This is a genomic window from Paracoccaceae bacterium Fryx2 (genome assembly GCA_032334235.1).
In the GTDB taxonomy this organism is placed as follows: Bacteria; Pseudomonadota; Alphaproteobacteria; order Rhodobacterales; family Rhodobacteraceae; genus JAVSGI01.
The window spans coordinates 1-52500 of record JAVSGI010000004.1; the positions used below are offsets into that span (position 1 = coordinate 1).

56 protein-coding genes, 1 tRNA gene, 1 pseudogene and 1 other annotated feature (1 of these 59 only partly in view) are annotated in these 52500 nt (G+C 66.0%); of the genes and pseudogenes, 38 read left to right on the forward strand and 20 right to left on the reverse strand.

What is annotated here, in order from left to right:
* Positions 1 to 34 precede the first annotated feature (34 nt).
* The 6 genes from hydA to RNZ50_08665 form a co-directional block, all read right to left on the reverse strand.
* Complete coding sequence (hydA, locus tag RNZ50_08640; protein ID MDT8855082.1) at positions 35 to 1441, reverse strand: dihydropyrimidinase; 1407 nt, start codon at positions 1439 to 1441, stop codon at positions 35 to 37.
* 12 nt (positions 1442 to 1453) lie between these two features.
* Positions 1454 to 2353 carry a MurR/RpiR family transcriptional regulator gene (locus RNZ50_08645; GenBank protein MDT8855083.1) on the reverse strand — a complete coding sequence of 300 codons (900 nt, stop codon included), beginning with the start codon at positions 2351 to 2353 and terminating at the stop codon, positions 1454 to 1456.
* Between the two features lie 5 nt (positions 2354 to 2358).
* Positions 2359 to 3102, reverse strand: a complete 744-nt coding sequence (locus RNZ50_08650) for an amino acid ABC transporter ATP-binding protein (protein ID MDT8855084.1) — start codon at positions 3100 to 3102, stop codon at positions 2359 to 2361.
* Complete coding sequence (locus RNZ50_08655; protein ID MDT8855085.1) at positions 3099 to 4061, reverse strand: ABC transporter substrate-binding protein/permease; 963 nt, start codon at positions 4059 to 4061, stop codon at positions 3099 to 3101. The genes RNZ50_08650 and RNZ50_08655 overlap by 4 nt, the downstream gene beginning before the upstream one ends.
* Before the next feature lie 250 nt (positions 4062 to 4311).
* Positions 4312 to 5355 (reverse strand): IS5 family transposase, encoded by a 1044-nt coding sequence (locus tag RNZ50_08660; protein MDT8855086.1) that lies wholly within the window; start codon positions 5353 to 5355, stop codon positions 4312 to 4314.
* A 133-nt stretch (positions 5356 to 5488) separates the two neighbouring features.
* A complete protein-coding gene (locus RNZ50_08665) occupies positions 5489 to 6730 on the reverse strand; it encodes a cysteine desulfurase-like protein (protein ID MDT8855087.1) in 1242 nt (413 codons plus the stop codon).
* Between the two features lie 236 nt (positions 6731 to 6966).
* Positions 6967 to 7022: a sequence feature (sul1 is cis-regulatory element that is thought to sense ions involved in sulfur or methionine metabolism; They are found in Alphaproteobacteria), on the forward strand.
* Between the two features lie 69 nt (positions 7023 to 7091).
* Between RNZ50_08665 and RNZ50_08670 the strand changes: the two genes are divergently transcribed.
* The 3 genes from RNZ50_08670 (at position 7092) to RNZ50_08680 (ending at position 9807) form a co-directional block, all read left to right on the forward strand.
* The gene (locus RNZ50_08670) at positions 7092 to 8582 is read left to right on the forward strand and encodes a SulP family inorganic anion transporter (protein MDT8855088.1); all 1491 of its coding nucleotides are present in this window, start codon (positions 7092 to 7094) and stop codon (positions 8580 to 8582) included.
* Positions 8583 to 8593: 11 nt separating this feature from the next.
* Positions 8594 to 9454, forward strand: coding sequence for a universal stress protein (locus tag RNZ50_08675; protein MDT8855089.1), 861 nt, complete (start codon positions 8594 to 8596; stop codon positions 9452 to 9454).
* Between the two features lie 155 nt (positions 9455 to 9609).
* Positions 9610 to 9807 (forward strand): TraR/DksA C4-type zinc finger protein, encoded by a 198-nt coding sequence (locus RNZ50_08680; protein MDT8855090.1) that lies wholly within the window; start codon positions 9610 to 9612, stop codon positions 9805 to 9807.
* A 51-nt stretch (positions 9808 to 9858) separates the two neighbouring features.
* Here RNZ50_08680 and RNZ50_08685 read toward each other — a convergent pair whose 3' ends face one another.
* The 5 genes from RNZ50_08685 to RNZ50_08705 all read right to left on the reverse strand — a co-directional run bounded on the left by RNZ50_08685 (position 9859) and on the right by RNZ50_08705 (position 16937).
* Entirely contained in the window at positions 9859 to 11715 is a 1857-nt protein-coding gene (locus RNZ50_08685; GenBank protein MDT8855091.1) for an ABC-F family ATP-binding cassette domain-containing protein, read from the reverse strand.
* 386 nt (positions 11716 to 12101) lie between these two features.
* A complete protein-coding gene (locus RNZ50_08690) occupies positions 12102 to 12347 on the reverse strand; it encodes a hypothetical protein (protein ID MDT8855092.1) in 246 nt (81 codons plus the stop codon).
* A gap of 371 nt (positions 12348 to 12718) precedes the next feature.
* Positions 12719 to 13933, reverse strand: coding sequence for an MFS transporter (locus tag RNZ50_08695; protein ID MDT8855093.1), 1215 nt, complete (start codon positions 13931 to 13933; stop codon positions 12719 to 12721).
* 193 nt (positions 13934 to 14126) lie between these two features.
* The gene (lsrK, locus tag RNZ50_08700) at positions 14127 to 15695 is read right to left on the reverse strand and encodes an autoinducer-2 kinase (protein ID MDT8855094.1); all 1569 of its coding nucleotides are present in this window, start codon (positions 15693 to 15695) and stop codon (positions 14127 to 14129) included.
* Positions 15696 to 15719: 24 nt separating this feature from the next.
* On the reverse strand, positions 15720 to 16937 hold the full coding sequence (locus RNZ50_08705) for a hypothetical protein (GenBank protein MDT8855095.1): 1218 nt from the start codon (positions 16935 to 16937) through the stop codon (positions 15720 to 15722).
* Between the two features lie 299 nt (positions 16938 to 17236).
* Between RNZ50_08705 and RNZ50_08710 the strand changes: the two genes are divergently transcribed.
* The 7 genes from RNZ50_08710 to RNZ50_08740 all read left to right on the forward strand — a co-directional run bounded on the left by RNZ50_08710 (position 17237) and on the right by RNZ50_08740 (position 23421).
* Positions 17237 to 18169, forward strand: a complete 933-nt coding sequence (locus RNZ50_08710) for a sugar-binding transcriptional regulator (GenBank protein MDT8855096.1) — start codon at positions 17237 to 17239, stop codon at positions 18167 to 18169.
* 131 nt (positions 18170 to 18300) lie between these two features.
* Positions 18301 to 19332: an ABC transporter permease gene (locus RNZ50_08715; GenBank protein ID MDT8855097.1), complete on the forward strand. Its 1032-nt coding sequence runs from the start codon at positions 18301 to 18303 to the stop codon at positions 19330 to 19332.
* Between the two features lie 46 nt (positions 19333 to 19378).
* Positions 19379 to 20506 (forward strand): substrate-binding domain-containing protein, encoded by a 1128-nt coding sequence (locus tag RNZ50_08720; GenBank protein MDT8855098.1) that lies wholly within the window; start codon positions 19379 to 19381, stop codon positions 20504 to 20506.
* Between the two features lie 72 nt (positions 20507 to 20578).
* Positions 20579 to 21304, forward strand: coding sequence for an ATP-binding cassette domain-containing protein (locus RNZ50_08725; GenBank protein MDT8855099.1), 726 nt, complete (start codon positions 20579 to 20581; stop codon positions 21302 to 21304).
* A 28-nt stretch (positions 21305 to 21332) separates the two neighbouring features.
* The gene (locus RNZ50_08730; GenBank protein ID MDT8855100.1) at positions 21333 to 21824 is read left to right on the forward strand and encodes an RbsD/FucU family protein; all 492 of its coding nucleotides are present in this window, start codon (positions 21333 to 21335) and stop codon (positions 21822 to 21824) included.
* A gap of 6 nt (positions 21825 to 21830) precedes the next feature.
* Entirely contained in the window at positions 21831 to 22142 is a 312-nt protein-coding gene (locus tag RNZ50_08735) for an antibiotic biosynthesis monooxygenase (GenBank protein ID MDT8855101.1), read from the forward strand.
* Positions 22143 to 22146: 4 nt separating this feature from the next.
* Entirely contained in the window at positions 22147 to 23421 is a 1275-nt protein-coding gene (locus RNZ50_08740; GenBank protein MDT8855102.1) for a class II aldolase/adducin family protein, read from the forward strand.
* 242 nt (positions 23422 to 23663) lie between these two features.
* Here RNZ50_08740 and RNZ50_08745 read toward each other — a convergent pair whose 3' ends face one another.
* Positions 23664 to 23939, reverse strand: coding sequence for a GIY-YIG nuclease family protein (locus RNZ50_08745; protein ID MDT8855103.1), 276 nt, complete (start codon positions 23937 to 23939; stop codon positions 23664 to 23666).
* Positions 23936 to 24301 carry a hypothetical protein gene (locus tag RNZ50_08750; GenBank protein MDT8855104.1) on the reverse strand — a complete coding sequence of 122 codons (366 nt, stop codon included), beginning with the start codon at positions 24299 to 24301 and terminating at the stop codon, positions 23936 to 23938. Before RNZ50_08750 ends, RNZ50_08745 begins: the two co-directional genes overlap by 4 nt.
* Positions 24302 to 24351: 50 nt before the next feature.
* Between RNZ50_08750 and RNZ50_08755 the strand changes: the two genes are divergently transcribed.
* Positions 24352 to 24594, forward strand: a complete 243-nt coding sequence (locus RNZ50_08755) for a hypothetical protein (GenBank protein MDT8855105.1) — start codon at positions 24352 to 24354, stop codon at positions 24592 to 24594.
* 117 nt (positions 24595 to 24711) lie between these two features.
* Here the strand turns inward: RNZ50_08755 and RNZ50_08760 are convergent, their stop codons facing one another.
* Positions 24712 to 24849 (reverse strand): hypothetical protein, encoded by a 138-nt coding sequence (locus RNZ50_08760; GenBank protein ID MDT8855106.1) that lies wholly within the window; start codon positions 24847 to 24849, stop codon positions 24712 to 24714.
* A 345-nt stretch (positions 24850 to 25194) separates the two neighbouring features.
* On the opposite strand from RNZ50_08760, the gene RNZ50_08765 reads away from it, so the two are divergent.
* From RNZ50_08765 to RNZ50_08785, 5 genes and pseudogenes are all read left to right on the forward strand, one after another.
* Entirely contained in the window at positions 25195 to 25410 is a 216-nt protein-coding gene (locus RNZ50_08765) for a helix-turn-helix domain-containing protein (GenBank protein ID MDT8855107.1), read from the forward strand.
* Entirely contained in the window at positions 25407 to 27125 is a 1719-nt protein-coding gene (locus tag RNZ50_08770; GenBank protein ID MDT8855108.1) for a cation:proton antiporter, read from the forward strand. The genes RNZ50_08765 and RNZ50_08770 overlap by 4 nt, the downstream gene beginning before the upstream one ends.
* A 37-nt stretch (positions 27126 to 27162) precedes the next feature.
* Positions 27163 to 27933, forward strand: a complete 771-nt coding sequence (locus tag RNZ50_08775; protein MDT8855109.1) for a glucose 1-dehydrogenase — start codon at positions 27163 to 27165, stop codon at positions 27931 to 27933.
* Positions 27933 to 30539, forward strand: a complete 2607-nt coding sequence (locus RNZ50_08780; protein ID MDT8855110.1) for a cation-transporting P-type ATPase — start codon at positions 27933 to 27935, stop codon at positions 30537 to 30539. Before RNZ50_08775 ends, RNZ50_08780 begins: the two co-directional genes overlap by 1 nt.
* Positions 30540 to 30966: 427 nt before the next feature.
* A pseudogene (locus tag RNZ50_08785) lies at positions 30967 to 31998 on the forward strand (IS256 family transposase).
* A 53-nt stretch (positions 31999 to 32051) separates the two neighbouring features.
* Here the strand turns inward: RNZ50_08785 and RNZ50_08790 are convergent.
* The gene (locus tag RNZ50_08790) at positions 32052 to 32984 is read right to left on the reverse strand and encodes an IS5 family transposase (GenBank protein ID MDT8855111.1); all 933 of its coding nucleotides are present in this window, start codon (positions 32982 to 32984) and stop codon (positions 32052 to 32054) included.
* A gap of 108 nt (positions 32985 to 33092) precedes the next feature.
* Between RNZ50_08790 and RNZ50_08795 the strand changes: the two genes are divergently transcribed.
* The gene (locus RNZ50_08795; protein MDT8855112.1) at positions 33093 to 33335 is read left to right on the forward strand and encodes a hypothetical protein; all 243 of its coding nucleotides are present in this window, start codon (positions 33093 to 33095) and stop codon (positions 33333 to 33335) included.
* Complete coding sequence (locus tag RNZ50_08800; protein ID MDT8855113.1) at positions 33328 to 33651, forward strand: hypothetical protein; 324 nt, start codon at positions 33328 to 33330, stop codon at positions 33649 to 33651. The genes RNZ50_08795 and RNZ50_08800 overlap by 8 nt, the downstream gene beginning before the upstream one ends.
* A 46-nt stretch (positions 33652 to 33697) precedes the next feature.
* Here the strand turns inward: RNZ50_08800 and RNZ50_08805 are convergent.
* Positions 33698 to 33787: transfer RNA gene (locus tag RNZ50_08805), tRNA-Ser, on the reverse strand.
* 164 nt (positions 33788 to 33951) lie between these two features.
* Between RNZ50_08805 and RNZ50_08810 the strand changes: the two genes are divergently transcribed.
* The 9 genes from RNZ50_08810 to RNZ50_08850 all read left to right on the forward strand — a co-directional run bounded on the left by RNZ50_08810 (position 33952) and on the right by RNZ50_08850 (position 40633).
* A complete protein-coding gene (locus RNZ50_08810) occupies positions 33952 to 34827 on the forward strand; it encodes a DUF2059 domain-containing protein (GenBank protein MDT8855114.1) in 876 nt (291 codons plus the stop codon).
* Positions 34828 to 34851: 24 nt separating this feature from the next.
* Positions 34852 to 35247 carry a GNAT family N-acetyltransferase gene (locus tag RNZ50_08815; protein MDT8855115.1) on the forward strand — a complete coding sequence of 132 codons (396 nt, stop codon included), beginning with the start codon at positions 34852 to 34854 and terminating at the stop codon, positions 35245 to 35247.
* Positions 35248 to 35471: 224 nt separating this feature from the next.
* Positions 35472 to 35927, forward strand: a complete 456-nt coding sequence (rplU, locus tag RNZ50_08820) for a 50S ribosomal protein L21 (GenBank protein ID MDT8855116.1) — start codon at positions 35472 to 35474, stop codon at positions 35925 to 35927.
* Between the two features lie 6 nt (positions 35928 to 35933).
* Positions 35934 to 36203 (forward strand): 50S ribosomal protein L27, encoded by a 270-nt coding sequence (rpmA, locus tag RNZ50_08825; GenBank protein MDT8855117.1) that lies wholly within the window; start codon positions 35934 to 35936, stop codon positions 36201 to 36203.
* A gap of 145 nt (positions 36204 to 36348) precedes the next feature.
* Complete coding sequence (locus tag RNZ50_08830; protein MDT8855118.1) at positions 36349 to 36903, forward strand: GNAT family N-acetyltransferase; 555 nt, start codon at positions 36349 to 36351, stop codon at positions 36901 to 36903.
* Positions 36904 to 36907: 4 nt separating this feature from the next.
* Positions 36908 to 37159, forward strand: coding sequence for a hypothetical protein (locus tag RNZ50_08835; GenBank protein ID MDT8855119.1), 252 nt, complete (start codon positions 36908 to 36910; stop codon positions 37157 to 37159).
* A gap of 4 nt (positions 37160 to 37163) precedes the next feature.
* Complete coding sequence (gene obgE, locus RNZ50_08840) at positions 37164 to 38189, forward strand: GTPase ObgE (GenBank protein MDT8855120.1); 1026 nt, start codon at positions 37164 to 37166, stop codon at positions 38187 to 38189.
* Positions 38177 to 39304 carry a glutamate 5-kinase gene (gene proB / locus RNZ50_08845; GenBank protein MDT8855121.1) on the forward strand — a complete coding sequence of 376 codons (1128 nt, stop codon included), beginning with the start codon at positions 38177 to 38179 and terminating at the stop codon, positions 39302 to 39304. Before obgE ends, proB begins: the two co-directional genes overlap by 13 nt.
* Before the next feature lie 66 nt (positions 39305 to 39370).
* Positions 39371 to 40633 carry a glutamate-5-semialdehyde dehydrogenase gene (locus RNZ50_08850; GenBank protein MDT8855122.1) on the forward strand — a complete coding sequence of 421 codons (1263 nt, stop codon included), beginning with the start codon at positions 39371 to 39373 and terminating at the stop codon, positions 40631 to 40633.
* Between the two features lie 100 nt (positions 40634 to 40733).
* Here the strand turns inward: RNZ50_08850 and RNZ50_08855 are convergent, their stop codons facing one another.
* A complete protein-coding gene (locus RNZ50_08855) occupies positions 40734 to 41330 on the reverse strand; it encodes a histidine phosphotransferase family protein (protein MDT8855123.1) in 597 nt (198 codons plus the stop codon).
* A 119-nt stretch (positions 41331 to 41449) separates the two neighbouring features.
* On the opposite strand from RNZ50_08855, the gene RNZ50_08860 reads away from it, so the two are divergent.
* The 3 genes from RNZ50_08860 (at position 41450) to RNZ50_08870 (ending at position 43456) form a co-directional block, all read left to right on the forward strand.
* Positions 41450 to 41668, forward strand: a complete 219-nt coding sequence (locus RNZ50_08860) for a DUF3553 domain-containing protein (protein ID MDT8855124.1) — start codon at positions 41450 to 41452, stop codon at positions 41666 to 41668.
* Between the two features lie 187 nt (positions 41669 to 41855).
* On the forward strand, positions 41856 to 42641 hold the full coding sequence (locus RNZ50_08865) for a GNAT family N-acyltransferase (protein MDT8855125.1): 786 nt from the start codon (positions 41856 to 41858) through the stop codon (positions 42639 to 42641).
* Positions 42638 to 43456, forward strand: coding sequence for a lysophospholipid acyltransferase family protein (locus RNZ50_08870; protein ID MDT8855126.1), 819 nt, complete (start codon positions 42638 to 42640; stop codon positions 43454 to 43456). The genes RNZ50_08865 and RNZ50_08870 overlap by 4 nt, the downstream gene beginning before the upstream one ends.
* Positions 43457 to 43553: 97 nt before the next feature.
* Here RNZ50_08870 and RNZ50_08875 read toward each other — a convergent pair whose 3' ends face one another.
* On the reverse strand, positions 43554 to 44174 hold the full coding sequence (locus RNZ50_08875; protein ID MDT8855127.1) for a thiamine phosphate synthase: 621 nt from the start codon (positions 44172 to 44174) through the stop codon (positions 43554 to 43556).
* 150 nt (positions 44175 to 44324) lie between these two features.
* Between RNZ50_08875 and RNZ50_08880 the strand changes: the two genes are divergently transcribed.
* The 5 genes from RNZ50_08880 to RNZ50_08900 all read left to right on the forward strand — a co-directional run bounded on the left by RNZ50_08880 (position 44325) and on the right by RNZ50_08900 (position 49313).
* Positions 44325 to 45077 carry an RNA methyltransferase gene (locus RNZ50_08880; GenBank protein MDT8855128.1) on the forward strand — a complete coding sequence of 251 codons (753 nt, stop codon included), beginning with the start codon at positions 44325 to 44327 and terminating at the stop codon, positions 45075 to 45077.
* Between the two features lie 182 nt (positions 45078 to 45259).
* Complete coding sequence (locus RNZ50_08885; protein MDT8855129.1) at positions 45260 to 46192, forward strand: IS5 family transposase; 933 nt, start codon at positions 45260 to 45262, stop codon at positions 46190 to 46192.
* Positions 46193 to 46439: 247 nt separating this feature from the next.
* Complete coding sequence (locus tag RNZ50_08890) at positions 46440 to 47603, forward strand: COX15/CtaA family protein (GenBank protein ID MDT8855130.1); 1164 nt, start codon at positions 46440 to 46442, stop codon at positions 47601 to 47603.
* A complete protein-coding gene (locus tag RNZ50_08895; GenBank protein ID MDT8855131.1) occupies positions 47600 to 49072 on the forward strand; it encodes a carboxypeptidase M32 in 1473 nt (490 codons plus the stop codon). The genes RNZ50_08890 and RNZ50_08895 overlap by 4 nt, the downstream gene beginning before the upstream one ends.
* A gap of 79 nt (positions 49073 to 49151) precedes the next feature.
* On the forward strand, positions 49152 to 49313 hold the full coding sequence (locus tag RNZ50_08900) for a hypothetical protein (protein ID MDT8855132.1): 162 nt from the start codon (positions 49152 to 49154) through the stop codon (positions 49311 to 49313).
* Positions 49314 to 49354: 41 nt separating this feature from the next.
* Here RNZ50_08900 and RNZ50_08905 read toward each other — a convergent pair whose 3' ends face one another.
* Positions 49355 to 50143, reverse strand: coding sequence for an enoyl-CoA hydratase (locus RNZ50_08905; protein ID MDT8855133.1), 789 nt, complete (start codon positions 50141 to 50143; stop codon positions 49355 to 49357).
* A gap of 58 nt (positions 50144 to 50201) precedes the next feature.
* On the opposite strand from RNZ50_08905, the gene RNZ50_08910 reads away from it, so the two are divergent.
* A complete protein-coding gene (locus RNZ50_08910) occupies positions 50202 to 50618 on the forward strand; it encodes a PaaI family thioesterase (GenBank protein MDT8855134.1) in 417 nt (138 codons plus the stop codon).
* An 8-nt stretch (positions 50619 to 50626) separates the two neighbouring features.
* Here RNZ50_08910 and RNZ50_08915 read toward each other — a convergent pair whose 3' ends face one another.
* Complete coding sequence (locus tag RNZ50_08915) at positions 50627 to 50998, reverse strand: polymer-forming cytoskeletal protein (protein MDT8855135.1); 372 nt, start codon at positions 50996 to 50998, stop codon at positions 50627 to 50629.
* Positions 50999 to 51184: 186 nt separating this feature from the next.
* On the opposite strand from RNZ50_08915, the gene RNZ50_08920 reads away from it, so the two are divergent.
* Together RNZ50_08920 and RNZ50_08925 are read left to right on the forward strand one after the other, a co-directional pair.
* Entirely contained in the window at positions 51185 to 52207 is a 1023-nt protein-coding gene (locus RNZ50_08920; GenBank protein MDT8855136.1) for an agmatinase, read from the forward strand.
* Positions 52204 to 52500 carry the start of an amidohydrolase gene (locus RNZ50_08925; GenBank protein ID MDT8855137.1) on the forward strand. It continues 1368 nt past the right edge of the window, so the window shows 297 of its 1665 coding nt (coding positions 1-297); its start codon is at positions 52204 to 52206; its stop codon lies beyond the right edge, outside the window. Before RNZ50_08920 ends, RNZ50_08925 begins: the two co-directional genes overlap by 4 nt.

The window sequence follows — 52500 nt, forward strand, 5'->3', positions numbered from 1 at the left end:
AGGTGGTTTTCTGGTCTGGCAGGCGGAGCCGCCTTCACCCCCGGCCGACGCGGGGCAAACCGCGCGGCAGATAGGTGCCATCGCCCATCGCGCCGGCAAGCCGACCGTCCTGCACCATGATGCGGCCGCGCAACACGACTCCGACCGGCCAGCCTGTCACGGCAAACCCCTCATACGGGGTATAATCCGATCCGTCGTGCAGGTCGGCATGGCGGATCACCCTTTCGCTCTGCGGGTCCCAGATCGTCAGGTCGGCATCTGATCCGATGGCGATGGTGCCCTTCTGCGGATAAAGGCCGTAGGTCTTCGCCTGGTTGGTCGCCGTCAGCGCGACGAAGCGGCACAGGTCGATGCGCCCCTTGCTGACCCCTTCGGAAAACAGGATCGGCAGGCGGGTTTCCACCCCCGGAATGCCGTTGGGCACATGCCGGAAGGACGCCTTGCCCCTGGGGTTCAGCTTGCCCTGCGGGTCGTCATACTTGAACGGGCAGTGATCCGATGACACAAGATCGAAAACGCCGGTCTCTATCCCTTGCCAGCAGGCGGCCTGATCGGCCGTGCTGCGCGGCGGCGGAGAACAGACGTATTTCGCGCCGCTCCAGTCCATCGCCTCCAGATCGGCGGCTGTCAGGACAAGGTATTGCGGGCAGGTTTCGCCCACCACGCGGCCGCCCCGGGCACGGGCACGGGCAATCTCCTCCATCGCCTCGCGGTTCGACACATGAACGATCACCACCGGGGCAGCGGTCACCTCGGCCAGCGACAGGGCGCGGTGGGTCGCCTCACGCTCGGCGGCGACGGGGCGGGTGCGGGCATGGGCGGCTGGCACCAGATCGCCGCCGCGCTCGGCACGCTCGATCAGAAAGCGGATCACATCCTCGTTCTCGCAATGCACCATCACCAGCGCGCCGGCCCCTTGCGCCGCATCCATGGTCGCCAGGATCTCGGCGTCGTTCAGGCGCAGGCCCTCGTAGGTCATGAACACCTTGAACGACGTGTAGCCATCGGCCACCAGCGCCGGGATTTCCTGCCCCAGCACCGAATCCGTCGGGTCGCTGATGATGACGTGAAAGCTTACATCGGTGTAACACTGGCCTGCCGCGAGCGCGTGGTAGCCGGTCAGCGCGTCGCGCAGCGATTGCCCCTTCGCGGGCAGGCAGAAGGGCAGCACGGTTGTATTGCCCCCCATCAGCGCCGACAGGGTTCCGGAAGCGAAATCATCCGCCATCACGATGCCGTCGCCCGAGGGTTGGGCGATATGCACATGGCTGTCGATCCCACCGGGCAGCACATAGTGGCCGGTCGCGTCGATCACCTGCCGCGCCTCGCCCAGATCAAGGCCGATCTGCACGATCTTGCCATCGCTGACCGCAAGATCGGCGCGAAAGACATCGGCCGCCGTTGCCAGCGTGCCGCCCCGGATGATCAGGTCAAAGGTCATGGCGACTTCCCTTCAGGCGTTGATTTCGTCGATGTCGAACCCGGCTGCCTCGTGCCGCTTGCGAAAGGCGATGCCCATCATCAGCGTCTGCACCAGCGACATCAGCGCGGTCAGCGACCGGAAGCCATGCAATTCGGCATCGTTCACGAACAGGACCTGGCGCGCGCCTTCGGTGATCGGGCTGACCGTGCTGTTGGTGATTGCCAGCACCGGGTTGCCTCTGGCGTGAACCTGCCGCGTGATGGCGACGGTTTCTGCGGCATAGGGCGGGAAGCTGATGGCGATCAGCAGATCATCGGGTGCCATAAGCGCGCCGTGATCTGCGATCGCGCTGCCAAGGCCGGTGATCTGGAAACTTTGCAGCCCCGCGCGGTTCAGCGCATAGGACAGATAGGATGCCACGGCAAAGGACCGGTCTACGCCGATCACATGCACGATGCGCGCACCCAGCACCAGATCGATGGCGGCCTCAAGTGGCATGGCCGCCAGCCGGTCGGCCAGATGGGTCAGGGAAGCGATATTGGCCTGCGCGAAGGACCGCCCGATGGCCGCCACATCGCTGGGGTCGGGGATAACCTGCTCGCCCTGTGAATGGCGGATGCGTTCCTCCAGCGAACTGGGATAGACCCTGCGCAACGGTTCACGAAACAGCGCCTGCATCTCGGAAAAGCCGGAAAACCCCATTGCCTGAGCCAACCGCACGAAGCTGGTGCTGGCGATGCCCGACTGCTGAGCCAGGACCGCAACCGCGCTGAAGGCGACCTCCTTGGGGTTTTCCACCACATAGGCGCCCGCCTCCAGCATCCGGGGCGTAAAACGGTCGCGGCCCTGCACCAGCAGCGTCTGGAACTCGGCGGCGGTGGCGGGTTTGGCGGGGGCTGTCATGGCGGGCTTGTCTGCGGATTCGGCCACTTCCCTTACCCCGCCAGCACATGCGACAGGAATGCCCTTGCGCGGTCGGTCTGCGGATCGGCAAAGAAATCCTGAGGCGGAGCCTGTTCCACGATCTGCCCGCCATCCATGAATACCACCCGGTTCGCGACCCGCCGGGCAAAGCCCATCTCGTGCGTCACCACGATCATGGTCATGCCTTCATCTGCCAGTTCCACCATGACATCCAGCACTTCCTTGATCATTTCAGGGTCGAGCGAGCTTGTGGGTTCGTCGAACAGCATGATTTTCGGTCGCGTACACAGCGCCCGCGCGATGGCGACGCGCTGCTGCTGGCCGCCCGACAGTTGCGCCGGAAACTTGTCGGCCTGTTCGGGGATGCGGACGCGGGTCAGGAAATGGCGCGCGACCGCCTCGGCCTCGCGCCGGGGGGTGCGATGCACCCAGACCTGCGCCATGGTCAGGTTCTGCATCACAGTAAGATGCGGGTAGAGGTTGAATGACTGGAACACCATTCCGATGTTGCGGCGCACGGCATCAAGGGCTTTCAACTCGGAATGCACGGTCACCCCGTCCACCACGATCTCGCCCATCTGATGCTGCTCAAGCTGATTGATGCAGCGGATCAGGGTCGATTTCCCCGACCCCGACGGTCCGCAGACCACCAACTTCTCGCCCGCCGCGACTGTCAGGTTGATGTCTGCCAGTACGCGCAAGGGGCCGAACCACTTGTTGACGCCGCGCATCTCGATCATGGGATTGCCTGTCATCGCCCCGCACGCGCCCCCAACTGACGTTCCAGCCGCATCGACCAGCGCGACAGCCCGAAACAAAGGATCCAGAAGCCGAGCCCGGCAAAGACATAGCCGGTTTTGGTGACCGAGGCCGACAGCCAGTTCGCATCCGCCACCCCGGCCTGCACGATTCCCAGCAGGTCGAACAGCCCGATGATCAGCACCAGCGTCGCATCCTTGATGATCGCCACATAGGTGTTTACCAGCCCCGGGATCACCAGTCGCAGTGCCTGTGGCAGGATGATGAAACCCATCATCCGCCAATACCCCATGCCCTGCGCGGTCGCGGCCTCGTATTGCCCCTTCGGGATCGCCTGCAAACCGCCGCGTACCACCTCGGCCATCAGCGCGCCGTTGAACACCGCAACCCCGATCATGACATGCTCTGCCGGATTTTGCATCACCAGACGGCGCGCAGCCAGACCCGACAGGTCCGAAGTGTAGACGTCGCAGCGCCCGGCATCATAGGCGGCCAGAACCTCGTCCGCCTTTTCGAAGCGGACAGGCGAATAGGTCATCCCGTTCGCCTTGAAGTAGTCGGCCAGGTTGAGTTCGGTGGTCGATCCGGCAGAGACGCAGACTGCGGCACCGTTGAGTTCCATCGCCGACTTCAGCCCCGAGGTTTCGCGCACCATGAAGCCCTGACCGTCATAGAACACGACCGGGGCAAAGTTCAGCCCCAGCGCGGTATCGCGGTTCAGCGTGCGTGTCGTGGTGCGCGACAGGATGTCAACCTCACCCGACTGCAGCGCGGTAAAGCGTTCGGTGTTCGACAGCGGCGTGTACTTCACCGCATCTGCATTGCCCAGCGCGGCGGCCGCTACGGCACGGCAGATATCCACGTCGAAGCCAATCCAGTTGCCTTTGTCGTCGGGGTTGGAAAAACCCGGAACGCCCTGCGTGACGCCGCATTGGACATGGCCTCGCGCTTTCACGTCATCCAGCGTGCCAGCAAGGGCCGCGCCGGAACCGGCCAGACAGATGGCAGTCGTAAGGGCACCTCGATTTTTGACTGTTTTCGCGGCAACGGCATAGCAGGTTCTGCCCGAAGCGCGGCAGCGACCTTCAGCTGACCGATTGTTGCCTTGGTTTTTATGATCTGCCGCCCATTTCGCCTCGCGGACCTTCGGTTCAGGGCCGTTTTTAGCGATGCGCGGGGCGATCTGCGTCCTTGGCCGACCGTTTTCAGGCTGGGTGCGGGTTGATGCGACCCAGTTGGCCGAGGCGGCGCATGTTGTAGGCGAGATTCTTCATGCCGACTTTGGCCTTCGCCCGCACCAAGCCGATGGTGCGCACCAGGGTGCCGCCCATGTCGTTGGCCTGCGCGCCGAAGATGTGCTCAACCCGGACCCGCACGGTGGATTTGGTGCGGTTGCTGCCCTTGGCCTGGTCGGTCAGCGGCTTGCCCCGATTGCCCTTGCGGTGGATGTGGCTTTTCAGTTTTAAGGCGCGGAGTTTGGCCTCCATCTCCTCGGACCGATAAGCAGCATCCGCCCACACGCCAGACCCGGTGTTGCCCTGCATCAGCAGATGATCCACTGCCTGGCTGTCATGCACAGCGGCGTCGGTGACGTGGTAGCGCCGGACCAGCTTATGCGTGCGGTCCACATTCACATGGTTCTTGTAGCCGTAGTGGCTCTTGCCGTGCTTTTTCGTCCAACGTGCGTCCACATCCTTTTGCACCCGTTTCGCTGGCTTATCAGCCCAATCCTCGGGGACCTCGCCCTTCTTGATCGTTGCGTTTTCATCGCGCGTGTTGTGATTGCGCGGCACCGGCACGATGGAGGCGTCCAGGATCTGACCGCCGCGCGCAATGTAGCCCCGCCGCGCCAAATGACCGTCAAACAACCCGAACAACTCCTCCACCTTGCCGGCCTGCGCCAGCGCATCGCGATACAGCCACACCGTCTTGGCGTCGGGCACCCGGTCACCAAGGCCCAACCCCAGGAAGCGCATAAAGGAAAGCCGGTCGCGGACCTGATATTCGATCTGATCATCCGACAGGTTGTAAAGCGCGCTCAGAACCAGCGTCTTGAACATCAGCACCGCATCTATCGGCTTGCGCCCCGCGCGGGACTTGCGATCCGCAACAGGCTTGCGCCAGACCCGCTCAAGAGCCGGACGAAACTCCTCCCACGGCACGACGGCATCAATTTCGACCAGCGGATCCCTTTTGGCATCGAGGCTCGCGTAACGGTCCGAAAGATCGAAAAAACCCATCTGCGCCATCGTTGCATCCCCAATGCCAGTTCACTGTCTCACCATACCGAAGTGCGGGGGATGGGGCAATTTATAGAGGTGCCCGTAAGACACATCGTATTTTTCATGGTAGGATCCCTGTTGGTTGGGTTGAGGAGAAGTGTCAGGCAGCCTGTCTGCGCAGGCTTTCAAGGTGATCGATCAGCCGGTCGAATTCAGCGAGCGTGTTGTAGTGCACTGCCGATACCCGGATCACGCCATCCGGATTGGGAAGACCGAGACTTTCGACCAGCCGACGGGAATGGAAATCGCCAAAGCGGATGCCGATCCCGGTGCCGTCCGTCGCTTGCACCACATCGGCCGAATTCTGCCCCTTGACGACAAAGGCAATCGTCGGCACCCGCAGCGCCTTGTCGGCAGAAGCCTCGCCCAGGATCGTCACGTCGTCCCTGCTGGCCAGATAGTCCAGCAGGCGCTTGGACAGTTCGGCCTCATGATCGGCGATCATGGAAAAGGCTCCCTCGATGGCCGCCCGGCCACGGGCATTGATGCCATGAACCGAGGCAAAGGCCTCCAGATACTCGACGACGCCAATACAAGCATGGGCGAGTTCATAGTTCGGGTTGCCGGGTTCCAGCTTTGCCGGAACCTTGTCTTCGCCATACATGAAGTGGTTGATGTTGCCGGCCTTGTGCCGCAGCAGATCATATCGGCCGAAAAGGGCCGCATGATGCGGGCCGTAGACCTTGTAGACCGAAAAGCCGTAGAAATCGACGCCAAGCGCCTGCACGTCGATGGCGCGGTGTGGGGCGAAGGCGACGCCATCCACGCAGATCATCGCGCCGGCCTCATGCACCGCATCGGCAATTTCGCGTATCGGCAGGATGGAGCCGAAGATGTTGGATACATGCGTGACCGCCACCAGTCGGGTGCGGTCGGTCATCAGCGCCTGCAGATCCTCCAGCCGGGGCTGGTGTTCGCCAACGCGCAGCGCCCATTCCCTGATCACGATGCCCTGCGCCGCTAGCTTGCGCCACGGCCCGATGTTGGCCTCGTGGTCGAAGCCGGTCACGATCACTTCGTCACCCGGTTGCCAGTGTTGCACCAGGGCGCGGGCGAGTTGGTCGAACAACTGGCTGGACGTTGCGCCCATCACGATTTCTTCGGGCCTTTCGGCATTCATCAGCAGAGCCAGCGCCCGGCGGCCTTCGTCAACCTTGGCCCCGGCGGCAACCGAGGCCGCGTAGCTGGCCCCCAGCTGCACATTCGCATCCAGCAGATAGTCATACACCCGTTGCGCCACCGGCCTTGCCACCTGCGACCCGCCTGCATTGTCGAGAAAAACCGCGCCCTTGTTCAGTGACGGGAACATTGTCGCGATGAAGTCTTGGTTGAGGCCTGTCACCGGATTTTCCTTCGCCGTTTCCTGTCATGGCACTTCAGCGCCGTCTGGAGCCAGTATCCGATAAAACAAACGGTTCAGTCTACAGAAAAATGTATCAAACATTTCCCTGCATAATAAATGGGCGCCGACCGGGAGCCATGGTCTTGCTTTCAGGCTGCTGGTTGTAACCCGACGTTCCCGCGGCGGATTTCCGGTTGTCAAAGGCGGATGTTTGCGCATAACAGGGCGCAGACACGCATGGACCCGGTGCAAGCCCGGGTGGCTCTTCCGGCCGCTGATCCGCCGGACCACCTGACCTGACACGCAGATCAACAATCGACGCGCGGCCGGTTTGGTCAGGGTCGATCAGGAACGGATTTACATGATTTCACTCCACGCTTACCGTGACCAATGGACGGGCAACATCCGGGGCGATCTGATGGCGGGGCTGGTCGTGGCCCTTGCGCTGATTCCCGAAGCCATCGCCTTTTCGATCATCGCGGGGGTGGACCCGAAGGTGGGGCTTTACGCCAGCTTTTCCATCGCGGTGCTGGTGGCGATCACCGGCGGGCGGCCGGGGATGATCTCGGCGGCGACGGCGGCGACGGCGGTGCTGATGATCACGCTGGTCAAGGACCACGGGCTGCAATACCTGCTGGCGGCCACGGTTCTGGCGGGCCTGATCCAGATCGGCGCGGGGCTGCTGAGGCTGGGCTTCGTGATGCGCTATGTCTCGAAATCGGTGATGACCGGGTTCGTGAACGCGCTGGCGATCCTGATCTTCCTCGCGCAATTGCCGGAACTGGACCCGAGACTGGTCTCATGGCTGACCTATGCGCTGGTCGCGGCGGGTCTGGCGATCATCTACCTTTTCCCGCTGCTGACCAAGGCGATTCCGTCGCCGCTGGTCACCATCGTGGTGCTGACCGGCCTGACGCTGTTCTTCGGCTGGGACGTGCGGACGGTGGGCGACATGGGCGCGCTGCCCGACACGCTGCCGGTCTTCCTGATCCCGCAGATTCCGCTGAACATCGAGACGCTGACGATCATCCTGCCCTATTCCGTCGCGGTTGCGGTGGTGGGGTTGCTGGAAAGCCTGATGACGCAGAACATCGTCGATGACCTGACCGACACCAGGTCGGACCGCAATCAGGAATGCATCGGCCAGGGGATCGCCAACACCGCCACCGGCTTCATCGGCGGCATGGCGGGCTGCGCGATGATCGGCCAGTCGATCATCAACGTGAAGTCGGGCGGCCGGGGGCGGCTTTCGTCTTTCGCGGCGGGGGTTTACCTTTTGTTCATGGTGGTCGTGCTGGGTGACCTTGTCAGCCAGATCCCGATGGCGGCGCTGGTCGCGATCATGATCATGGTCAGCGTCGGCACCTTCTCGTGGTCGTCGATCAAGAACCTGCGCCTGCACCCGCGCTCGTCGTCCGTCGTGATGGTCGCGACGGTCGTGGCCGTGGTCTATACCCACAACCTCGCCATCGGCGTGCTGGTCGGCGTGCTGCTGTCGGGCATCTTCTTTGCGGGCAAGATCGCGCAATTGTTCAACGTCACCAGCACCATCTCGAAGGACGGGCGGGTGCGGACCTATGTGGTCGAAGGCCAGCTGTTCTACGGGTCGGTCGAGGATTTCATGAACGCCTTCGACTTCAAGGAGGCGCTGGAAAAGGTGGTCATCGACGTGAGCCTCGCGCATATCTGGGATGTTTCCAGCGTGCAGGCGCTGGACATGGCGGTGCTGAAGTTCCGCCGCGACGGCGCCGAGGTCGAGATTGTCGGCATGAACCAGGCCACCGAAACCATCGTCGACAAGCTTGCCATCCATGACAAGCCGGGCGCGATGGACAAGCTGATGTCGCATTGAGGGAGGGGACCATGACAAACCCGCAGAAGATCGTCGCCCTGGTGGACGGCTCGATCTATTCGACCAGCGTCTGCGACCATGCCGCCTGGATCTCGCAGCGCACCGGCGCGCCGGTCGAGCTGATCCATGTGCTGGGCCGCCGCGAGGCGTCTGACACGCATGACCATTCGGGCGCGATCCGCCTTGGCGCGCGCACGGCGCTGCTGCAGGAACTGGCCGAGCTTGATGCGCAGCGGGCCAGGCTGATCAGCCACCGCGGCCGGGCCATTCTGGAGGATGCGCGCGCGATTCTCGACCGGGACGGCGTGACCGACATCACCACCCGCCTGCGCCATGGCGACATCGTCGAGGCGGTGGCCGAGGTCGAGGGCGACGCCCGTGTGATCATCATCGGCAAGCGCGGCGAGACCGCCGACAATGCCAAGGGCCATCTGGGGACGAACCTCGAACGGATCATCCGCGCCAGCCACCGGCCGGTCCTGGTGGCCTCGCGCGCGTTCAGGCCGATCACGAAGGTTCTGATGGCCTATGACGGCGGCCCCTCTGCGATGAAGGCGGTCGACCACATCGCCCGCAGCCCGCTGTTCCAGGGGCTTGCCGTCCACGTCGTCACGGTGGGCACCGCCACGGCCGAGGTGAAGAAGGGTCTTGAAGATGCAAAGGCCCTGCTGCAGGCGGCCGGGATCGAGGCCGAAACCTCGATCCTGCCGGGCAACCCCGAAACCGCACTCGGCAAGCTGGTGGAAGAGGCGCAGTTCGACATGCTGGTCATGGGCGCCTACGGCCACAGCCGCATCCGCAACCTGATCATCGGGTCAACCACCACCGCCATGATCCGGTCCTGCAAGGCGCCGGTCGTGCTGATGCGGTAGGGGGACGGGCCGAACCGACACCTGACGCGCTGAGACTCCGGTTTCTTCCGCGCCTGCGGGACGAACTCGAGGCGCTGCGGCAGGACTCCGACGCGAGTGCCGAGCAGCGTCGGCCGGTCGAGCTTGACCAGCAAAGCGTCGGACGGCTGAGCCGCATGGATGCGATGCAGCAGCAGGTAATGGCCGCCGCCATGGATGCCCGCCGCGGCGCCCGGATTCGTGCCCTTGAAGCGGCACTCATCAGGATCGAGGGCGATGACTTCGGCTGGTGCGACGCCTGCGGCGACTTCATCGGCGAGAAGCGCCTGGAGCTTGATCCGACACTGATGCGCTGCCGGGACTGCGCTGGCTGAGGCGGCTCGAGGCGCTGGCAACAAGGTGTATTTGGCACCATGCCATGGGCGTCACGACGCTGCCTGTGCCGACTCCAGCTTCTGCAATGCAGCAACCCAGAGCGCCTCGGCGCGGTCAAGCCCCTCCATTACCTCGGCATATTTCATCTGCCAGGTCTGCGCCTGCTGTCCCATCTCGGGTGCGTAGAGGCCCTGGTCGGCCAGCTTCAGCGCCAGCCTGTCGCGCATGTCGTTCAATGTGGCGATACGTGTTTCGCAGGTTCGGACCGCGGCCTTCAACTGCGCCAGTTCATCGCGGGACGGCTTTTTCGATGGGGTGGCCCTGACCTTGGGAGGCTCGACGTGTGCCCCGGCGCCGAGCAGGAAGCTCCGGTAGCTTTCCAGATCGTCCTCGTAGGGCGCAACCGATCCTGCATCCACCAGCCAAAGCCGGTCGGCAACCAGCCCCAGCAGATGCATGTCGTGGCTGACAAGGATGACGGCGCCGGAATAGGTGGTCAGCGCGTCCACCAGCGCCTCGCGGCTTTCGATGTCCAGATGGTTGGTCGGCTCGTCGAGGATCAGCAGATGCGGCGCGTCCAGCGTCGCCAGCACCAGCGACAGCCGCGCCTTCTGCCCGCCCGAAAGCCGGTCCACGATGGTTTCCGCATGATCGGCACCCAGCCCGAACCCGGCCAGTCGCGCCCGCAATTTCGGTTTGCCCTCATCCGGGTGCAACCGTTCCAGATGTTGCAGGGGCGTTTCGTCCAGCCGCAACTCATCGACCTGATGCTGCGCGAAGTAACCTGTCCGCAGCTTGCCCGATCTCGCCATCTGGCCAGAGGCCAGCGGCAGCTTGCCTGCCAGCAATTTGGACAGGGTCGATTTGCCTTCGCCATTGCGGCCCAACATGGCAATCCGGTCATCCGGGTCGATCCGCAGGTTCATGCCTTTCAGGACCGGTGGGCCGTCATATCCCACGGCGGCGTCTTCAAGCGTGAGGAGGGGCGGCGACATTTCCTCGGGAGCCGGAAAGCTGAAGGCAAGGGCGGCGCGGTCCTCGGGGGCGGAAATCGGCACCATGCGTTCCAGCATCTTGAGCCGCGACTGCGCCTGCCGGGCCTTGTTCGCCTGATAGCGGAAGCGGTCGACAAACCCCTGCAGATGCGCGCGCCGCATGTCCTGCTTGCGCGCGCTGGCTGTCCGCACTGCATGCTGCTCGGCGCGCTGGCGCGCGAACTGGTCGTAGGGGCCGGAATAGAGGGTCAGCTTGCCCTCCTCCAGATGCAGGATCGCGCCGACGGCCCGGTTCAGCAGGGCGCGGTCATGGCTGATGATGATGACCGTATGGGGATATGACTGCAGATACGCTTCCAGCCAGATCGCGCCTTCCAGATCAAGATAGTTGGTCGGCTCGTCCAGCAGCAGGATATCGGGCCGGGCGAACAGCACCCCTGCAAGGGCAACGCGCATCCGCCAACCGCCCGAGAAATCCGAACAGGGGCGTCCCTGGGCGTCCGTGTCGAAACCCAAGCCCTTCAGAACGGCGCTCGCCCGCGCCTCGGCCGACCAGGCGTCGATATCGGCCAGACGTGTCTGAACCTCGGCGATGCGTGTGGGGTCCCTTGTGCTGCTGGCCTCAACAAGCAGGGTGTCGCGTTCCAGGTCGGCACTCAATACGGTATCCAGCAAGGAATCAGCACTTGATGGCGCTTCCTGCGCCATGGCGCCAATGCGGCTGCCCGTCGGCAGGCGGATATCGCCGCCCTCCAGCGTCAGCTCACCCCTGATCAGCCGGAAAAGAGTAGACTTTCCCGCACCGTTGCGGCCGACCAGCCCGATCTTGTGGCCCGCCGGAATGTCTGCCGAAGCCTGATCGAACAGCGGGCGGCCTTCGACGGAATACGAAATTCCCGATATGTTCAGCATGACAGGCTTCTGTCAGAAATAGGGGAAAACATCAATTGAAGCCCATCCGCCACCCTCTTTGCCTGCCCGGGGGAACCGGATTTTCGCCTATCTAGGGCTCTGATGATCCCTCGGCAGTGTCACCGGTCCGATCCTGGGCGAACCCTTGCTGCGACCGCCCTGGAGGAAGGCCCGGACAACGGCCAGATTGTTGCTGTAGCCGCCCATGATCGTCGTGTCTCCACGCCATCGGCAAGATGTCGCGCGATCGCGCGACGCCGGACAACCACGTTGCTTGAAAGGGCGGGCACCGCCGGACGGGAAACCCCCTGTTTCACGGCACCTTTTCTTTCTCGCAGATGATACCCGGCTTCGAGTAAGGCGATTGTGACTCGTCGCCGCCTCGTTCAGGCCAGGGCAGGCTTGCATTCGCGGCGAAATCTGGCGATCGCCCCATAGATCTTCTGGCGTGCCTCGGCCAGCTTCGGCTGGCCGGCAGCGTGGCGCTCTCGTTCCCTGTGGTGCCACGTCCGGCCGATCCGGACGCTCCAGCGGTCGCCGAAATCCTCGAAGCGGAACGGCACCGTGCCGTCGATGACGCCTTGTGCGACGATCCTGCTGTCTTCTTCCAATATCCTGACCTTGAGGGCCATGTGTTTTCCTTTCAATTTCGAGCCATGGCGTCGTTGCCATGGATATGCCGCGATACAGGTGGCGCCAGCAGTCTGGCGCGCTCGCAGCGGTGTTGCTGAATTCAGACGGCATTTCATGAGATCGCCTAAAGGCGCCGAATGACCGTCTGAGGGGAATATAGGTGCGGTGAATGCAGAAATCCACCCGTGCAAACCGGACAGATTTCCGATCGCGCCGCCACCATCGGCTTCTCGCCCGGTTGCGGCAGGAATGCCGACGCAGGCCGATGACCGTCAGGCGGTGGTGCAGGTCTTCTGGCCAGGGCATGTCGCAGCCTTGGCCCATCCCTGCCCGACCCCGTGGCCGCCGGTGTCGCCGCAATGGCCGCAGTTCAGAGGAACCGTGCCGCCCTGCGCCCGCCGAATGCCGCGAGCCCCGCCGTCACCACGAAATAGGCGCTGATCCCGTAGGCCTGGTGCGGCAGGTCGATCCCGCGGTCGATCAGCCAGCCGCAGAGTCCGGGACCGATGGCCGTGCCCAGCACCATGAAGGCACCGGTCATCGCCCGGATGCGGCCCAGATTGGCCGTGCCATAGAACTCGGCCCAGAGCGCCGCGCTCATCGTCATGTGCGCGCCCGCCGACAGACCCATGAAGACCAGCCCGACGGCGGCCATGCCGAGGCCTGGCGCGGACCCGATCAGGACGTATCCGATCGCGATCGGTATCAGGTAGACGCCGGCGATCCTGGCCGACCCCAGCCGGTCCGCCAACCAGCCCGTCAGCAGCATGCTGCCGACCCCGGTCACGGTATAGATCGGAAACAGCGTCACCAGATCGAAATGCGCCCAGCCCTTGGCTTGCGCAAAGTGGACCTGATGGAAAAAGAATGCGGTGTTCCAGGCGGAAGGGCCGATCAGCGCAGGCAGGGACAACCAGAAAAACCAGTGCCGCAGCGCCTGAACCCGCGTCCAGTTGCGCCCAAACATGCCGACCGCCGCGCTCTCGCGTGCCATGGCCTGCGGGGTGCGTTCGGACTTGAGGATCAGGACCATGGCCCCCGCCGCCAGCAGCAGGAAGCCGGCGGCGAACAGCCACAACGTCCGCCAGTCGAACCAGCCCATCAGCGCCACGAAGGCCAGCGGCAGCATCGCCTCGCCAAGCGCCACGCCCAGCCCGGCGATGGAAATTGCCCGCCCGCGAGTGGCCACGAACCAGCGCGACATCGCCACCATCGCGGTCTGGCCCATCATGCCCTGACCCATCAGGCGCAGCAGGAACACCGCGCAGGTCAGCGCCACGATCCCGGAGGAAAGCGACATCAGGGTGGCCGCACCCGCAAGGCTGGCAAGGATGACCGGGCCGATCAGGCGCACGCGGAACCGGTCGGTCACGCCGCCCGCGAAGACCATGACGGCGGCCGACGCCATGGTGGCGACGGCATAGACCCCACCCCAGCCCGCATTGCTCAGCCCGAACTCCTGCCGGATGTCGCCCGCGAAGATGGCAATGAAGAACGTCTGACCGAAGCTGGACGCAAAGGTCAGCAGAAACCCGGCACCTAACCAAGGGGCATTGCGGCGAAGGAATTCAATCAGACTGGTCATCCAGTCAGTGCTCCGGCCCAACGATACTTGCGGGTTCTGCGACCGGGTCCCACCCGCAAACACGCCGGGACGCAGGAACTACCGGTCGGGAAGAGCGGATATCAGGCCCCTCCACAAAAGGAAAGTCGTGCCTGCCCGGGGCGGTGTCGATGTTCTGAAACCCCATGTCCGCTCATCCGGGCAAGGGCGGCGCTCAGATCCCCGGCGCGCGCCACATCGAGGTGGTGATGCCTGCATCGGTCAGCGCCTTCTGCGCCGGATAGGCCCCTTCCCAGCGGGCACGGGTCTCGGCATAGAGGCCGGAAAGCGCCATGTTGGGTGAGACGATCCGCTCGATCCCCGACATGGCCGCCCCGGCTTCGGCAATCGAGCCGAATGCCCCGATCCCGCAGGCAGCCGAAGCCGCGCAGCCGAGGGCCGTTGCCTCGCGCACGCGGGGAATCGCCACCTCCTGCCCCAGCACATCGGCCAGAATCTGCGCCCAGAGCGCCCCTTTGGATGCCCCCCCCGCAAAGACCACCGGCCTTGTGATGCGGACACCGGAAAACGCCCGGACCCGTTCCAGATTGACCGCCGAGACGATCGCGGCGTTTTCCTGAAGTGCGCGGAACAGGCTGGCTTTCGTGGTATGGCCCGGCTCGATCGACATGTTCAGGAAGGACGGCGCCGCGTGATACCAGCGCCCGAAATCCATCGCATCCGAAAACACCGGGATGATGCCGTTGGCTCCGGGCGGCACCCTGGCCGCCAGTTCCTCCAGCACCGCATAGACATCCATCGACCGGCGCGCCGCCTCGGCCTTTTCGGCGTCGCAGAACGTGTCGCGGAACCAGCGCATCGTCAGGCCGACAAAGAAGGAGATACATTCCGCCTGGTTGAGCCCGGTCACCACATGCGGATTGATCCGCACCCGCATCGTGTCGTCGGTGCGCCCGGTCGGGATGTTGATGACCTGCTGCCAGAAGGTGCCGCCAAGGATCGCGGCATCGCCGTCGCCGGTCACGCCCAGCCCCAGCGTGCCCATCTGCACGTCGCCGCCGCCGCAGATGACCGGGGTTCCGGCCGCCAGCCCAGCCTCGGCCGCCGCCTGCGGCGTGACCCGGCCGATCTGCGCGCCGGGTTCCACCACCGGCGGAAAGATCGCGCGCGGCAACCCGGCCATCTCGATCAGGTCGTCGGACCATTGCCGCGCAGTCGGGTCCATCAGCCCCGAGGTGCCGGCGTTCGAGGGCTCCACCACGATCTCGCCGCTCAGCCGTGCCGCGACCCAGTCGTTGATCATCGACAGCCGCGCGATGCGGGCGAACAGGTCGGGGCGGTTGGCGCGCAGCCACTCCAGTCGCGGCCAGACCCCGAGCGCGAAGGTCTGCCCGCTGACCTGGTAGAAATGCGGCTCCAGCCCGGCGTCGCGGGCCTTCAGCGCGGCCACTTCCCGCATGGCACGCCCGTCGACATTGGCGCAGGCCCAAAGCTCGGATCCGTCGGCATCGTAGACCACGATGCCTTCGCGCATCGAGGTGCTGCTGATCGCGGCGATCTGGTCGGGGCGAATGCCCGCCTCGCGGATCGCCTGCCCGATGCAGCGGCAGAGCAGCAGCCAGTTCCCGGCGCAATCGAAATTCATTGAGCCCGGCACGCCCGGTTCGCTGACATGGGTCCATTCCTGCTGGCCCAGCCCGCATTGCGCGCCGGTGTGGTCGAACACCACCGCCCGGCCGCTGCCGGTGCCCGCGTCGATGGCCAGATAATATTGCCGCGTCATTGCATCCCCCTGTTGCTGCCGCTGTCAGCCGCCGTATTGGGCGATGTGCAGGCCACCGCCACTGAAATCGGTGAAATAGACCAGACCGCTGCGATCCACGAACACATCGGTGGTGTTGATGACCAGCGGGCGGCCGGGACGGTGGTCGACATGGCGCAACGGGGCCTTCGGCACCAGCGCGCCGACTTCCCTCGGGGCATAGGGGTTGGAGATGTCGTGCACGCGCAGCCCGCCGTTCTGCCAGGTGGAAAAGATCAGGGTGGAGCTGACAAAGCTGCCCGGCCGGTTTTCATGCACGTTGTGCGGGCCGAAATGGCCGCCGACCGCGCGGTAGTCGCGATCCGACGGCTTGGGGAAGGTGGCAATCGAGACCGGGTTCGCCTTCTCGCGGATGTCGAACACCCAGATCGGCTTGTCGCCGTCCTCTTCATTGTCCAGCACGGTTTCATCGACCACGATCAGCAGGTCGCGGTCGGGCAGGGGCAGGCAGTTGTGGGTTCCGCCGCCAAAGGGCGGGGCCCAGTTGCGGTGCGCGATCAGCTTGGGAGCGGCACGGTCGGCCACATCCACGACCACAAGACAGCCGTCGCGCCAGCCGCAATAGGCCGTGTCGCCGTCAACAATCGGGTGATGCAGGCTGTAGCGGCCATGGGCCAGCGGCCAGTCCGGCACCTCGCCCGCCGCGATGTTCATGCCGGGCAGCCAGAACCTGCCCACAATCTCCGGCCGGCTCGGGTCGGCCATGTCGATGGTGATCAGGATGAAGTCGCTGAACCCCTCGATCTGCGCCGAGGCATAGGCCCAGCGTCCCCCGACATACCAGATCCGGTGCAGCCCGATCCCGTTCACCGGCATGAAGCCGATCTGGCGCGGGTTGGCCGGGTCTGCCAGATCATAGACCGCCATGCCCGCCGACCAGTTGCGCGTCTGCGCCAGTGCGGCCTTGCCGGTATCGCGGGTGTCGGCTTTGTAGTAATTGCGTTCGTCGTTGGTTTCGGGTTTCGCGAACTGGTCCTGCGCATGCACCGTCAGCAGCAGCCGGTCATGCACCTGCAGGTGCAGCGACCAGGTGTTGGGGGGGGCCGGCACGAAATTGACCGTGAGGGGCCGCGCCGGGTCGCGGACGTCGATCACGCTGAACCCGCCCGAAAAGATGTGGGCGACATAGGCATGGCCATCCTGCACCATGATCTGGGTGCCGTCGCATCGCCCCCCCTGATCGCTGTGACCGATCATCTGCATGTTGTGTGCATGATCCGTGCATGGCAGGTGCGTCTCTGGCATCGGGGGTTCCTTGGTGGCCGGGTTTGATCGTGCAAGGGCCGGGGCGCTTTACGGAGTGATCATTTGTTGATACGCAAGACAGATGGACACATGAAGTCTGGTCCGTCAAGCCGGATTGCCACACGGTCTGCACCGCCTGCCGCGCCGGGTCGCCCGGAAACGGCGCGGCGGACCGGGATTCCGCTTGCTGCCGATGCTGGCGGGGATCTAGTGCAACGCCATGTGGACGGTAAGGATGCTGGACCCAGGATGGGCAGATGAACAGTCGAGACCCGGTGATCATTTCGGAAGAAGACGCCCTGCTGGCCCGGGTTGCCTGGTATTACTACCATGACGGGCTGACCCAGCAGGTGATCGGCGAAATGCTGGGCCTGCCCCGCATCAAGGTTTCCCGCCTGCTGGAGGCGGGACGCCGGTCCGGTATGCTGGAGGTGCGGATCAACTCCGCCCTGCAAGGCTGTCTGGAAATCGAACGCCGCATCCGCGCCCGATTCGGGCTGGAAGACGTGCGCGTGATTCCCGACCTGCCGGGTGAACCGCTCAGCGAACGGCTGGGGCAGGCGGCAGCGCAATTCCTGATGCACGCCCTGCCAGAGGACAGCCTGCTGGCCGTCGGCTGGGGCGAGATGGTCGGGGCGGCGATCCACCGGCTGGGCCATCTGGTCAACGACCGGCGCATTGATCTGGTGGGCATGACGGGCGGCGTGCAGGCCTATGTCGACGGGCTGCGCGTGGTCGGGCCGGACCGGAAGATCTTTCTCGTGCCCGCGCCGCTGGTGGTCGAGGATGCCCAGATCGCGCGCGCCATGCTGCGCGATGCCAGCGTGCGCAACACGTTGCAGATGGCCCTGAAGGCTGATTGCGCGCTTGTCGGCATCGGTGCGGTCGATGCCAATGCCAGCGTGATCCGCCGGGGCTACCTGCATCCGACCGAGGTCGAGGCGATGCGGCGCGGCGGGGCGGTCGGTGACGTGCTGTGCCGGTTCATCAATGCCGAGGGGCAGGAGCTTGACCTGCCGCTGCATGAACGGGTGATCGGCCTGCCACTGGAAAGCTACCGCAAGGCCCCGCGCGTCGTGGCGGCGGCGGGCGGCCCCGACAAGGTGGCCGCGATCCGGGCGGCGCTGAGCGGCGGCTTCATCAATGTTTTCATCACCAACGAACAGACCGCACTGGCGCTGATGGCCTGACCGGCCACCGCAGCCCTGCCAAAACCGGTTGCCTGTTAAACAGGCAGCATACGAATGGCTTGACAGAGCCGTTCGACGTGCGATCATATGATGAAGCTGAGAACAAATGAACAAACCCAAGAGGGCGACCCGTGGCATTGACTCGTGACGAAGGACCAGGCTCCGCCGCCAGCCAGCGCACCGCGCTCGAACTGTCGGACTGGAAGGGAAATCTGCCCCCGCTCTTCGGCCCGACGAAAGTGCCGCTGGCCGCGCCTGCGATGATGCTGCTGATCATCTGTGTCGTGATGGCCTTTTCCGCGCCGGGTTTCTTTTCGGCGGGCAACCTGCGGGCGATCTCGCTGGATGCGTCGCTGATCATGCTGCTGGGCATCGGCATGACGGCCGTTATCACCGCGCGGGGGATCGACCTGTCGATCGGGGCGATCCTGACGCTGTCCAGCGTCGCCTTCGCAGGCGCGCTGAAGGACTTCGGCCTGCCGCTGTGGCTTTCGGTCATGATCGGTTTCGCCACCGGGGGTCTTTGCGGGCTGATCAACGGGGTGCTGATCACCAAGCTCAGGATGCCGGATTTCATCGTGACCCTGTCGACCGAGCTGGTGTTTCGCGGGCTGGCGCTGGTCTATGCCGGGGGTGGCGTGTTCTTTGCCTTCCCCGAGGCGATCACCTGGCTGGGGCGCGGGCGTATCCTGGGGGTGCCGATGCCGCTGATCATCGCGCTGACGCTGATCATCATTGCCCATCTGGTCTTTGCCTATCACCGGGTTGGCGCGCGGCTGCATGCCGTGGGGGGCAACCCGACGGCGGCGCGGCGGCTGGGCATCAGCGTCCTGCGCTACCGGATCGGGGTCTATGTGTTCATGGGCCTGATCGCGGCACTGGGGGGCATCATCCTGACCGGGCGTCTGGATGCGGTCGTCGCATCGGGGGCGGTGACGATCCTGCTGAACACCATTGCGGCGGTGATCGTGGGCGGCACCAACCTGTTCGGCGGTCGCGGCTCGATCGTGGGCACCTTGCTGGGGGCCTGGCTGCTGGCGACGATCACCAACGCCGTCATCATGCTGGGGTTCGAGGCTTTCTGGCAGCATGTCGCCGCCGGTGCCGTCATCCTCATCACCATCGGTCTTTACTCGCGGCGGGACAGCCGCAGCGAAGAGTGACACGCATCAACGATCTCAGGGAGGAGATACGAGAATGAAATGCTTCATGTCTGCACGAACGATCCTGATGGCCGGTGTGGCCGCCATGGCGATGACGCTGCCGCTCGCCGCGCAGGAGGCGCCGACCGCCGCCAAGGAGCGTGGCTATTACCTGCTGCCCGAACTGCACGCGACGATGGAGGGTTCGCGCGCGGCAATGGATGCCTTCATGGCGACCGTCCAGGCCCCGGCCACCAAGACCGACAAGACTTTCGACAAGCCGCTGAAGATCGCGCTGATGTTTCCGTCGCTGGAAACCTCGGACGCCTGGGCACGGCTGAACATCTCGACCCGCGCGCGGCTGGACGAGATCGGCATTCCCTTCGAGATCGTCGAATTCATGATCAAGCCCGACGAACATGACCGTCAGGGCGCGCAGGTCGAACAGGTGCTGGCGGGCGGCTTCGACTATGTCGTGATGGGGCCGTCGGAATATCAGGTCCAGAAATCCAACATCGGGCGTCTGGCGGCGGAACTGCCGACCCTGGTGATGAACGTGGTCAACCCCTTCGTCGACACGCTGGGCACCGAGAACCAGCCGCTGACCCATGTCGGCTTCGACCATACGGTGGGGGCCGAAGCCCTGTGCCAGTGGACGATCAAGGAAACCGGCGGTGAGGGCAAGATTGCGCTGCTGCGCTACATTCCCGGCCTGATCGACAGCCAGCGCACGGACCATTTCGCCGACTGCATCAAGGCGAACTCCAAGATGGAGATCGTCGATGAATACGAGGCCAATGGCGACCGCGAACTGTCGTTCTCGGGGGCAAATGCCCTGCTGTCGCGCCATCCCGACCTGCGGATGCTGCACGCCTCGTCGACCTCGATCGCGCTGGGGGCGCTGGCGGCGGCATCCGAGCGCGGCGTGCTGGATCAGGTCATCATCAACGGCTGGGGCGGTGGCGCGGACGAGCTGAAGTCGATCAAGGAGGGCGGGCTGAAGGTCACGGCCTTCCGGGTGAACGACGACTGGGGCACCGCCGTGGCCGAGGCGATCCGCGCCCATGCCGAAGGCAAGCCGGTTCCCGTGGTGCTGGCCGCGACGATCAAGCCGCTGGATTATCACATGTCGGCAGAGGCGATCGACAAGGAAACCGAATACGCCTTCCGCTATTCCGGCAAGCTCGACCGCTGAGATTCCCCTGCCTTCCCGGAGCGCACCGCTGCCCCGGGAAGGCCTTTTCCCACGACCCGGAAAGACACAGACATGAGCGTTGTCCTGCGCGGCATATCCAAATCCTATGGGGCGGTGAAAGCCATCGAAGGGATCGACCTGGAGGTTCACCCAGGCGAGGTGGTCGGCCTGCTGGGCGACAACGGCGCGGGCAAGTCCACCCTGATGAAGGTGCTGGCCGGCGCCGTCTCCCCCGATACAGGCAGCATCGAGATCGACGGCAAGGCCTGGGTCTTCGCCAGCTCGACCGAGGCGCGCGACGCGGGAATCGCGATGCTGTATCAGGATCTTGCGCTGTTCGATGACCTGCCGGTCGTGCACAACATCTTCATGGGGCGCGAGATCACCAACCGCTTCGGCTTTCTGAAATTCGGCGAGATGCGCCGCCGTGCGCAGGCCATCGTCAACAGCTTTTCGGTGCGGCCCTTCGATGTGCGCACGCCTTCGGGGCATCTGTCTGGCGGGCAGCGGCAGGTTTCGGCACTGGCCCGCACCACCGCCTTCGGCAGCCGCTACATCATCCTGGATGAGCCGACATCGGCGCTCAGCCCCAGCGCCCGCGACGAGGTTCTGGGCATCGTGCGCGATCTGGCGTCCAAGGGCATCGGCATCGTCATGGTCAGCCACGATCTCGGCCATGTGCGCAAGGTCTGCGACCGGGTCGCGATCCTGCACCTTGGGGGCATGGCCGGGGTGCGCGACATGGCCACCACCAGTCAGGACGAGATCATTTCCCTTATCGTTCAGGGCCACGCCTGAACCCGAAACGTAACAGAAGGACAGCTACATGCGCCGCAACGGAATCCTGAACGTGAAACTGAGCCGTGCCATCTCGGAGATGGGTCACGACGACATCCTGCTGATCACCGATGCCGGCTTTCCCATGGCCTATGACGACAGGGTGATCGACCTCGCGCTGTGCCCCGGGGTGCCGGACCTGTTCACCGTGCTGCGGGCGATCCGGCAGGAAATGTGGGTCGAGGCCTATCACATGATCGCCGACGCCAAGGAAAACAATCCGGTGGCCTGGAACGGCGTGGCGGAAATCTTTCCCGATGCCCTTGGCGGTGTCAAGCCGAACAGCTGGTTCCACGAAGAGGGCTACCGCGGCGCGAAATACATCGTGCGGACCGGGGCCTGGATGCCCTGGGGCAATGTGGCGCTGATATCGGGCATCCCGGTGCAGGAATGGTTCGGCAATACCGGCGCCCCGGTGCCCGAAAGCTGGACCGAGCGCCATGCGCTGAACGTCCGGCATGGCAAGACCGGGGTGGAGTGACACAGCATGTTCGTGCAACTGGTTCATATCACGGTCAAACCCGACCGGGTTCAGGATTTCCTGGACGCCTTCCGCATCAATTTCGACGGGACGACCCGCGAACCCGGCAACCGGCGGTTCGACGTGCTGCAAGACCCGGAGGATGCCACGAAGTTCGCGATCTTCGAAATCTTCGACAACGCCGAGGCGCTGGACGCGCACCGAGAGACCGACCACTACAAGCAGACGGTCGCCCTGCTGGACGACATCATGACCGGCCCGCGCAGCAAGAACCTCTTTCGCCTCGTGATGTCGGATCTGCTGGACGGGCGGGGATAGCGCCATGGACACGCCCCTTCCGAACCGGTGGGACGACACAGCGGCGGCCGCCTGGGTGGCTGCCGCCGGGGATGACCCGGCCGACCGCGATCTGGCCTTGCGCATCTACACCTCGCGTCTGATCGGGGGCGACCCCGATCTGGTGCTGCACGGCGGGGGCAACACCTCGGTCAAGACCTTGCGGCCCGATGCGGATGGCAAGCCGCGCGCCGTGATGCATGTCAAGGGCAGCGGCTGGGATCTGGCCACCATCGAGGCGCCGGGCCTTCCGGCGGTGGAGCTTGCGCCCTTGCTGGCGTCACGCCATGCGGCACCCCTTTCCGACCCCGAGATGGTCGGCCTGCTGCGGGCCAACCTGCTCGATCCCGCTTCACCCAACCCGTCGCTGGAAACGCTGCTGCACGCCTTCCTGCCAGCCCGGTTCGTGGATCATTCCCATGCGACGGCCGTGCTGGTTCTGGTCAACCAGCCCGATGCCGCCGAGATCGGCCAGCGCATCTATGGCGGTCAACTGGCCATCGTGCCCTATGTGATGCCGGGTTACGATCTGTCGATCGAGGCCGCCCGGATTTTCGATGCGAATCCGGAGTGCAAGGGGCTCTGGCTCGTGAACCATGGCCTTTTCACATTCGGGAAAACGGCGCGCGAGTCCTATGACCGCATGATCACTTTCGTGAACATGGCCGAGGATTTTCTGGCCAGCGCAGGCGTCACGGTGCTGCTGATCGAACCGCCGCAGCCCGCCGACGACCGTGCGCAGGCCTTCGGCGCATTGCTGGCCGACCGGCTTCGCGCGGCGGGACCGGTGTTCGCGGCCGGGGCTGCGCTGGATTTCCGGCAGGATACGGCGATCAGGACCCTTCTGGCGCGCGACGATCTGCCCGAGATCGCCAGCCGTGGCACCGTGACCCCCGACCATGTCATCCGCATCAAAGCCTTCCCGCTGATCCTTGACGGCACCGAAAATGCCGCCGACATCGATGCCGCCCTCGACCGATATGCCGAAAGGTATCGGACCTACTTCCGGCAGGAGGCCAGCCGGGCAACCGAACCCAAGGTGATGCTGGACCCCTTGCCGCGTGTGGTCCACGTGCGCAGTCTCGGCCTGTTCGGTGTCGGACGCACAGGGGCCGAAGCCGCGATCGCGGCCGACCTCGCGTCACAGACGGCGCGGGTGATCCTGGCCGCCGAAGCCATCGGCGCCTTCACCCCGCTTTCGCGGAACGACCTGTTCAACATGGAATACTGGTCGTTGGAGCAGGCCAAGCTGAAAAAGTGAACACGAGACGGGTTTTCGCCCCGATCCCGCCCGTGGAGGCACATCTCTGTGCGGCGGCACACACAAAGGACGGCTCTGTATCTGGTGCAATGTAGCGGACCTCTCCCACAGAATGTCTTCTTTGGTCCGGACACGCTCGCCGCGCACTCATCCTCAAGGTGAACCACCGCAGGCAGTTCACCTCGCCACTATCTGCTGTAGGCGCCTGCAATATCGATACTCGGGCAGCCTTCGTTCCTCAATCAGCTTCGCGGCTTGGCCGACATGGTCCGGCAGTCGATCGAACCACTCGCGGGGGGGATTTTCTTGCCCATCCGATCCGTCACGCTCAGTTCGGCGGGGCGCGCGGGCTCAAAGAATCTATGCAGCAGTTTCTCGACCTTTGCGCGTGAGAGGTTCTTCAGCACATAGGTCGCCACGATTTCTACCGGGGCCATCAGGAAGGTCGCGTCGTTGCGGGCGTCGGCAATGCGGCGGCCGACCTGTTGCGATGTCACGCCAATCTTGTGCAGGATCATGCGGTCTCCGAAGATCTCGGGGATGCTCGACAGGCTCCGGGCGACATAGGTTGTTCCGGAGAGTTCGAGAACCGCACCTCATCCTCGGGGCGCAGCACAGGCACGGCGTCGCCCCGGAAATACGACCCCGTCATCGCCATGACATGCGCGCGATCGCGGGTCACGATCCGGTGCAGGATCTGGCCCAGCCGGTTGTTGTCATCGGCCGAGACGTGATGGAATTCGTCGATCGCCAGAAACACCTCGTCAAACGCCTCGATCCCGCGCGCCGCCTCGACCGCGTCGAATCCGAAACGGAAGGTGGCGTGGGTGCAGACCAGGATGCGGGCGTCCGACGCCATGTATTCGGCGCAGGCTTTCACCTATTGCGACACCGGCGCAGGGTTACGCCAACATCACGACGTATGTCATTTTGCTGGTTGCCGAGCGCCTTGGTGATCGGATCGACTTCGAACTGATCTGGCAGCGGCAGCGGATCACGCCGGAACTCCAGCGTCTGCTCTTCGAATGGGCGACCAAGGTGAACGGCATCTTCGATCAGGTCGCTCCCGGCCTGCAGATTTCAGAGGTCGCAAAGCGACCGGAGATCTGGTCAAGGGTCGTGGCGGGAAGATATCCGAGGCCTGCCGCCGATATACCAGAACTTGCGGGCTGACTTTCCCGCGGTGAACAGGTCTCGCATCAAGATGCCCTCTCTCTGGAAAGATCATTGCCGGCGCTCCTCCTGCGAGGCCCGCTTGCCTTGGATGCTTCGCAACAATCGCGCCCCATGTCATCCCAGCCGCTCTGCCACATCCGGCATCAGTTTCAGCGTGGCCGCGATCCGCTCCTGCCACTTCGGCCCGCGCGAGAGCGCGTCCTGGTAAGCGTCGTGCAGGTCGTCGGGCCGGTCTTCGGCCAGCGCCGCCATCAGGAAGCGCGCCTGCCTGCGGTCCTTCTCGGGCCAACATACATTTCAGGCACGCTCTGGTGTCTGGCCGCCAAGCCATAGAGTTTATTGCCCATTCGGCGATGCCATCGAGGCTAAGAGGCAGAAGGATCGATATACGAAGCGCCGGATGTGATGCCGGAATTGCGAAGAACCTCCATTTGGCGATGCTATCAAAAAAAACCCGTCGCCAACATGATCTGCCGCACCGCTTTCCTCGGCTGGTTCTGTTGACCGTTCATTGACGGCGCCCCGATTGATCGAGGTCAAGCAGGATCGGGGATCATTCCCTATACTGCAACAAATCACCATCGGAGCAGCCATGCGATGCCGAATGAACAGTATCAGACCGTAAGGGATGTGGCCGACCGCCTGAAGGTGGCCGAGGCGACCGTGCGGCACTGGATCAAGCTGGGAGAGTTGCGCGCCATCGGCATCGGCAAGGGCTGGCGGATCGCGGATGCCGATCTCGAACACTTCCTCGAACGCCACCAGAACGCGCCCCGCGCCCCGGACGGGGCGGGGCAGGAGAAGCGATCATGACGCCGACGATGACATCCTTTGCCGAAGTGGCGCTGCTGCTGGTCATGGCGGCGGGCCTCGGCCTGCTTGGCACGCTGCTGCGCCAGCCGCTGATTGTCAGCTTCATCGCGGTCGGTCTGATCGCGGGGCCGTCGGCGCTGGATGTCGTGCAGTCGGACGAACAGATCGACCTGCTGTCGGAACTGGGCATCGCGGTGCTGCTGTTTCTGGTCGGCATCAAGCTGGACGTGAAGCTGATCCGCTCGCTCGGGGCGGTCTCGGTGCTGACGGGGCTTGGTCAGGTCGCCTTTACCGCGTTCTTCGGCTATCTGATCGGGCTGGCGCTCGGGCTGGACCATGTCACCAGCCTTTACGTCGCCGTGGCGCTGACCTTTTCCTCGACCATCATCATCGTGAAACTGCTGTCGGACAAGCGCGAGATCGACGCGCTGCACGGCCAGATCGCGCTTGGGTTCCTGATCGTGCAGGATCTGGTGGTGGTGCTGGCGATGATCGTGCTGTCGGCCATCGGCATCGGGGCGGCGGATGGCGGGCATGGCGGCGGGTCGGTGCTGACGGTGCTGGCCTCGGGCGTGGCGTTGGTGGCGGCTGTGGTGGTGTTCGTGCGCTACGTTGCCAACCCGCTGACCGAACGGCTGGCCCGCGCGCCGGAACTGCTGGTGATCTTTGCCATTGCGCTGGCGGCGATGTTTGCCGCCGTGGGCGATGCCGTGGGCCTGGGCAAGGAGGTCGGCGGCCTGCTGGCCGGGGTGGCGCTGGCCTCCACCGCCTACCGCGAGACGATCGCGGCCCGGCTGGCCCCGTTGCGCGACTTCCTGCTTCTGTTCTTCTTCATCGCGCTTGGCGCCACGCTGGACCTGTCGCTGCTGGGCGCGCATGTCACCGGCGCGGTGGTCTTTTCCCTGTTCGTGCTGATCGGCAACCCGCTGATCGTGCTGGCGATCATGGGGGCCATGGGCTACCGCAAGCGCACCGGGTTTCTGGCGGGCCTGACCGTGGCGCAGATCAGCGAGTTTTCCCTGATCTTCGTCGCCATGGGGGTCAGCCTCGGCCATGTGGCCGATGACGCGCTGGGGCTTGTCACCATGGTGGGCCTCGTGACCATCGCGGCCTCGACCTACATGATCACATGGTCGCATCATCTTTATGCGCTGTTCGAGCCATTCCTCGGCATCTTCGAACGCAAGGGCACCCCGCGCGAGCCATCCGAGGCCGGGGCGCATCAGGGTCGCACCTTTCCGGTCATCGTCTTCGGTCTCGGGCGGTTTGGCACGGCCATCGGCATGAGGCTGAAGACTCGCGGTCTCGCCGTGCTCGGGATCGACTTCAACCCGCTGGCCGTCGGGCGCTGGCGCGAGTTGGGGCTGGAGGCCGAGTTCGGGGATGCGACCGACCCCGAGTTCGTGGCCGAACTGCCCCTGCGCGGCGCCGGGTGGCTGGTCTCGACCGTGCCCATCCACCCCACCGGCCTCAGTCAGGAAGACGCCCGCCGCACCCTGATCCAGCTTGCCCGGACGGCAGGCTTTTCGGGGCGCATCGCGGCCGCGTCGCACTCTGCCGCCGATACCGAGGTTCTGTTCGGGTCCGGCGCCGATCTGGTGCTGGAGCCGTTCCAGGACGCCGCCGACCGCGCGGTCGAACTGTTGTGCGGCGCTGCGGAAACCGGACGCACCGAAATCCCCGAAATCTCGACCGAGGGCCGCATGACCGCCTGACGAAACCACCCGAAACCCAACCCGAAGGAGCACGCAGATGAACCGACTTGCACACAAGATCGCCATTGTGACCGGAGGTGCCGTGGGCATCGGGCGCGCCTGCGCAGAGCGCATGGCCGGGGAAGGCGCGAGGGTCGCGATCTTCGACGTGATGGAGGCCGAAGGCCAGGCGCTGGCAGACGATCTGGCGGCAAAGGGCCATGCGGTTGCCTTCTGGCGCGTGGATGTGGCCGACGAGGCGGCGATGAAATCCGCCATCGACGCCGCCGCCGCCCGGTTCGGCGGGCTGCATGTGATGGTGAACAACGCAGGCATCTCCGGCAGCCCCAAGCCCACCGATCAGGTGACCGAGGAAGAATGGGACCGGGTGCAGGCGGTGAACGTCAAGGGCGTGATGTTCGGCACCAAGCACGCGATCCCGCATCTGCGGGCGGCGGGCAAGGGGTCGATCATCAACCTGTCGTCCATCGCCGGGCTGATCGGCGTGGGCAACCTTGCGGCTTACCATGCCTCCAAGGGCGCGGTGCGGCTGATGACCAAGAACGATGCCGTCACCTATGCGCCCGAACAGATCCGGGTGAATTCGATCCATCCCGGCTATATCTGGACGCCGATGGTGGAAAACCACCTGCGCGCCACCTCGCCCGATCTGGAGGCGGCCAAGGTGGCGGCGGGGTCTGTCCACCCCCTCGGCCATATGGGCGAACCCGATGACATCGCCTGGGCGGTGGTCTGGCTCGCCTCGGACGAGGCGAAGTTCGTCACCGGCGCCGAAATTGCCATCGACGGGGGCTACACGGCGCGCTGATGCAGATGCCCCACCCCCACGCCCGCCCCGCCGCCGACTGCCTGGCCGACCTGAATGCCACCGCCGATGGACTGACCGCGGCCGAAGCCGCCCGCCGTCTGGCCGCGCATGGGCCGAACCGCCTGCCGGAAACGCGGGCGCGGGGTCCGCTGCTGCGCTTCTTGCTGCAGTTCCACAACGTGCTGATCTATGTGCTGCTCGTGGCCTCCATCGTCACGGGTTTCCTGCAGCACTGGATCGATACCGGGGTGATTCTGGCGGTGGTTCTGGCCAATGCGGTGATCGGCTTCATCCAGGAAGGCAAGGCCGAGTCGGCCATGGCCGCGATCCGCAACATGCTGGCCCCGCGCGCCGCCGTGCTGCGCGACGGGCGGCGGCAGACGGTCGAGGGCGCGACCATCGTGCCCGGCGACATCATCCTGCTGGAGCCGGGCGACAAGGTGCCCGCCGACCTGCGGGTGCTGGAGGCGCGCGGCCTTGCCGCGCAAGAGGCGATCCTGACGGGTGAATCCGTGCCGGTCGAAAAGGGCGCGACCCCGGTGAAGATGGACGCCCCGCTTGGCGACCGCCGGTCGATGCTGTGGTCGGGCACGCTGGTGACGCAAGGCACGGCGCGGGGGCTGGTGGTGGCCACGGGTGCGGGCACCGAGATCGGGCGCATCGGCGGGCTGCTGGAGGGGGTCGAACAGCTGACCACGCCATTGGTCGCGCAGATGGACCATTTTGCGCGCTGGCTTTCGTTCCTGATCCTGCTCGCCGCAAGCCTGTTGCTGGCATGGGCCTATTTCGTCGGGCATCAGGGTTTCTCCGACCTCTTCATGACCGTGGTCGCCATCGCTGTTGCCGCCATCCCCGAAGGTCTGCCCGCCGTGATGACGGTGACGCTGGCCATCGGCGTGCAGGCCATGGCCAACCGCAACGCCATCGTCCGCCGCCTGCCCGCAATCGAGGCGATCGGCTCGGTCTCGGTCATCTGCACCGACAAGACCGGCACGCTGACCCGCAACGAAATGGTCGTCGCGGCGGCAGAAACGCCCGAGGGCAGCTTTGCCGTCGCCGGAGAAGGCTATGCGCCTTTGGGCCGGATCACGCCTGCCGGCGATCTGTCCCGCCTCGCCCGCGCGGCGGCGCTGTGCAACGACGCCGCGCTGGTCGAGAAGGACGGCGCGTGGAGCGTCGAGGGCGATCCGATGGAAGGGGCGCTCCTGGCCTTTGCGGGAAAGGTGGCGCATGGGATCGCCGCGCCGCGTCTGGACGCCATCCCCTTCGACAGCCGCCACCGCTTCATGGCGGTGCTGACCGATGGGCCGGAGGGCCGCATCACCCATGTCAAGGGCGCACCCGAGCGGGTGTTGCGGATGTGCGCGGGGCTGGACCTTCATGCGTGGCAGGACCGGGCGGATAAGATGGCACGGCGGGGCCTGCGCGTGCTGGCACTGGCGGAACGGCACGAGACCGGCGCGCAGATTGACAGTGGAACGCTGGGGGGCAGCCTGACCTTCCTCGGCCTCGTCGGCCTGATCGACCCGCCCCGCCCAGAGGCGATTTCCGCCGTTGCCGAATGCCGCGCGGCGGGCATCCGGGTGAAGATGATCACCGGCGACCATGCAGGCACGGCGGCGGCCATTGCCGCGCAGATCGGGCTGCAGAACCCTGACCGCGTGCTGACCGGCGCCGACCTCGACAAGCTGGACGAGGCGCAACTGGCGCTGGAGGTGGCGACGGTGGATGTCTTTGCCCGCACCAGCCCCGAAGACAAGCTGCGCCTTGTCACCGCTCTGCAGGCCAACGGCCTGTCAGTCGCCATGACCGGCGACGGGGTGAACGATGCACCCGCCCTGAAGCGTGCCGACGCCGGCATCGCCATGGGCCTGAAGGGATCGGAGGCAGCGAAGGAAGCCGCCGATCTGGTGCTGGCGGATGACAACTTCGCCTCCATCGCCGCCGCCGTGCGCGAAGGGCGGACGGTCTATGACAACCTCAAGAAGGTCATCAGCTGGATGCTGCCCACCAACGCGGGCGAGTCCACCGTGATCGTGATTGCGCTCCTGGTCGGCATGCTCCTGCCGCTGAGCCCGGTGATGATCCTTTGGGTAAACATGATTACCGCGATTACGCTGGGGCTGGCGCTGGCCTTCGAGCCCACTGAAGCCGGGACAATGCTCCGGCCGCCCCGGCGACGCGAGGCGCCCATTCTTTCGGGGGAACTGGTATGGCACATCATCCTCGTTGCGTCGCTGTTCATTGCGGGCATCTTTGCAATGTTCACCTACGCGCTTGACCGCGGCTACCCGTTGCCGCTGGCGCAGACGATCGCGATGAACACGCTTGTCGTGCTCAAGACTTTCCACCTCTTCTTTATTCGCAACATTCACGGCGCCTCATTGACCTGGAACGCGGTAAAGGGGACGCCCGTGGTCTGGCTGGTGGTCATCGCTGTCACCGCCGCGCAGTTCGCGGTGACCTATGTGCCGTTCCTGCAAACCATCCTTGGAACCCAGCCCGTCTCGCTGAAGGATGGGCTGCTGATCGTCGGGGTCGGCGCGGCCTTCTTTGCCATCATCGAAATCGAAAAGCAGATCCGGCTGGGGCTGCAGAGGCGATGATCTCGCTGTTGCGGTGATTCCCCGGCACCTTTCCGACGGGCGAAAAACCATGTCCTCGTGGTTTCCGAACGGGATGTGCAACTCGCAGGGGTGAATGGGCTGTGATGTTTGCAGGATGGCCGAGGGCCGATGAAGTCCATGGTAGTCCGCTACCGACCAACGGGCAGCCGAGTCTGAACGTGGGCAAAACAGTGGCGGTGCCGATTTTCCGACCGATAACCCAATGATTTTATTGGATAGGTGGCAGAAAAGACAGTCCGGCAATCTTGATCGATGTCCTGAGAGATATAATAGAAACAATAACTTAAGTTTTCAGCGCGTAGCAAGGGTGGTGTCGCGGGAGTGGTGGAAATTTGAAGGCGGCGTAATCTCCGGGTGAACTGAAACCCACCCAGCCGGCGGCGCCAACCGCCAGGGAGATCACGCCATGAACGACATTTCCGACAGCTCGGCCTTTTCGCTACTGCCCGACACGACCGGGTATGACCCGATCGAGGAGCGCCTGCGGGCAAGCGTCCGCGCGACCATCGAGACCATGTTTGAAGAGGAACTGGCCGAGTTTCTCGGCCGCATGCGCTACGGTCGCGGCGACGAGAAGGCGAAGGGCTATCGCCACGGGCACCGCGAGCGGCAGCTGACCGGCACCTTCGGCACCGAAACGGTGCGCGTGCCCCGCGCCCGGGTCGAGGACGAGGACGGCAAGGCTAAGGAATGGCGCTCGAAGGCGCTGCCGCGCTACCAGCGGCTGACGAAGAAGGCCGAGGCGCTGATCGCGGCGGTCTATCTTGCCGGGACCAACACCCGGCGCGTCAAGCGGGCGCTGTTCGGGCTGTTCGAGGGCGCCGTCAGCAAGGATGTGGTCAGCCGGGCCTGGCGCAAGGTGAAGGTGGATTGGGATGCCTGGTCGGCCCGCAGCCTGGCCGACGAGGACATCGTCCGGCTGATCCTCGACGGCACCGTGATCCGGACCCGGCTGGACCGCAAGGCCACCAACATCTCGGTGCTGGCGGCGATCGGCATCCGCCGCGACGGGCAGAAGGTATTGTTATCCATCAAGAACATGGGCGGAGAGAGCACATCTGCCTGGCGCCAGTTCCTCGACGACCTTGATGCCCGCGGTCTGAAGCGGCCCGAATTCGTCATCGTCGATGGCGCTCCCGGGCTTGAAGCCGCTCTGGTCGCGCTCTGGGGCGAGGCTCTGCCGATCCGGCGCTGCACGGTCCACAAGCACCGAAACCTGCTGGCGCACGCGCCCAGGCACCTGCACGACGAGCTGACCGAGGACTACCGCGACATGATCTGCGCCGACACCGCCGCCGGGATCGAGACCCGCCGCAAGGCATTCCTGCGCAAGTGGCAGCTCAAGTGCAAGGCCGTTGCCGACAGCCTTGAAGAAGCAGGGGACCGGCTCTTCAGCTTCACCCGCCTCGATCCCTCGCAATGGAAGTCGGCCCGGACGGCTCTGTTGCACAAATCGGGTGACAGACAGATCTCCCCTTTCCCTGGACAGACTCATCCCACGGCTTCAGTGACGGGTATACCGAGCGCCGTGAAGCCGTTCAGCACGGCTACACGGACCTGAAACTCGGCGACCTGACGGTCAAAGTCCCGCGCCATGAGGCGCTGACCCAGCAATTTGACGCAGTGCATCTTCGTCTCGACGCGGCTTCGGCGGTGATAACCGCTCCATCGTCGCCAGATGGTTCGGCCGAAGCGTTTCGACGCGCGTAGGGCTTCGTTGCGGGCGATTGCCCCGGGGGTGTCGGGCTTCCATGGCTTGGCGTTCTTGCGGGGCGGAATGATGGCGGCCGCACCGCGGGCGGCGATGGCGTCGTGACACTTGCGTGTGTCGAAGGCGCCATCAGCGGTGACGCTGGCGATCTCCTGATCGGGCGGGATCTGGTCGAGCAGTTCGGGCAGCATCGGCGCGTCACCGACATCGCTGGTGGTGAACTCGGCTGCGCGGATTTCCAGTGTTTTCTCGTCTATCCCGATGTGAATCTTGCGCCAGACCCGACGTTTGGTGCCGCCGTGCTTGCGCGCATTCCATTCACCTTCGCCTTCAACCTTGATCCCGGTGCTATCGATCAGAAGATGCAGCGGGCCTTGCGAGCCGCGGTGGGGGATGTTGACCTTCAGGGTCTTCTGGCGACGGCTCAGCGTGCTGAAATTGGGCACAGCCCAATCCAAATCGATGAGCCCCAGCAGGCTTTCGACGAAGCCAGTCGTCTGTCTGAGCGCCATGCCAAACAACACCTTGATGGTCAGGCAGGTCTGGATCGCGGCATCGCTATAGTCAGGCTGTCGGCCGCGCTTACCTGTCGGCGCAGCCTCCCAGATCATGGCGGTATCAAACCAGATCGTCAGCGAGCCGCGGCGCTTCAGCGCTTCGTTATAGGCGGGCCAGTTCCTGGTCTTGTAGGCGGGGGGTATGGGTCTGCTCATGCCGTCCAGCTACCACGCTGGATTCACAAGATGAATCCCTCACGGGATTTGTGCAACAGAGCCCCCCAGGAGCCCACACCCGAGTCCATCGAGCGCGGGCGGGAGTTGATGGAGCGGTTGGTGCGGGTGGACGGCAGGCAAGATCTACGCCGCGCCATCGAAAACGCGCGCCACGACCTCTCCGAAATCGAGCGGCCCGGGATCATCGAGCTGCGCAAAGACGACTGCGACGACATTTTCGGCGAGAATCACGAAGGGGACAACGGCGTGGTGACGAGGTTCCGTATGACAGTCGCGGACCTGCGGGCCCTGCTGCGGGCGGCCGAGCGGATCGAGGGCAACCATGCGTGATCCCTTCACCTTCAACCACGACCTGATCCGCCGCGAGCTATACACCGACACGCACGGCCGCCGCTGGATCAGGGTTTGGTATGCGACACCGATGCCCGACGGCGGGAAGATCGGGCGCCTGATAGAGCTGAATGACCCGCATGCCGACAGGCGCGCGCAACAGGCGCTGGAGGCGACATTCCGGCACCACGTGGCCGGTCTTTCCGCCCACGCCCGGCTTACCTGGATGGCAGTGGCGCGGGTTGCCGCTATCCGTGCAAAAACCGAGCAAATCCCGGATAAAAATCAAAGCCCCGCGCCTGACGGCCGGGGCTAACCGCTTGACGCAGATCGCTTTTCTACCTATGGTTGCTAAAAAATAATGGCGGAGAGACAGGGATTCGAACCCTGGGAGGGCTCGCACCCTCAACGGTTTTCGAGACCGCCCCGTTCGACCGCTCCGGCACCTCTCCGCGTCGGTGGTCTCAGTGGGGGCGATTTAGCTTGGGCGGGGGGCGGTGGCAAGCCTGATTCCGCCGGGGTCGCGTGCAATTTCGCCGGGCTGTGGCACGGGATGCTTGGCAAGGCGGCGGCCAGACACTAGCTAAGACATCTCGCTTCCGGAAAGGGCACAGCCATGCTGATCCGCCGTCTTGCCTTCCTGCTCCTGGTCTCGGTCGCGGCGCTGCCGTTGCGGGCCGAGACGCCCATGCCGCTGCCGTTGTCGCCCGAGGCTCCCGCCGACCGCTCGGGCGAGGTTGCCGCGTTGAGCGACCTGCTGATGATCGGCGAGGTGATCGAGGTGATGCGGGTCGAGGGCATCGACTATGGCACCACGCTGGAGGCCGAGCTGTTTCCCGGCAAGGGCGGGGCGCAATGGCAGGCGGTCGTCGGGCTGATCTACGATCCGGCCACGATGCGTCAACGCTTCGATGCGGTATTTGCCCGCGAGATGGCGGGCGATGCCGGGGCGATCGGCGACGCGGCCGCCTTCTTCGGCGATGCGCGCGGCCAGCGCATCCTGCAACTGGAGCTGGAGGCGCGGCGGGCACTGATGGACCCGGCGGCAGAAGAGGCGGCCAGGCTTTCCGTGCAGGACATGGAGGCCGACAAGGCTCCGCGGCTGGAGGTGCTGCGCACCTTTGCCCGGACCAACGACCTGATCGAATCGAACGTGGCGGGGGCGCTGAATTCCAACCTCGCCTTCTTCCAGGGGCTGGCCGAGGTCGGGCCGCTCGGCGACGAGATGACCGAAGACCAGATGCTGGCCGATGTCTGGTCGCAGGAGCCCGAGATCCGGGCCGAAACCGAGGAATGGCTGTTTTCCTATCTTGCGCTGGCCTATGGCCCGCTGCCGGATGACGACATGCAGGCCTATCAGGCGTTTTCGGACTCCCCGGCGGGGCAGAAGCTGAACACCGCGCTGTTCGCCGCGTTCGATGTGGTGTTCACCGCGATCTCGCGCGACCTCGGGCGGGCAGCGGCGCGGCAGATGCAGGGCGAGGATATCTGAAACCCGCAGGGGCAGGGGGGCGGCGTGGACGGGATCACCCTTGTCAGGCTGGACGAGACGACCGCGGCCCTGCTGGCCGATACGGACGTGTTCGACCACCCGGTGCGGCCCGACCAGCTTGCCGCCTTCATGGCCGATCCGCTGCACGAGATGGTGCTGGCGGTTGATGCGGGCGCGGTGGTCGGCATGGCGTCGGGCGCGGTGCTGCTGCACCCCGACAAGCTGCCCGGCCTTTTCATCAACGAGGTCGGGGTCAATGACACCCACCGGCGGCGCGGCATCGGCACGGCGCTGGTCGCGCGGCGGAAATGTTTCGCGCGGGCACGGGGCTGCGCCGGGATTCGGGTGGCGACCAAGGGTGACAACGTGGCGGCCCGCGCGCTCTGTCGGCGGGCGGGCGCGAGACGGGCGGCATCGTGATGTTCGAACGGGATGCGGCCCCGGCCGGACCCGCCCCGGATGCCCCTTGACTCGCGCGCCGACCCGCCGCATAAGCGCGCATCTCGGCGAGCCCTCCGGCTGGCCGGGTTTTTCATTGATGACGCTCCGATCCGGGGCGCGCTGTCCGAGGCAAAGAGCAAACGCCGGAACCCCTTGCGGGGCAGGCCGGGGCCACAAGACGCGGCAAACGAGAAGGAATGACCATGTTCGCGGTCCTCAAGACAGGCGGCAAGCAATACAAGGTGCAGGCGGGTGACGTGCTGCGCGTTGAAAAGCTGGCGGCCGAAGCAGGCGACAAGATCCAGTTCAACGACATCCTGATGGTGGGTGGCGACACCCTGACCGTCGGCGTGCCCTTCGTGGCAGGTGCCGCGGTGCAGGCCGAAGTCATCGCCCAGATCAAGGGCGAGAAGGTCATCCACTACGTCAAGCGGCGCCGCAAGCACAGCTCGCAGCGCACCAAGGGCCACCGCCAGCACCTGACGCTGCTGCGCGTGACCGACGTGCTGGCTGCCGGGGCCGAAGCCTCGGGTGTGGCCGCTGCCACCGGCACCGCCCATGCGCGCCGCGCCGCCCACAATGCCGAGGCCGCTCCGGCGGTCGAAGCCCCCGCAAAACCGAAGCGCGCTGCGAAAGCCGCCGCTGCCGCAAAGGAGTAACACCCCATGGCACATAAAAAGGCAGGCGGTTCCTCCCGCAACGGCCGCGACTCGGCGGGTCGCCGTCTGGGCGTGAAGCTCTACGGCGGGCAGGCCGCGATTCCGGGCAACATCATCGTGCGCCAGCGCGGCACGACCTTCTTCCCCGGCAACGGGGTCGGCATGGGCACCGATCACACGATCTTTGCCGTGGTCGAGGGCAAGGTGGCCTTCAAGAAGGGCATGAAGGGTCGTACCTTCATTTCCGTGCTTCCGGTGGCGGAAGCAGCCGAATAAGCCGAACCTTTACAGTCCGCATGTAAACGGGGGATCGGCTGCAAGGCCGGTCCCCTGCGCTTTTCCGGCTTCGGGAAGGCGGCGGCGAAAAGACATTCTGCGGGGCCGCCAAGGCCCTGCCCATGCGCTTCGAAGGAGGGAAGCCATGACTTTGGACATGATGGCATCGGGTGGAAAATCAGGCGGCCAGATCGCGGCCGGGCGCTTCATCCTGCGCCCGGTGCGCAAGTCGGACGCCGGGCTTTTCGCGCTTTACGCCGGCGACCGCCGGGTGGCCGAGGGCACCCGCTCGATTCCCCATCCGCTGCCGCCCGGCGCCGCCGAGGCCTTTGTGGAACGGGCCATGCCGCCGGTGGCCCCCGGTGCCGAGACGGTCTGGGTGATGGACGGCTCTGCCAACGGGCTGGCAGAGGTGCTGGGGGTGATCGCGCTCAAGTGCATGGACCGGGCGCAGTGCGAGATTTCCTATTGGGTCGCCCCGGCGTTCTGGAACACCGGCTTCGCCTCCGAGGCGGTGCGCGCGCTGGTCGAGGCCAACCCGATGGCCGCCCGCACCGTCTTTGCCGAGGTGTTTCAGGACAATCCGGGGTCGGCCCGGGTGCTGACCAACTGCGGCTTCGAATACCTCGGTGACGCCGAAAGCTTCAGCGTGGCCCGCAATGCCAGCGTGGCGACCTGGACCTACCTGCGAAAGACCTGACGCCGTGATCCTGCCGCTGCCGCGGGAAACGCCCCTGATCCCGCGGCAGAGGGCGGCGTTCGTCGCCCAGTCGGCCACGCATTTCCCGATCCGCGCGCTGCGGGCCGATGTCTTCACCGACAAACCCGGCTCGATGCGCGTGCTTGAAGAACCGGGCTTCGCGCGGGCGGGCCTTGACACCGGCACCTCGGCGGCAAGGCTTGAGCCTGCGCCGATTGTGCTTTATCGGCTGGATATCCCAGCCCGGAAGGCCTGACCCCATGAAGTTCCTTGACCTGTGCAAAGTCTACATCCGCTCCGGCGGCGGCGGGGCCGGGTGCGTCAGCTTCCGGCGCGAGAAGTTCGTCGAGTTCGGCGGCCCCGACGGCGGTGATGGCGGCCATGGCGGCAACGTCTATGCCGAGGCGGTCGAGGGTCTGAACACCCTGATCGACTTCCGCTATCAGCAGCATTTCTTCGCCAAGTCGGGCCAGCCCGGCATGGGCGCGCAGCGCACCGGCAAGACCGCCGACGACGTGATCCTGAAGGTGCCCGTGGGGACCGAGATCCTCGACGAGGACGAGGAAACCGTGATCGCCGACCTCACGACCCCCGGCCAGCGCATCCTGCTGGCGCGCGGCGGCAACGGCGGCTGGGGCAACCTTGCGTTCAAATCCTCGACCAACCGCGCCCCGGCGCGGGCCAATCCGGGGCAGGAAGGGGTGGAGCGCACCATCTGGCTGCGGCTGAAGCTGATTGCGGATGCGGGCCTGCTGGGCCTGCCAAATGCCGGTAAATCGACCTTCCTCGCCGCGACCTCGAACGCCCGGCCCAAGATCGCCGACTATCCCTTCACCACGCTGGTGCCGAACCTTGGCGTCGTGGGCATCGACGGGCACGAGATCGTGATGGCCGACATTCCGGGGCTGATCGAGGGCGCGTCCGAAGGCCGGGGTCTGGGCGACCAGTTCCTTGCGCATGTCGAACGCTGCTCGGTACTGTTGCATCTGGTCGACGGCACGTCGAGCACCATCACCAAGGATTACCGCACCATCATCCACGAGCTGGAAGCCTATGCCGAGGAACTGGCGCAGAAGCCGCGCATCACGGCGCTGAACAAGATCGACGCGCTGGATGCGAAAACCCTGTCGACCCGCAAGCGCGCGCTGGAAAAGGCGGTGGGCGGGCCGGTGTTCCTGATCTCCGGCGTGGCGGGCACCGGGTTGCAGGACGTGCTGCGCGCGATCTATGCCGAGATCACCGGCGCCCGCGCGCCCGTGCCCGAGGATGTGCCATGGCAGCCCTGAAACCCCTGACCGCCCCCGACATCCGCGACGCCAAGCGGCTGGTCGTCAAGATCGGCTCGGCCCTGCTGGTGGACCGGCAGACCGGGCTGCGGCGGGAATGGCTGGCGGCGCTGGCCGAGGACGTGGCGGCGGCCAAGGCACGCGGGGCGGACGTGATCCTTGTGTCGTCGGGCTCGATTGCGCTGGGGCGCGGCGTGCTCGGGCTGGCCGACGGGCCGCTGGCGCTGGAACAATCCCAGGCGGCGGCGGCGGTCGGGCAGATAAGGCTGGCGCGGGCATATGAGGAGGTGCTGGCGCCGCATGGCATCCGCACCGGACAGGTGCTGGTCACGCTGGAGGATACCACTGACCGGCGGCGCTACCTGAACAGCCGCGCCACGATGGAAACCCTGCTGGGCTTTGGTGTGGTGCCGATCGTCAACGAAAACGACACGGTCGCAACCGACGAAATCCGGTTTGGCGACAACGACCGGCTGGCGGCGCAGATCGCGGTGACGGTCGGTGCGGATCAGCTGATCCTGCTGTCGGACGTGGACGGCTTCTATTCGGCCAACCCGAAAGAGGACGCCACGGCGCAGCGCTTCGATCTGGTGCAGGCGATCACCCCCGCGATCGAGGCGATGGCGGGCGACCCGGTTTCAGGGTTTTCCAAGGGCGGGATGAAGACCAAGATCATGGCCGCCAAGACCGCCGTGGCGGGTGGCTGCGCGATGGCGATCATGGAAGGCTCGGTGCTTCGGCCGCTGACGGCGCTGGCCGAAGGTGCGGCGCGGACCTGGTTCGTGGCGCAGGGCGACCCGCAGGCGGCGCGCAAACGCTGGATCAACGCGATGAAGCCGCGCGGCGAGGTGCGGCTGGATGCGGGCGCCGTGCGCGCGCTGGGGCAGGGCAAATCGCTGCTGCCCGCCGGCGTGGTTGCGGTTTCGGGCAGCTTCGGGCGCGGCGACCCGGTGGCGATATTGGGGCCGGACGGGGCGGTGCTGGGCAAGGGGCTGGTGCGCTATACCTTTGCCGAGGCGCAGGCGATTGCCGGGCACCGCTCGGGCGACATCGAGGGGATACTGGGCTATGCCGGGCGGGCGGCGCTGATCCACCGCGACGACATGGTGGTCTAGGGCAGGCCGGGGGCGCTGCCCCCGGACCCCCGGGGTATTTGGACCAAGAAGAAGCAGGAGGGCGGGATGGCGGACGGGGCGGTTCTGGATCTGATGCAGGATATCGGCTTGCGGGCGCGGGCCGCGGCGGCGGACCTGGCCTGTGCCCCGGCGGCGGCCAAGGCTGCGGCGCTGGAGGCGGCGTCGGCGGCGGTCTGGGCGCGGCGGGCGGCACTGCTGGAGGCCAATGCCGAGGATATGGAATATGGCGCGGCCAAGGGCCTGTCGGCGGCAATGATGGACCGGCTGCGGCTGGACGAGGGCCGGATCGCGGGCATCCGCGACGGGTTGCTGGCGGTGGCGGCGCAGGCCGATCCGGTGGGGGCGGTGCTGGCGGAATGGGACATGCCGTCGGGGCTGCATATCCAGCGGGTCCGCACGCCGCTTGGGGTGATCGGGGTGATCTATGAGTCGCGGCCCAACGTGACGGCGGATGCCGGGGCGCTGGCGCTGAAGGCGGGCAACGCAGTCATCCTGCGTGGCGGGTCGGAAAGCTTCCGGTCGTCGACCGTGCTGCATGGCTGTCTGGTCGAGGGGCTGCTGGCCGCCGGGTTGCCGGTCGATGCGATCCAGATGGTGCCGACGCGGGACCGGGCGATGGTATCCGCGATGCTGGCGGCGGTGGCGTTCATCGACGTGATCATCCCGCGCGGCGGCAAGGGGCTGGTCGGGCTGGTGCAGGCCGAGGCGCGGGTGCCGGTGTTCGCGCATCTGGAAGGCATCTGCCACGTCTATGCCGACGGCGAGGCCGATCTGGAGAAGGCGCGGCGGGTGGTTCTGAATGCGAAGACCCGGCGGACCGGGATCTGCGGCGCGGCGGAGTGCCTGCTGATCGACCGGGCGTTCTTTGCCCGGCATGGCGGGGTGCTGCTGGCCGATCTGGTCGCGGCGGGGGTCGAGGTTCGGGCGGAGGGCGAATTGCTGGCCGTGCCGGGGACGGTGCCTGCCGGGCCGGAGGATTTCGGGCGCGAGTTTCTCGACATGATCATCGCGGCGAAGCTGGTCGACGGGGTGGACGGGGCGATCGCGCATATCCGGCGGTTCGGGTCGCAGCATACCGAGGCGATCCTCACGGAAAACGACGCCACCGCGGCGCGGTTCTTTGCGCGGCTCGACTCGGCGATCCTGCTGAGGAATGCCTCGACCCAGTTTGCCGATGGCGGCGAGTTCGGGATGGGGGCCGAGATCGGGATCGCGACGGGAAAACTGCACGCGCGGGGGCCGGTGGGGGCGGATCAGTTGACCAGTTTCAAGTATCTGGTGACCGGGGATGGCACGACAAGGGCCTAGTTTCACGCGTGAAAATCAGCGCAAGCTGTTGATTTAAAATCATGTTCCGCCTAACATTAACGAAATCTCAACCATCGCGGGGGGGGCCGTGTCCGGACGTTCAGACGCTGAGCCGGATTTCCGTGTCGCGGATTTCTGCGATCAGGCGGCGGTGCTGGCGGGTCAGTTCCTCCGGGATCAGGGCGAAGTGCACCTGCGCGGCCGAGACGGTCACCATGGCGGCGGGGTTCGACAGCACCTCCCACAGGTCGGGGTCGATCTTCATCTTGGTGGCGTGGCCGGTCACCGTCCAGCGGTGGTCGTGGCGTTCGACGGTGACGCGGCCGCCGTAGGCCATTGCGGTCTCAAGGCACTGGATCAGCAGGAACACCAGCTTGACCTCGCGCCGGGGCAGGTCGGCCGGGCTTTGCCAGTCGATCACCAGCCGGCTGCCGCGCGTCAGGTCCGACAGGATCGCCTTGACCTCGGGGCTGCCGATGCGCTGGTCGGCGCTGGCCGACCCGAAGGCGACGCGGAAAAACCGGATGCGGGCTTTGGCATTGGCGACGCTTTCCGAGATCAGGGCGATTTCGGGGCCGCGGGTCGAGCCGTCCATCATCAGCAGTTCCACCCCATTGCCGATCGCCCCGATCGGGCTGATAAGGTCATGGCAGATGCGCGAGCCGAGCAGGGCGGTCAGATCGGGTTTTTCGGGCATGGATGCGATCCTTTGACGTGCTGCGGAACGGGGGCTTGCGTCCGGGGCGAGGCCCCGCCGCGGTGGCGGAGGGCAGGGCGCGGTGCAGGGTCTTGCGAGCAGGGACTGGGGGACATGGGATGAACGCGCTACTGGAACCGGGCAATCTGGTGCTGCACCCCGAAAGGCCGGACTGGGGGCTGGGGCAGGTGCAATCGAACATCGGCGATCGGGTTACCGTCACTTTCGAACATGCAGGCAAGGTCGTGATCGAGGGACGAAGGGTGGTGTTGCAGCGCGTTTACGATACAGACGCCCAGTATATTACGCCGCAGAAAGATAATTCAACCCGAGATTGAGGGAGTCGCGCGGCCGGTCTGGAAGCCTTTCGTCGCAGTCCGGCCCGCGCCGGGCGAAAAGGTTGCAATCGCGGGGGCCTGCCCCTAGAGCTTCGACAGGGTCTGGCGGCACCCGCGCGGGAAACCGGGCGGGGCAGGATGCGGGGGCGGCGCGCGTGACATGGGGCATCGGGACCGGGGACCGGGCATGATTGCGGACGATCCGCATTTTGTCCTGCGTCTGGCGCGGGATGCGCGCGACCTGCGCGCGGCGCAACGGCTGCGCTACGAGGTGTTCATCGCGGAACTGGGCGGCGAAGGCGATCTGGTCGACCATCAGGCGCGGCTGGAGATCGACGCCTTCGATCCGTTGTTCGACCATCTGCTGCTGATCGACACGAGGCGCGATGCCGCGGCGCTGGAGGATGTGGTGGGGGTTTACCGGCTGCTGTCGAGCGATCAGGTCGGGGCGGTGGGGCAATATTACTCGGAAGGCGAGTATGACCTCGGCCCGCTGAAGGCCACGGGTCGGCGGCTGCTGGAGCTTGGCCGGTCTTGCGTGCACCGCGACCATCGCGGCGGCACGGCGATGCTGCACCTGTGGAACGCGCTGGCCGAGCATGTGCTGGAACACCGGATCGAGATCCTGTTCGGCACGGCGAGCTTTCACGGCACCGATGCGGCGGCGCTGGCGCAGCCGCTGTCCTGGCTGCACCATCACCATCTGGCACCCGAGGCCTTGCGGGTGCAGGCGCGGCCCGCGCACCGGCTGGACATGGATCTGGTGCCGAAGGACCGGCTTGACCGCCGCGCCGCCATGCTGGGGACACCCGCGCTGATCAAGGCCTATCTGCGGCTGGGCGGATTTGTCGGCGAGGGGGCCTGGGTGGACGATGCCTTCAACACCACCGACGTGCTGCTGCTGATGGACACGGCGCGGATGTCGGCCAAGCACCGCGGTTTCTATGTCCGCAAGCAGGGCCGTGCGGAATGAGCGACTGGTTGCAGGAACCGCCCGCCCCGCCGCGCCCGGCGCTGGGCGGCTGGCTGCGGGTGCTGGGGCGCGGCGCGGTGCTGGGGGCGGTGGTCTATGGCGGGCTGGCCCTCTTGCTGCTGGTGCGGCTGGTCGAGCGGCCGCTTTGCGGCATGGGGCGGCCGGTGACGCCGTGGATCACGCAAGCCGTGTGCCGCGCGGCGCTGGTCATCCTGGGCCTGCGGTTCACGGTGCGCGGGCGGCCGATGGCGGAAAAAGGTGCGGTGGTGGCCAACCATGGCTCGTGGCTTGACATCTTCGTGCTGAACGCCTGCCAGCGGATCTATTTCGTGTCGAAATCCGAGGTCGCCGCCTGGCCCGGAATCGGCTGGCTGGCGCGGGCGACCGGGACGGTGTTCATCACCCGCAAGGGCAACGAGGCGAAGGCGCAGCAGCGCCTTTTCGAGGACCGGCTGCGGTCGGGCCACCGCATCCTGTTCTTTCCCGAAGGCACCAGCACCGACGCGCTGCGCGTGCTGCCGTTCAAGTCGACGCTGTTTGCCGCGTTCTTCACGCACGGTCTGGAACGCGTGCTGCACCTTCAGCCGGTGACGGTGACCTACCGCGCCCCGGACGGCGAAGACCCGCGGTTCTATGGCTGGTGGGGAAAGATGGACTACGCCGGCCACCTGCTGAAGGTGCTGGCGGCCCGGCGGCAGGGCAGTGTCGAGGTTACCTTCCACCCGCCGGTGCCGGTCGATGCCTTTTTCGACCGCAAGAGCCTGTCGGCGCATTGCGAGCGGGTGATCCGGGCGAGCCACCCCTATCCGGGCTGATGCTTTCTTCTGTTTGAAAATATCCCCGCCGGAGGCTCTGGCGGAGGGGCCGGGTGCCTCCGGCGGGGATATTTGAGAACAGAAGAAAGGGTGACGGTCAGTCGAGCGGGGCCAGCAGGGTGCGCAGGGCGGCCAGGGCGTCGGCCTCGCGCCAGATCTCGGTGCCGAGGCCGAAGAAGTCGGTGACCGGGCCGAGGGTGGCCACGAGGTCGGCGGTCAGCGCGCCTTCGGCGACCACGGGAACCTCGATCATCTCGGACCACCAGGCGAAGAGGTCGGCGTCGGCGCGGCTGCCGTCGCCGAGCGGGGTTTCCCCCACCGGGCCGAAGGCGACGTAGTCGGCCCCGGCTTCGGCGGCGCTGATGCCGTCGTGGCGCGTGGTGCCGCAGAAGGCGCCGATGATCGCCTCGGTGCCGAGATCCTTGCGCACCTTGCGGATCGACCGGCCGCCGTCGGTCAGGTGGACGCCGTCCAGCCCCAGCCGTTCGACCAGCAGCACGTGGCGTTCGATCACCAGCGCCACGTCGCGGGCGTGGGTGACCATGCGCAGCGCGTCGGCGGCGCGGGCGAGGCGGTCCTCGTCGGCGGTGGCGAGGGCGAGGCGCACGCAGGCGACATCGGCACCGTCGAGCACGGCTGCGAGTCGGTCGGGAAACACCTCCAGATCGAAATCCGGGGGGGTGATGAGGTAGATCTGCGGGCGCTCGGTCTCGGCCATGGTGTCCTCTTGCGGCGGGTCGGCCTCTCGTAGCGCAGATCGGGGGGCTTGGCTACTTGGGCGGCGGGAAATCGGCTGTGGCTTGTCGGGGTGGGCGGCTTGTCAGTGCGGCGGCTTGTCAGGAAGGCGGGGGGCGGGTATCAGGCCGGGATGCCCCAGCCCGAGCCCGACATGATCCCGCCCGTCTTCATCCTGGTGCGCCCGCAGATGGGCGAGAACATCGGCGCGGCCGCGCGTGCCATGCTGAACTTCGGGCTGGAGCGGATGCGGGTGGTGGCGCCGCGCGACGGCTGGCCCAGCCCGAAGGCGGCGGCGATGGCCAGCGGGGCGGGGCGGCTGCTGGATCATGCCGGGCTGTTCGACGATGTGCAGGGGGCGATTGCCGATTGCGACTATGTCTTTGCCACCACGGCGCGGGGGCGCGAGCTGACCAAGCCCCTGATGACGCCGGAGCGCGCGATGGAACATGCGCGCGCGCTGACGGCGGCGGGCAAGCGGGTCGGCGTGCTGTTCGGGCCGGAACGCGCCGGGCTGGAGAATGACGACGTGGTGCTGGCCAATGCCATCGTCACCGTGCCGGTCAACCCCGATTTCGCCTCGATCAACCTCGGGCAATGCGTGCTGCTGCTGGCCTATGAATGGCGGCGGCAGACCGAGGTCGTGCCGCCCGAGGTGATGCAGATGGCCCGCACCGATTTTGCCAGCGGCATCGAGATCGAGAAGCTGGGCGACCATTTCGAGCAGCGGCTGGAGGCGGCGGGCTTCTTCTTCCCGCCCGACAAGGTGGCGGGGATGCGGCTGGCGCTGCGCAACATGTGGTCGCGGCTGAACCTGACGCGGGCCGACGTGCAGACCTTCCACGGCATGCTGCGCCAGATCGCCCGGCATCTGGAACGGGATTGACGGGAGGGAGGGTGGAGGGCGATGACGGCACGGTGTGAGCGTCCGCCATGCGGGACGGAGCTGCCGTTGCCTCGAAAGAAGCCAGTGACTGCTTCCATCTCGAAGTAGTCACACGGTCTGGCTCTGTTGCACAAATCCCGTGAGGGATTCATCTTGTGAATCCAGCGTGGTAGCTGGACGGCATGAGCAGACCCATACCCCCCGCCTACAAGACCAGGAACTGGCCCGCCTATAACGAAGCGCTGAAGCGCCGCGGCTCGCTGACGATCTGGTTTGATACCGCCATGATCTGGGAGGCTGCGCCGACAGGTAAGCGCGGCCGACAGCCTGACTATAGCGATGCCGCGATCCAGACCTGCCTGACCATCAAGGTGTTGTTTGGCATGGCGCTCAGACAGACGACTGGCTTCGTCGAAAGCCTGCTGGGGCTCATCGATTTGGATTGGGCTGTGCCCAATTTCAGCACGCTGAGCCGTCGCCAGAAGACCCTGAAGGTCAACATCCCCCACCGCGGCTCGCAAGGCCCGCTGCATCTTCTGATCGATAGCACCGGGATCAAGGTTGAAGGCGAAGGTGAATGGAATGCGCGCAAGCACGGCGGCACCAAACGTCGGGTCTGGCGCAAGATTCACATCGGGATAGACGAGAAAACACTGGAAATCCGCGCAGCCGAGTTCACCACCAGCGATGTCGGTGACGCGCCGATGCTGCCCGAACTGCTCGACCAGATCCCGCCCGATCAGGAGATCGCCAGCGTCACCGCTGATGGCGCCTTCGACACACGCAAGTGTCACGACGCCATCGCCGCCCGCGGTGCGGCCGCCATCATTCCGCCCCGCAAGAACGCCAAGCCATGGAAGCCCGACACCCCCGGGGCAATCGCCCGCAACGAAGCCCTACGCGCGTCGAAACGCTTCGGCCGAACCATCTGGCGACGATGGAGCGGTTATCACCGCCGAAGCCGCGTCGAGACGAAGATGCACTGCGTCAAATTGCTGGGTCAGCGCCTCATGGCGCGGGACTTTGACCGTCAGGTCGCCGAGTTTCAGGTCCGTGTAGCCGTGCTGAACGGCTTCACGGCGCTCGGTATACCCGTCACTGAAGCCGTGGGATGAGTCTGTCCAGGGAAAGGGGAGATCTGTCTGTCACCCGATTTGTGCAACAGAGCCCTCCCTGCACATAGTCGACGTTCGAGATCAATGCAGCATCGGTCACTCTGGGCTCGCATCGGACGCCCGCTGTCTGCCGATTCTGCCGGAGTCACCGCCAAAAAATTCCGTCCGCGCCTCCTGCGGCAGTTTGGCGGAGGGGTTGTCGCGCGGCGGGGGTGCGCCTAGTCTCCGGCGCGAGACGGAGAACAAGATGGCACGCAAGAAGCGCAGCATTTTCGAAGAGGTGGGCGAGGCGGGCCCGGTGGTCACGCCTGCGGTGCCGCAGGTCGGGCTGATCGACCGGGGCAACCGGGGGGCGCGGGGCGGCATACGGCTGTGGCTGGTGGCGCTGTTCCTGCTGCTGGTGGTGATGATCGCGCTGGGCGGCTGGACAAGGCTGACCGATTCCGGCCTTGCCATCACCGAATGGCAGCCGGTGACCGGGGCGCTGCCGCCGATGACCGAGGCCGACTGGTCGCGGGCGTTCGAGCTTTACCGCGCCATCCCGGAATACCAGTTGCAGAACAAGGGGATGGAGCTGGAGGCGTTCAAGTCGCTTTACTGGTGGGAATGGGGGCACCGGCAGCTTGGCCGGGTGATCGGCGTCGTCTGGGCGCTGGGCTACCTCGGGTTCCTCGTGGCGCGGCGGATTCCGGTCGGCTGGAAGGGGCGGCTGCTGCTGCCGGGCGTGCTGGGCGGCGTGCAGGGGGCGATCGGCTGGTGGATGGTGTCTTCGGGGCTGGGGGAGGGGCGGGTCGATGTCGCCTCCTACCGGCTGGCGGTGCATCTGGGGCTGGCCTTCGTCATCCTGGGGCTGATCGCGTGGTATGTGTTTCTGCTGGCGCGCAGCGAGGCTGACCTGATCAAGGCGCGGCGGGTGCGCGAGAAGCGGCTGTTCGGGCTGTCGACCGGGCTGATGCATCTGGCGTTCCTGCAGATTCTGCTGGGGGCACTGGTGGCGGGTATCGACGCCGGGCGGGGTTATCCGACCTGGCCGCTGATGAACGGCAGCTTCTTCCCGGCGGATGCGCTCTATGTGCCGGGGCGCCCGGCCTGGGCGGCGGTGTTCGAGAATCCGGGGCTGGTGCAGTTCATCCACCGCATGTCGGGCTATGTGCTGCTGGTCTTCGGGCTGGGGGTGTGGCTGGCGGGGCGGCGGTCGGCGCATCTGGCGACGCGGCGGGCGTTTCGTGCCGTGGCGATCATGCTGCTGGGGCAGATGGCGCTGGGCATTGCCGCCGTGGTGACGGTGGCGCATCCGCACATCGCGCTGACGCACCAGTTCGGTGCGGTTCTTCTGTGGGTGCTGATCCTGCGCGCCCGCCATCTTGCGCAATACCCCGTTGCGGGGTCGATCCGGAAAGGGACGCAATGACCGCCTTTGATGACTTGATGGCCTTCCAGCGCCAGACCGAGGCCCTGGCACAGATTGCCGGGCGTCTGGGCTGGGATCAGGAAACCATGATGCCGCGCGGCGCCGCCGAGCAGCGGTCGGAGGAAACCGCGGCACTGGAGGGGGTGCTGCACGCCCGGCGCACCGATCCGCGGCTGGCCGACTGGCTGGACGAGATCGAACCCGCCGAAGCGGTGGCCGAGGGGCAATTGCGCCTGATCCGCCGCAGCTACGACCGGATGACCAGGGTGCCGGGGGCGCTGGCGCAGGAACTGGCGCGGGTGACATCGACGGCGCAGGGCATCTGGGCGGCGGCGCGGGCGGCGGATGACGTGGGGGCGTTCCTGCCGACGCTGGCCGAGGTGATCGCGCTGAAGCGCGAGGAGGCCGCGTGCCTGGCGGATGGCGGCGACCTTTATGACGCGCTGGTCGATGACTACGAGCCGGGGGCGACGGCGGAAAGCCTGGGCGCGATGTTCGACCGGATGCGGCCGCGTCTGGTGGCGCTGCGGGCGGCGGTGCTGGGGGCAGAGCATCAGCCGGCCGCCTTGCAGGGCCATTTCGGGCTGGACGCGCAGTTGCGGCTGGCGCGGGATCTGGCGACCACCTTCGGCTATGACTGGACGCGCGGGCGGCTGGACCAGGCGGTGCATCCGTTCAGTTCCGGGTCGGGGTCGGATGCGCGGATCACCACGCGGGTGGTCGAGACCGAGCCGTTCAACTGCATCTACTCCACCATCCACGAGGTCGGCCACGCCTGTTACGAGCTGGGCATCGACCCCGACTACCTGCTGACCCCGCTGGGGTCCGGCGTCTCGATGGGGGTGCATGAAAGCCAGAGCCGGATCTACGAGAACCAGCTTGGCCGCAGCCGCGCCTTCACCGGCTGGATGCACGGGCAGATGGTCGAACGGTTCGGCGATTTCGGCATCGCCGCGCCCGAGGCATTCCATGGCGCTGTCAACCGGGTGCAGCCCGGCTTTGTGCGGACCGAGGCCGACGAGGTGCATTATAACCTGCACATCATGATGCGCTTCGATCTGGAACGCGCGCTGATCCGGGGCGATCTGGCGGTGGCGGATCTGGAGGCGGCGTGGAACGCGCGATTCCTCGCCGATTTCGGGGTGGCGGTGGACCGGCCGTCGCATGGCATGTTGCAGGACGTGCACTGGTCGGTTGGCCTTTTCGGCTATTTTCCGACCTACACGCTGGGCAACGTATATGCCGGCTGTCTGGCGCAGGCGCTGCGGGAGGCCGTGCCGGATCTGGATGAGCAGCTGGCGAAGGGCAACACTTCGGCCGCGACCGGCTGGCTGAGGGAAAAGGTGCAGCGCCATGGCGGGCTTTACACGCCGGCGGAGGTGATCGGGCAGGCCTGCGGCTTTGCGCCATCGGAAGGCCCGCTGCTCGACAATCTGGAGGCCAAGTTCCGCGACCTTTACCGGCTTTGAACTCTTGATGACGGCAGGCTGCGCGGGGTGACTTCACCGCCCGCGCGGCATTCCCCGCGATCTGGCGCATGGGCGGTGTTTGACGGAACGGCAGGCGGTCCGGGTGCTGGCGGTCGGGCAGACGCCTGGCTGTGGCTGCTTCTTCCAGATATTCGCGGCGCTGGTGCTGATCGGGATGGCCTGGGCCCTCGGGCTGGCCGCAATCGGGCTTGCCCTGCGGGTCCGGCCGGAGCCGACATGAGGGGTTCTTTTCTTGAATTTTCGTAGAAAATTCGGCGGCGCTCACAGCCAGTCGGGTTTGCGCTTTTCCAGAAAGGCGGCGATCCCTTCGTCGGTGTCGCGCCACAGCATGTTCTCCGTCATCACGCCTGCCGCATGGGCATAGGCTGCGGCCGGATCGAGGCCGATCTGGTCGTAGAATGCCGCCTTTCCGATCTTCACCGCGGCGGTCAGCTTGGCCGCGACCTGCGCGGCCAGCGCCTGTGTCTCGGCTTCCAGCACGTCGGCCGACACCACGCGGTTCACCAGCCCGACCTCGCGGGCGCGGGCCGCGTCGATGAAGGCGCCGGTGGTCAGCATCTCGAACGCCACCTTGGCGGGCACGTTGCGGGTCAGCGCCACCATCGGGGTCGAACAGAACAGGCCGATGTTCACGCCATTCACGCCGAAGCGCGTGCCTTCGGCCGCCACCGCCATGTCGCAGGAGGCCACCAGCTGGCAGCCCGCCGCCGTGGCGATGCCATGGACCTGCGCGATCACCGGCTGGGGCAGGGCGGGGATCATCTGCATTACGGCGGCGCAGCGGGTGAAGAGGTCGGCAAAATACGCGGCGCCGTGATCGGGGGCGGCACGGCCGGCCTGCATTTCCTTCAGGTCGTGCCCGGCGCAGAAGGCGCGGCCCGCCCCGCGCAGCACCACGACGCGGATGGCCGGGTCGGCGGCCAGGCGACTGAACGTCTCGGCCAGCGCCGCCAGCATCGCGTCCGACAGCGCGTTCAGGCTGCCAGGCGCGTTCAGCGTCAGGGTGGCCACGCCGTTTGCGTCGGCGCGCAGCAGGATCGGTTCGCTCATCTTGTCATTCCCCCCGGTTTGCCCGAAGTCTAGGGCGCGGCGGGCGGAAGGGAAAGACATGGCGTTGGCGATGACGGCGGCGGATCTGCAGGCGTTTCTGGCGCGCGACTTCGCGCAGGTGGCGGATGATTTCGCGATCGAGGCGGTGGGCGACGAGCTGGCGGTGCGCCTGCGGGTGGCTGACCGTCACCTGCGCCCCGGCGGCACGGTGTCGGGGCCCGCGATGTTCGCGCTGGCCGATGTGGCGATGTATCTCGCGATCCTGTCGCGGATCGGGCCGGTGGCGCTGGCGGTGACCACCAGTTGCGCCATCGACTTCATGCGCAAGCCCGAGGCCGGGCGCGACCTGATCGGCGTGGCGCGGCTGCTGAAGCTGGGCCGGGTGCTGGCGGTGGGGGATGTGCTGATCCGGTCGGACGGCTTGCACGAGCCGGTGGCGCGCGCCGGTCTGACCTATGCCATCCCGCCGCGCTGAGGGGCGGCTTACGGCTTGGCCAGCGTGAAGCGGCCTTCGACATGGGCGCCGCTTTCGATGATCAGCACGGCATAGGTGCAGTCGGCACGCAGGGTCGCCGCGGCGCGCAGCGTCAGCGCCTGGCAGGAAATCCGGCCTTCGAGCTTGCCGCGCAGTTCGATGGTTTCGGCCGATACCGTGCCGGTGACGCGGCCTTCGGAGCCGATCACCAGGGTGCGGGCGGTGATGGTGCCGTCGATCTCGCCTGTCACCTCGATCGTGCCGTCCGAGGTGATGTCGCCCGTGATGCGCAGATCGGTGGCAAGGACCGAGCGGCCGCCCTGGGTGGAAGGGCGCTGGCTCGCACCCGGGTGAGCGGGTTCGGCGGGCTTGTTCTGCATCATGGTTCCCCCATTGGCGCCCCGGCGCCGGGGCGCGCGGGGGCATACGGTTTCGATAGAGGCTGAAGGGGTGGCGCGGGTCAAGGGGGGCGCGCACCGGAGCGGGCGATTTCCGCCGGGTGGTGACAAGGGGGAAGCAGGGTGGTCTGATGCCCGGCGGGAATCAGGCGGCATCGGGGGTGGGTCTTGGAAACAGCCAGCGCGGAAACGGAAGACGGCGGGGCGGCGTTCTTCCGCCCGGTTTCGGGGTTCGATCTGCCGCGCTATGCCGGGGTGCCGACCTTCATGCGGCTGCCGCATGTGCCCCCCGGCCATCCGCGACTGGGCGAGGTGCAGGTCGGGCTGATCGGCGCGCCCTGGGATGGCGGCACCACCAACCGGCCCGGCCCGCGCCATGGCCCGCGCCAGTTGCGCGATGCCTCGACCATGATCCGGGCCGAGAACGGGATCACCGGCGTGCGCCCCTTCGAGGCGGTGCGCTGCGCCGATCTGGGCGACGTGGCGCCGAACCCCGCCGACCTGATGGACAGCCTGGCGCGGATGCAGGCGTTCTATGCCGGGGTGCGGGCGGCGGGCATCGTGCCGCTGACCGCCGGGGGCGACCATCTGTGCACGCTGCCGATCCTGCGGGCGCTGGCGGCGGAGCGACCGCTGGGGATGATTCACTTCGACAGCCACACCGACCTGTTCCACAGCTACTTCGGCGGCTCGATGTATACCCATGGCACGCCGTTCCGCCGCGCGGTGGAGGAAGGGCTGCTCGACCCGCGCCGGGTCTGCATGATCGGCATCCGCGGCACCGCCTATGACCGCGAGGACCGCGACTTTGCCCGGGCCGCAGGCATCCGGGTGATCCCGATCGAGGAGTTCCACGCGCGGGGCCCCGAGGACGTGATGTTCGAGGCCCGCGCCATTGCCGGATCGGGCGATACTTATGTGTCCTATGACATCGACTTCGTCGATCCGGCCTTTGCCCCCGGCACCGGCACGCCCGAGATCGGCGGGCCGAACTCGTGGCAGGCGCTGCAGGTGGCGCGGCTGCTGGCCGGGGTGAAGATTGTCGGGGCCGATCTGGTCGAGGTGTCGCCGCCGTTCGATGCCTCGGGCGGCACGGCGTTCCTTGGCGCTTCCATCATGTTCGAGATGCTGTGCGTCATCGCGCAGTCGCTGTCGGCCTCTCTTTCCCTGCAACCCGAAGGCACCGCATGACACACGATCTGATCATCAGCAATGCCCGCGTCCTGACCATGGATGCGGGCAATCCGAGGGCCGAGGCCGTGGCGCTGGGGGGCGGCCGCATCCTTGCGGTGGGCGGCCGGGCCGAGGTGGAGGCGCTAGCCGGGCCCGGCACGCCGATGATCGACGCGCAGGGGCGCAGCCTGCTGCCGGGGTTCGTGGAAAGCCATCTGCATCTGGTGCTGGGCGGGGCGGAGCTGGCGCATCTGCAACTGCATGGCGCAGGCGGCATGGCGGCAATGACCGCCGCGTTCCGCGATTTTTCT

Excerpts from the sequence above, each read along its gene's own strand:
- RNZ50_08860 (MDT8855124.1), top strand. The coding sequence starts at position 41,450 with ATGAACGCGCTACTGGAACCGGGCAATCTGGTGCTGCACCCCGAAAGG.
- RNZ50_08680 (MDT8855090.1), top strand. The coding sequence starts at position 9,610 with ATGGATGCGATGCAGCAGCAGGTAATGGCCGCCGCCATGGATGCCCGC.
- RNZ50_08880 (MDT8855128.1), top strand. The coding sequence starts at position 44,325 with ATGCCCCAGCCCGAGCCCGACATGATCCCGCCCGTCTTCATCCTGGTG.
- RNZ50_08775 (MDT8855109.1), top strand. The coding sequence starts at position 27,163 with ATGAACCGACTTGCACACAAGATCGCCATTGTGACCGGAGGTGCCGTG.
- RNZ50_08760 (MDT8855106.1), bottom strand. The coding sequence starts at position 24,849 with ATGGCGGCGCTGGCCGAAGACCGGCCCGACGACCTGCACGACGCTTAC.
- RNZ50_08885 (MDT8855129.1), top strand. The coding sequence starts at position 45,260 with ATGAGCAGACCCATACCCCCCGCCTACAAGACCAGGAACTGGCCCGCC.
- RNZ50_08675 (MDT8855089.1), top strand. The coding sequence starts at position 8,594 with ATGACAAACCCGCAGAAGATCGTCGCCCTGGTGGACGGCTCGATCTAT.
- RNZ50_08910 (MDT8855134.1), top strand. The coding sequence starts at position 50,202 with ATGGCGTTGGCGATGACGGCGGCGGATCTGCAGGCGTTTCTGGCGCGC.
- obgE (MDT8855120.1), top strand. The coding sequence starts at position 37,164 with ATGAAGTTCCTTGACCTGTGCAAAGTCTACATCCGCTCCGGCGGCGGC.
- RNZ50_08905 (MDT8855133.1), bottom strand. The coding sequence starts at position 50,143 with ATGAGCGAACCGATCCTGCTGCGCGCCGACGCAAACGGCGTGGCCACC.
- RNZ50_08770 (MDT8855108.1), top strand. The coding sequence starts at position 25,407 with ATGACGCCGACGATGACATCCTTTGCCGAAGTGGCGCTGCTGCTGGTC.
- rplU (MDT8855116.1), top strand. The coding sequence starts at position 35,472 with ATGTTCGCGGTCCTCAAGACAGGCGGCAAGCAATACAAGGTGCAGGCG.
- RNZ50_08745 (MDT8855103.1), bottom strand. The coding sequence starts at position 23,939 with ATGATCCTGCACAAGATTGGCGTGACATCGCAACAGGTCGGCCGCCGC.
- RNZ50_08705 (MDT8855095.1), bottom strand. The coding sequence starts at position 16,937 with ATGCAGATGATCGGTCACAGCGATCAGGGGGGGCGATGCGACGGCACC.
- RNZ50_08695 (MDT8855093.1), bottom strand. The coding sequence starts at position 13,933 with ATGACCAGTCTGATTGAATTCCTTCGCCGCAATGCCCCTTGGTTAGGT.
- RNZ50_08800 (MDT8855113.1), top strand. The coding sequence starts at position 33,328 with ATGCGTGATCCCTTCACCTTCAACCACGACCTGATCCGCCGCGAGCTA.
- RNZ50_08875 (MDT8855127.1), bottom strand. The coding sequence starts at position 44,174 with ATGGCCGAGACCGAGCGCCCGCAGATCTACCTCATCACCCCCCCGGAT.
- RNZ50_08670 (MDT8855088.1), top strand. The coding sequence starts at position 7,092 with ATGATTTCACTCCACGCTTACCGTGACCAATGGACGGGCAACATCCGG.
- RNZ50_08795 (MDT8855112.1), top strand. The coding sequence starts at position 33,093 with ATGGAGCGGTTGGTGCGGGTGGACGGCAGGCAAGATCTACGCCGCGCC.
- RNZ50_08810 (MDT8855114.1), top strand. The coding sequence starts at position 33,952 with ATGCTGATCCGCCGTCTTGCCTTCCTGCTCCTGGTCTCGGTCGCGGCG.
- RNZ50_08895 (MDT8855131.1), top strand. The coding sequence starts at position 47,600 with ATGACCGCCTTTGATGACTTGATGGCCTTCCAGCGCCAGACCGAGGCC.
- RNZ50_08790 (MDT8855111.1), bottom strand. The coding sequence starts at position 32,984 with ATGAGCAGACCCATACCCCCCGCCTACAAGACCAGGAACTGGCCCGCC.
- RNZ50_08720 (MDT8855098.1), top strand. The coding sequence starts at position 19,379 with ATGTCTGCACGAACGATCCTGATGGCCGGTGTGGCCGCCATGGCGATG.
- RNZ50_08740 (MDT8855102.1), top strand. The coding sequence starts at position 22,147 with ATGGACACGCCCCTTCCGAACCGGTGGGACGACACAGCGGCGGCCGCC.
- RNZ50_08685 (MDT8855091.1), bottom strand. The coding sequence starts at position 11,715 with ATGCTGAACATATCGGGAATTTCGTATTCCGTCGAAGGCCGCCCGCTG.
- RNZ50_08725 (MDT8855099.1), top strand. The coding sequence starts at position 20,579 with ATGAGCGTTGTCCTGCGCGGCATATCCAAATCCTATGGGGCGGTGAAA.
- RNZ50_08830 (MDT8855118.1), top strand. The coding sequence starts at position 36,349 with ATGACTTTGGACATGATGGCATCGGGTGGAAAATCAGGCGGCCAGATC.
- RNZ50_08660 (MDT8855086.1), bottom strand. The coding sequence starts at position 5,355 with ATGGCGCAGATGGGTTTTTTCGATCTTTCGGACCGTTACGCGAGCCTC.
- lsrK (MDT8855094.1), bottom strand. The coding sequence starts at position 15,695 with ATGACGCGGCAATATTATCTGGCCATCGACGCGGGCACCGGCAGCGGC.
- RNZ50_08735 (MDT8855101.1), top strand. The coding sequence starts at position 21,831 with ATGTTCGTGCAACTGGTTCATATCACGGTCAAACCCGACCGGGTTCAG.
- RNZ50_08855 (MDT8855123.1), bottom strand. The coding sequence starts at position 41,330 with ATGCCCGAAAAACCCGATCTGACCGCCCTGCTCGGCTCGCGCATCTGC.
- RNZ50_08890 (MDT8855130.1), top strand. The coding sequence starts at position 46,440 with ATGGCACGCAAGAAGCGCAGCATTTTCGAAGAGGTGGGCGAGGCGGGC.
- RNZ50_08865 (MDT8855125.1), top strand. The coding sequence starts at position 41,856 with ATGATTGCGGACGATCCGCATTTTGTCCTGCGTCTGGCGCGGGATGCG.
- rpmA (MDT8855117.1), top strand. The coding sequence starts at position 35,934 with ATGGCACATAAAAAGGCAGGCGGTTCCTCCCGCAACGGCCGCGACTCG.
- proB (MDT8855121.1), top strand. The coding sequence starts at position 38,177 with ATGGCAGCCCTGAAACCCCTGACCGCCCCCGACATCCGCGACGCCAAG.
- RNZ50_08870 (MDT8855126.1), top strand. The coding sequence starts at position 42,638 with ATGAGCGACTGGTTGCAGGAACCGCCCGCCCCGCCGCGCCCGGCGCTG.
- RNZ50_08915 (MDT8855135.1), bottom strand. The coding sequence starts at position 50,998 with ATGCAGAACAAGCCCGCCGAACCCGCTCACCCGGGTGCGAGCCAGCGC.
- RNZ50_08650 (MDT8855084.1), bottom strand. The coding sequence starts at position 3,102 with ATGACAGGCAATCCCATGATCGAGATGCGCGGCGTCAACAAGTGGTTC.
- RNZ50_08765 (MDT8855107.1), top strand. The coding sequence starts at position 25,195 with ATGCCGAATGAACAGTATCAGACCGTAAGGGATGTGGCCGACCGCCTG.
- RNZ50_08710 (MDT8855096.1), top strand. The coding sequence starts at position 17,237 with ATGAACAGTCGAGACCCGGTGATCATTTCGGAAGAAGACGCCCTGCTG.
- hydA (MDT8855082.1), bottom strand. The coding sequence starts at position 1,441 with ATGACCTTTGACCTGATCATCCGGGGCGGCACGCTGGCAACGGCGGCC.
- RNZ50_08730 (MDT8855100.1), top strand. The coding sequence starts at position 21,333 with ATGCGCCGCAACGGAATCCTGAACGTGAAACTGAGCCGTGCCATCTCG.
- RNZ50_08690 (MDT8855092.1), bottom strand. The coding sequence starts at position 12,347 with ATGGCCCTCAAGGTCAGGATATTGGAAGAAGACAGCAGGATCGTCGCA.
- RNZ50_08850 (MDT8855122.1), top strand. The coding sequence starts at position 39,371 with ATGGCGGACGGGGCGGTTCTGGATCTGATGCAGGATATCGGCTTGCGG.
- RNZ50_08780 (MDT8855110.1), top strand. The coding sequence starts at position 27,933 with ATGCAGATGCCCCACCCCCACGCCCGCCCCGCCGCCGACTGCCTGGCC.